Annotated in this window: 48 protein-coding genes, 4 tRNA genes, 2 pseudogenes and 1 riboswitch (1 of these 55 cut by a window edge); of the genes and pseudogenes, 25 read left to right on the top strand and 29 right to left on the bottom strand. The window is 73.2% G+C overall.

The annotated features are described in order from the left end of the window. The 6 genes from ACFPZN_RS06660 to ACFPZN_RS06635 form a co-directional block, all read right to left on the bottom strand. Window positions 1-1,436, bottom strand: partial view of a tyrosine-type recombinase/integrase gene (locus ACFPZN_RS06660; protein WP_378280904.1) — the 5' portion only. The gene continues 607 nt to the left of window position 1, outside the view; the window shows 1,436 of its 2,043 coding nt (coding positions 1-1,436); its start codon is at window positions 1,434-1,436; its stop codon lies beyond the left edge, outside the window. A 104-nt stretch (window positions 1,437-1,540) separates the two neighbouring features. Then, on the bottom strand, window positions 1,541-2,761 hold the full coding sequence (locus ACFPZN_RS06655; RefSeq protein ID WP_378280903.1) for a tyrosine-type recombinase/integrase: 1,221 nt from the start codon (window positions 2,759-2,761) through the stop codon (window positions 1,541-1,543). A gap of 321 nt (window positions 2,762-3,082) precedes the next feature. Beyond that, window positions 3,083-3,208: a hypothetical protein gene (locus ACFPZN_RS06650; protein WP_378281024.1), complete on the bottom strand. Its 126-nt coding sequence runs from the start codon at window positions 3,206-3,208 to the stop codon at window positions 3,083-3,085. Continuing rightward, window positions 3,208-3,459: a Tn3 family transposase gene (locus tag ACFPZN_RS06645; protein WP_378280902.1), complete on the bottom strand. Its 252-nt coding sequence runs from the start codon at window positions 3,457-3,459 to the stop codon at window positions 3,208-3,210. Before ACFPZN_RS06645 ends, ACFPZN_RS06650 begins: the two co-directional genes overlap by 1 nt. A gap of 517 nt (window positions 3,460-3,976) precedes the next feature. Continuing rightward, window positions 3,977-4,048, bottom strand: a tRNA-Val gene (locus tag ACFPZN_RS06640). A gap of 81 nt (window positions 4,049-4,129) precedes the next feature. Continuing rightward, on the bottom strand, window positions 4,130-4,588 hold the full coding sequence (locus tag ACFPZN_RS06635) for a PGPGW domain-containing protein (protein ID WP_378280901.1): 459 nt from the start codon (window positions 4,586-4,588) through the stop codon (window positions 4,130-4,132). A gap of 310 nt (window positions 4,589-4,898) precedes the next feature. Here ACFPZN_RS06635 and ACFPZN_RS06630 point away from each other — a divergent pair, with 310 nt between their 5' ends. Beyond that, window positions 4,899-5,315 (top strand): SsgA family sporulation/cell division regulator, encoded by a 417-nt coding sequence (locus tag ACFPZN_RS06630; protein ID WP_378280900.1) that lies wholly within the window; start codon window positions 4,899-4,901, stop codon window positions 5,313-5,315. Window position 5,316: 1 nt separating this feature from the next. Here ACFPZN_RS06630 and sthA read toward each other — a convergent pair whose 3' ends face one another. After that, window positions 5,317-6,726 (bottom strand): Si-specific NAD(P)(+) transhydrogenase, encoded by a 1,410-nt coding sequence (gene sthA, locus ACFPZN_RS06625; RefSeq protein ID WP_378280899.1) that lies wholly within the window; start codon window positions 6,724-6,726, stop codon window positions 5,317-5,319. 59 nt (window positions 6,727-6,785) lie between these two features. Then, window positions 6,786-7,397 carry a TetR/AcrR family transcriptional regulator gene (locus tag ACFPZN_RS06620; protein WP_378280898.1) on the bottom strand — a complete coding sequence of 204 codons (612 nt, stop codon included), beginning with the start codon at window positions 7,395-7,397 and terminating at the stop codon, window positions 6,786-6,788. A 269-nt stretch (window positions 7,398-7,666) separates the two neighbouring features. Between ACFPZN_RS06620 and ACFPZN_RS06615 the strand changes: the two genes are divergently transcribed. The 3 genes from ACFPZN_RS06615 (at window position 7,667) to ppgK (ending at window position 9,737) form a co-directional block, all read left to right on the top strand. Then, the gene (locus ACFPZN_RS06615; RefSeq protein WP_378280897.1) at window positions 7,667-8,410 is read left to right on the top strand and encodes an SDR family oxidoreductase; all 744 of its coding nucleotides are present in this window, start codon (window positions 7,667-7,669) and stop codon (window positions 8,408-8,410) included. A gap of 1 nt (window position 8,411) precedes the next feature. Next, complete coding sequence (locus ACFPZN_RS06610) at window positions 8,412-8,729, top strand: DMT family transporter (RefSeq protein WP_378280896.1); 318 nt, start codon at window positions 8,412-8,414, stop codon at window positions 8,727-8,729. An 81-nt stretch (window positions 8,730-8,810) separates the two neighbouring features. Further along, window positions 8,811-9,737, top strand: coding sequence for a polyphosphate--glucose phosphotransferase (gene ppgK / locus ACFPZN_RS06605; RefSeq protein ID WP_378280895.1), 927 nt, complete (start codon window positions 8,811-8,813; stop codon window positions 9,735-9,737). A gap of 10 nt (window positions 9,738-9,747) precedes the next feature. Here the strand turns inward: ppgK and ACFPZN_RS06600 are convergent, their stop codons facing one another. After that, window positions 9,748-12,621, bottom strand: a complete 2,874-nt coding sequence (locus ACFPZN_RS06600; protein ID WP_378280894.1) for a glycoside hydrolase family 38 N-terminal domain-containing protein — start codon at window positions 12,619-12,621, stop codon at window positions 9,748-9,750. Window positions 12,622-12,991: 370 nt separating this feature from the next. Between ACFPZN_RS06600 and ACFPZN_RS06595 the strand changes: the two genes are divergently transcribed. Continuing rightward, window positions 12,992-15,634, top strand: coding sequence for a hypothetical protein (locus ACFPZN_RS06595; protein WP_378280893.1), 2,643 nt, complete (start codon window positions 12,992-12,994; stop codon window positions 15,632-15,634). A 19-nt stretch (window positions 15,635-15,653) separates the two neighbouring features. Here the strand turns inward: ACFPZN_RS06595 and ACFPZN_RS06590 are convergent, their stop codons facing one another. From ACFPZN_RS06590 to ACFPZN_RS06580, 3 genes are read right to left on the bottom strand one after another with little or no spacing between them, the layout of a single operon-like run. After that, window positions 15,654-16,472 (bottom strand): aminotransferase class IV, encoded by an 819-nt coding sequence (locus ACFPZN_RS06590; RefSeq protein ID WP_378281023.1) that lies wholly within the window; start codon window positions 16,470-16,472, stop codon window positions 15,654-15,656. Continuing rightward, window positions 16,360-17,466: a chorismate-binding protein gene (locus ACFPZN_RS06585; RefSeq protein ID WP_378280892.1), complete on the bottom strand. Its 1,107-nt coding sequence runs from the start codon at window positions 17,464-17,466 to the stop codon at window positions 16,360-16,362. Before ACFPZN_RS06585 ends, ACFPZN_RS06590 begins: the two co-directional genes overlap by 113 nt. Beyond that, on the bottom strand, window positions 17,463-18,161 hold the full coding sequence (locus ACFPZN_RS06580) for an ArsR/SmtB family transcription factor (RefSeq protein WP_378280891.1): 699 nt from the start codon (window positions 18,159-18,161) through the stop codon (window positions 17,463-17,465). Before ACFPZN_RS06580 ends, ACFPZN_RS06585 begins: the two co-directional genes overlap by 4 nt. 130 nt (window positions 18,162-18,291) lie before the next feature. Between ACFPZN_RS06580 and ACFPZN_RS06575 the strand changes: the two genes are divergently transcribed. From ACFPZN_RS06575 to ACFPZN_RS06565, 3 genes are all read left to right on the top strand, one after another. After that, window positions 18,292-18,363: transfer RNA gene (locus tag ACFPZN_RS06575), tRNA-Gly, on the top strand. A gap of 26 nt (window positions 18,364-18,389) precedes the next feature. Then, window positions 18,390-18,460: transfer RNA gene (locus ACFPZN_RS06570), tRNA-Cys, on the top strand. Between the two features lie 31 nt (window positions 18,461-18,491). Beyond that, a tRNA-Val gene (locus ACFPZN_RS06565) sits at window positions 18,492-18,563 on the top strand. Between the two features lie 562 nt (window positions 18,564-19,125). Here the strand turns inward: ACFPZN_RS06565 and clpB are convergent. The 9 genes from clpB to ACFPZN_RS06520 form a co-directional block, all read right to left on the bottom strand. Beyond that, window positions 19,126-21,765, bottom strand: coding sequence for an ATP-dependent chaperone ClpB (gene clpB, locus ACFPZN_RS06560; RefSeq protein ID WP_378280890.1), 2,640 nt, complete (start codon window positions 21,763-21,765; stop codon window positions 19,126-19,128). A 2-nt stretch (window positions 21,766-21,767) separates the two neighbouring features. Next, on the bottom strand, window positions 21,768-22,076 hold the full coding sequence (locus ACFPZN_RS06555) for a chaperone modulator CbpM (protein ID WP_378280889.1): 309 nt from the start codon (window positions 22,074-22,076) through the stop codon (window positions 21,768-21,770). Then, window positions 22,076-23,044 (bottom strand): DnaJ C-terminal domain-containing protein, encoded by a 969-nt coding sequence (locus tag ACFPZN_RS06550; protein WP_378280888.1) that lies wholly within the window; start codon window positions 23,042-23,044, stop codon window positions 22,076-22,078. Before ACFPZN_RS06550 ends, ACFPZN_RS06555 begins: the two co-directional genes overlap by 1 nt. Next, a complete protein-coding gene (locus ACFPZN_RS06545; protein ID WP_378280887.1) occupies window positions 23,044-23,562 on the bottom strand; it encodes a nucleotide exchange factor GrpE in 519 nt (172 codons plus the stop codon). The genes ACFPZN_RS06550 and ACFPZN_RS06545 overlap by 1 nt, the downstream gene beginning before the upstream one ends. Window positions 23,563-23,566: 4 nt before the next feature. Next, window positions 23,567-25,453 (bottom strand): molecular chaperone DnaK, encoded by a 1,887-nt coding sequence (gene dnaK, locus ACFPZN_RS06540; protein ID WP_378280886.1) that lies wholly within the window; start codon window positions 25,451-25,453, stop codon window positions 23,567-23,569. 223 nt (window positions 25,454-25,676) lie between these two features. After that, window positions 25,677-26,144, bottom strand: coding sequence for an Hsp20/alpha crystallin family protein (locus tag ACFPZN_RS06535; RefSeq protein WP_378280885.1), 468 nt, complete (start codon window positions 26,142-26,144; stop codon window positions 25,677-25,679). Window positions 26,145-26,342: 198 nt separating this feature from the next. Further along, on the bottom strand, window positions 26,343-27,308 hold the full coding sequence (locus ACFPZN_RS06530) for a YbgA family protein (protein WP_378280884.1): 966 nt from the start codon (window positions 27,306-27,308) through the stop codon (window positions 26,343-26,345). Then, window positions 27,305-27,802: an RNA polymerase sigma factor gene (locus tag ACFPZN_RS06525; RefSeq protein WP_378280883.1), complete on the bottom strand. Its 498-nt coding sequence runs from the start codon at window positions 27,800-27,802 to the stop codon at window positions 27,305-27,307. The genes ACFPZN_RS06530 and ACFPZN_RS06525 overlap by 4 nt, the downstream gene beginning before the upstream one ends. A 118-nt stretch (window positions 27,803-27,920) precedes the next feature. Then, window positions 27,921-28,853: a MerR family transcriptional regulator gene (locus ACFPZN_RS06520; RefSeq protein WP_378280882.1), complete on the bottom strand. Its 933-nt coding sequence runs from the start codon at window positions 28,851-28,853 to the stop codon at window positions 27,921-27,923. A 119-nt stretch (window positions 28,854-28,972) separates the two neighbouring features. Here ACFPZN_RS06520 and ACFPZN_RS06515 point away from each other — a divergent pair, with 119 nt between their 5' ends. Next, window positions 28,973-30,271, top strand: a complete 1,299-nt coding sequence (locus ACFPZN_RS06515) for a cryptochrome/photolyase family protein (RefSeq protein WP_378280881.1) — start codon at window positions 28,973-28,975, stop codon at window positions 30,269-30,271. Window positions 30,272-30,308: 37 nt separating this feature from the next. Here ACFPZN_RS06515 and ACFPZN_RS06510 read toward each other — a convergent pair. Continuing rightward, window positions 30,309-30,524: pseudogene (locus ACFPZN_RS06510) on the bottom strand (SAM-dependent methyltransferase); the annotation flags it as partial. A 358-nt stretch (window positions 30,525-30,882) separates the two neighbouring features. On the opposite strand from ACFPZN_RS06510, the pseudogene ACFPZN_RS06505 reads away from it, so the two are divergent. Then, a pseudogene (locus ACFPZN_RS06505) lies at window positions 30,883-31,820 on the top strand (SAM-dependent methyltransferase). Between the two features lie 15 nt (window positions 31,821-31,835). Here ACFPZN_RS06505 and ACFPZN_RS06500 read toward each other — a convergent pair. Continuing rightward, on the bottom strand, window positions 31,836-33,410 hold the full coding sequence (locus ACFPZN_RS06500) for an amidohydrolase family protein (RefSeq protein WP_378280880.1): 1,575 nt from the start codon (window positions 33,408-33,410) through the stop codon (window positions 31,836-31,838). A gap of 113 nt (window positions 33,411-33,523) precedes the next feature. Next, complete coding sequence (locus ACFPZN_RS06495) at window positions 33,524-34,132, bottom strand: TetR/AcrR family transcriptional regulator (RefSeq protein WP_378280879.1); 609 nt, start codon at window positions 34,130-34,132, stop codon at window positions 33,524-33,526. Between the two features lie 77 nt (window positions 34,133-34,209). Here ACFPZN_RS06495 and ACFPZN_RS06490 point away from each other — a divergent pair, with 77 nt between their 5' ends. Further along, window positions 34,210-36,066, top strand: coding sequence for a cellulase family glycosylhydrolase (locus ACFPZN_RS06490; protein ID WP_378280878.1), 1,857 nt, complete (start codon window positions 34,210-34,212; stop codon window positions 36,064-36,066). A gap of 13 nt (window positions 36,067-36,079) precedes the next feature. Here the strand turns inward: ACFPZN_RS06490 and ACFPZN_RS06485 are convergent, their stop codons facing one another. Continuing rightward, window positions 36,080-36,778 carry a TetR/AcrR family transcriptional regulator gene (locus ACFPZN_RS06485; RefSeq protein WP_378280877.1) on the bottom strand — a complete coding sequence of 233 codons (699 nt, stop codon included), beginning with the start codon at window positions 36,776-36,778 and terminating at the stop codon, window positions 36,080-36,082. Between the two features lie 95 nt (window positions 36,779-36,873). Here ACFPZN_RS06485 and ACFPZN_RS06480 point away from each other — a divergent pair, with 95 nt between their 5' ends. From ACFPZN_RS06480 to ACFPZN_RS06455, 6 genes are all read left to right on the top strand, one after another. After that, window positions 36,874-37,617 (top strand): SDR family oxidoreductase, encoded by a 744-nt coding sequence (locus ACFPZN_RS06480; RefSeq protein ID WP_378280876.1) that lies wholly within the window; start codon window positions 36,874-36,876, stop codon window positions 37,615-37,617. Window positions 37,618-37,694: 77 nt separating this feature from the next. Next, on the top strand, window positions 37,695-38,288 hold the full coding sequence (locus ACFPZN_RS06475; protein ID WP_378280875.1) for a TIGR04222 domain-containing membrane protein: 594 nt from the start codon (window positions 37,695-37,697) through the stop codon (window positions 38,286-38,288). 561 nt (window positions 38,289-38,849) lie between these two features. Continuing rightward, the gene (locus tag ACFPZN_RS06470; protein WP_378280874.1) at window positions 38,850-40,544 is read left to right on the top strand and encodes an ArnT family glycosyltransferase; all 1,695 of its coding nucleotides are present in this window, start codon (window positions 38,850-38,852) and stop codon (window positions 40,542-40,544) included. A 92-nt stretch (window positions 40,545-40,636) separates the two neighbouring features. After that, the gene (locus ACFPZN_RS06465) at window positions 40,637-42,310 is read left to right on the top strand and encodes an alkaline phosphatase family protein (protein ID WP_378280873.1); all 1,674 of its coding nucleotides are present in this window, start codon (window positions 40,637-40,639) and stop codon (window positions 42,308-42,310) included. A gap of 151 nt (window positions 42,311-42,461) precedes the next feature. Beyond that, window positions 42,462-43,928 carry a family 2 encapsulin nanocompartment cargo protein terpene cyclase gene (locus ACFPZN_RS06460; protein ID WP_378280872.1) on the top strand — a complete coding sequence of 489 codons (1,467 nt, stop codon included), beginning with the start codon at window positions 42,462-42,464 and terminating at the stop codon, window positions 43,926-43,928. Window positions 43,929-43,954: 26 nt separating this feature from the next. Further along, complete coding sequence (locus ACFPZN_RS06455; RefSeq protein ID WP_378280871.1) at window positions 43,955-44,809, top strand: geranyl diphosphate 2-C-methyltransferase; 855 nt, start codon at window positions 43,955-43,957, stop codon at window positions 44,807-44,809. Between the two features lie 782 nt (window positions 44,810-45,591). On the opposite strand, the gene ACFPZN_RS06450 is transcribed toward ACFPZN_RS06455, so the two are convergent. Then, entirely contained in the window at window positions 45,592-46,326 is a 735-nt protein-coding gene (locus tag ACFPZN_RS06450) for a FadR/GntR family transcriptional regulator (RefSeq protein ID WP_378280870.1), read from the bottom strand. A 136-nt stretch (window positions 46,327-46,462) separates the two neighbouring features. Between ACFPZN_RS06450 and ACFPZN_RS06445 the strand changes: the two genes are divergently transcribed. The 4 genes from ACFPZN_RS06445 (at window position 46,463) to ACFPZN_RS06430 (ending at window position 49,630) form a co-directional block, all read left to right on the top strand. Then, window positions 46,463-47,011 carry a gluconokinase gene (locus ACFPZN_RS06445; RefSeq protein ID WP_378280869.1) on the top strand — a complete coding sequence of 183 codons (549 nt, stop codon included), beginning with the start codon at window positions 46,463-46,465 and terminating at the stop codon, window positions 47,009-47,011. Window positions 47,012-47,072: 61 nt separating this feature from the next. Then, a complete protein-coding gene (locus tag ACFPZN_RS06440; protein ID WP_378280868.1) occupies window positions 47,073-48,515 on the top strand; it encodes a GntP family permease in 1,443 nt (480 codons plus the stop codon). Window positions 48,516-48,575: 60 nt separating this feature from the next. After that, on the top strand, window positions 48,576-49,217 hold the full coding sequence (locus ACFPZN_RS06435; RefSeq protein WP_378280867.1) for a TetR/AcrR family transcriptional regulator: 642 nt from the start codon (window positions 48,576-48,578) through the stop codon (window positions 49,215-49,217). Further along, the gene (locus ACFPZN_RS06430) at window positions 49,214-49,630 is read left to right on the top strand and encodes a PaaI family thioesterase (protein WP_378280866.1); all 417 of its coding nucleotides are present in this window, start codon (window positions 49,214-49,216) and stop codon (window positions 49,628-49,630) included. Before ACFPZN_RS06435 ends, ACFPZN_RS06430 begins: the two co-directional genes overlap by 4 nt. Window positions 49,631-49,653: 23 nt before the next feature. On the opposite strand, the gene ACFPZN_RS06425 is transcribed toward ACFPZN_RS06430, so the two are convergent. Beyond that, on the bottom strand, window positions 49,654-50,229 hold the full coding sequence (locus ACFPZN_RS06425) for a helix-turn-helix domain-containing protein (RefSeq protein WP_378280865.1): 576 nt from the start codon (window positions 50,227-50,229) through the stop codon (window positions 49,654-49,656). A gap of 91 nt (window positions 50,230-50,320) precedes the next feature. Then, a complete protein-coding gene (metE, locus tag ACFPZN_RS06420; protein WP_378280864.1) occupies window positions 50,321-52,606 on the bottom strand; it encodes a 5-methyltetrahydropteroyltriglutamate--homocysteine S-methyltransferase in 2,286 nt (761 codons plus the stop codon). Window positions 52,607-52,716: 110 nt separating this feature from the next. Further along, window positions 52,717-52,943, bottom strand: a riboswitch (cobalamin riboswitch). A 78-nt stretch (window positions 52,944-53,021) separates the two neighbouring features. On the opposite strand from metE, the gene ACFPZN_RS06415 reads away from it, so the two are divergent. The 4 genes from ACFPZN_RS06415 to ACFPZN_RS06400 all read left to right on the top strand — a co-directional run bounded on the left by ACFPZN_RS06415 (window position 53,022) and on the right by ACFPZN_RS06400 (window position 55,492). Further along, the gene (locus ACFPZN_RS06415) at window positions 53,022-53,546 is read left to right on the top strand and encodes a hypothetical protein (protein WP_378280863.1); all 525 of its coding nucleotides are present in this window, start codon (window positions 53,022-53,024) and stop codon (window positions 53,544-53,546) included. Between the two features lie 23 nt (window positions 53,547-53,569). After that, a complete protein-coding gene (locus tag ACFPZN_RS06410) occupies window positions 53,570-54,166 on the top strand; it encodes a hypothetical protein (RefSeq protein WP_378280862.1) in 597 nt (198 codons plus the stop codon). A 44-nt stretch (window positions 54,167-54,210) separates the two neighbouring features. After that, window positions 54,211-54,987 (top strand): Fpg/Nei family DNA glycosylase, encoded by a 777-nt coding sequence (locus ACFPZN_RS06405; RefSeq protein ID WP_378280861.1) that lies wholly within the window; start codon window positions 54,211-54,213, stop codon window positions 54,985-54,987. 67 nt (window positions 54,988-55,054) lie between these two features. Beyond that, complete coding sequence (locus ACFPZN_RS06400; RefSeq protein ID WP_378280860.1) at window positions 55,055-55,492, top strand: nuclear transport factor 2 family protein; 438 nt, start codon at window positions 55,055-55,057, stop codon at window positions 55,490-55,492. A gap of 10 nt (window positions 55,493-55,502) precedes the next feature. On the opposite strand, the gene ACFPZN_RS06395 is transcribed toward ACFPZN_RS06400, so the two are convergent. Further along, window positions 55,503-56,546: an enoyl-CoA hydratase/isomerase family protein gene (locus tag ACFPZN_RS06395; protein ID WP_378280859.1), complete on the bottom strand. Its 1,044-nt coding sequence runs from the start codon at window positions 56,544-56,546 to the stop codon at window positions 55,503-55,505. Between the last annotated feature and the right edge of the window lie 191 nt (window positions 56,547-56,737).

The raw sequence follows: 56,737 nt of genomic DNA, 5'->3' as shown, positions 1-56,737 counted from the left end.
CGGTTGAAGTCGACCAGCCGTCCGGTGCTGTCGCGGATGTCCAGCCGCTGGGCGAACTCGTTGAGGAGGGCGTTGATCCGTTCGTAGGGGTAGTGGCGATCGGCTTTGCGGTTCATCCTGGCGGCCAGGAACAGGTAGGTCGGCGTCACGCCTGGCGCCCAGCGTGGCCCGAGGTGCTCATCCGCCCAGCGCTGCTGTTCAACGATGATGGCGGCGATCTCAGCGTCGACGAGCATGGTGTCGGGTGCTCCGTCGATCTTCGTCTGCTGGTAGCGCAGCTTGGCGACGAACCCCTCACCATCGTCCTCGTCAGGGGCGGAGAGCCGGTCCAGCGGCAGCAAGGGCTGACGATCGAGCATGCGGATCTCACTGACGCGCCGTCCGGTCCGGGCCACCAGCATGACGATGCGCATCGCCTGCTCGTCGGCAAAGCCGCCCTCGTCGAATGGGGCGCCGATCAGGTGCAGGTTGGCCATGATCTGAGAGAACGCGGTGTCGTCGATGACCTCGCGGCGCTCTGGGCTGACCGTCGTGCGCCGGGTCTCGCCCCGTCGCCAGAGCTTGGCGTGCTGGGGGCCGAGCTGGAGCCAGCCGGGCTCGTCCAGGGCCCGCGCGGCGCTGTCGCGCTGGTCGTGCATGAACAGGTAGAACTGCTCGACGTTGGTGGCGATGTCGTTGACCCGCAGATCCGACAGGGGCTTGCCGCGGTTGGGGCCGGTGCTCGCCTTCAGCGTGCGGACGTGGCCGAGGAACTCGAGCATGAGCACCCGGACCCCTGCCGGGTCCTCGCTCAGCCAGGGGGGCGTCGGCCCCTGCGCGGTGAGCCAGGTGGAGAACACGCCGATCCCCGAGCGGATAGATCGCAGGCTCGTCCAGGTCAGCGCGCCGGTCTCCAGCGAGACCTTGAACCACCACTGCACTCCGACGCGAAGCCATTCCGGCTCCAGCGTGTGGAAGTGCAGACTCTGGCCTTGGGACGGCTCGTGCGGGCGGCGCGGGATCCGGGGGTCCGGCTCGAGGCTCCATTGCTCCCGGCGCCACCATGGCCGCTGGTCATAGGCCGTCCAGAGCAACCGGTAACAGCGCCGCAGCAACGTGGTGGTGTTGAGCACCCAGTTCTTGCCCGGCAGGGCGCCCTTGCGGCGTGCGTAAGTGGCCGCCACCACCCGTTCCCACTCCCGAGGCGTCTGCTCCATCAGAGAGCCTCGGAAGGCGGGGTGGTCTTCGACCGTGCTGGCCAGCCAGCGGATCAGGGACTGCAACGCCGAGACCGGGATCCGGCCGCCCAACTCGATGATCCGCCAGCAGCACCAAGCCAGCTCACGATCCATCGGTTCTGGCAGGAGGCTGAATCGGAGCCGGAACCCGCGGGCGTTGGTGTTGAGACTGAACACCGCCATGTCCTGGCCGGAAAGGTCGGCCGAGCTCAGCTTCACCGTGCGGAACTGCGCGGGGACCGCCGCCCAGAGAGCGTCCAGGACCCCGGGTTCGTAGCAGCCGGAGTCATCGCGCATGGTCTCCAGCAACTGCTTGGACCCCATCAGCACCGCCCGATCTGACTCGCGTCCTGGGCGGCCCGCCAGCCGGCGGTGAGCTTGGCCCAGTCCGCGACCGCCCTCAGCTCGGCGTCCTCGGTGACGTGCGCGTATGTGCTCAAGGTCGTCTGAACGTCCGCGTGCCCGAGCCGACGGCTGACGACGTGCACCGGAACCCCCGAAAGCAGCAGGGCGGTCGCGTGCGAGTGACGGAACCAGTGCGGCGTCCACCCCTCGGGGACCTGGCCGGCGAGCTCCCGGCGCAGCCGGTCCACCAGGTCATAGACGCTGTCGGGCTTCCACGGGGCGAAGCGGGGCTCGCGGCCAAGGTTGACGAACACGTGGGAGGCGTCGAAGTCCTCGATAGCCAGGTCAGCGCCTGCCTCGCACAGCTGCCACACGTACTCGCCGTAGAGCCGGTCGACCTCGTCGGAGATGTAGAGCCGTCGGTACCCGCTCTTGGCCCGCACCCCGTGCTCGTTCTCGCGAGGCACGATCTCGATGAACGGAGTGTCTCCTCGACCAGTGCACCAGTCGCGATGCTGCAACCCCAGCGCCTCACCCAGCCGCAGCCCGGACTCGGCAAGCAGGGACCACAGCAGCCGGTTGCGTACCGAGCCCCTCCACTCGCGGGCCTCATCGTCCCACCTCGCGCAGACCTCGCAGATCCGCTCGATCTGCCGCGGCGTCAACGTGGGCGGGGCCGCCGCCCGGGGCTGGCGGACCCGGATCACGGCCTGCCGACGGCCCTTGCGCCGTGCGATGTGCTCCAACAGCGGCTTGTAACTCCCGCCCCGGCCGTGCACGATCCGGTGCAGATCCTCGCCGACCTCGACACCGTTGAGCTGGTGGTAGCCGTAGTACGACGTCACCGCCCGCAATCGCACCGAGATGGTCGACTCGGCGAACCTGGACGTGCGCGGCTCGATCGAGGCGACCTGTGGGCCCTCCCCGGTCCGCAGCCAGCTCAAGAACCCACCGAAGTCCTCCAGCGTCACCGCGTCCCAGCTCAGTCCGTACTGCTCCAGGTACTCCCACCACAACGCCAGCGCCCGCGCGTAGGACTTCACGGTGTTCGGCGAGCACCGCTGCACCCGCAGATACTCCAGGTACTCCTCAGCCGAGGCGACCGGCCGACAGTCGCGGCCCAGCACCGTCCACGTACGCTCCCCGCCCGGCAGCACCAGCCGCTGCGCCCGGCACATCCCACCCGTCACTGTCGTCACGGCCGGTAGCGTAAGGACCACAGATAACCCCTACGCAGCGAACGGCAACACCTCCCGAAAAGCCCGTTCATGCCGCGTTGCAGACGGCCTCCTCCCACCCCGGATAACGGGTCACCACCGCGTTAGTGACCAGCGTCAGGCATGCTCGGTTTGCTGCTCCAGGTGCCGGGCGCGCACCGCGCCCTCGTGGCCGTACAGCACATCTCGCTTCAGCGCGTGCAGCGACTCGCCCTTGTGAGCCCCCGGGAGATCATGCGCCGGTAGGCCGCATCCGACAGGTACGGGCGGCGTAGACCGTGCGGCGCAGCGCCCCGTACTCCTTCAGCGCCGCCGCCAGCGCGTTCTGCCGCCCCGCCGCCGACAGCTTGCCGACCAGCAGCGAGGCGTGGCGTGCCCGAACTTCAGCGACCCCGCCAGCCGCAGCACATCGTCCCAGTGCGCTCCGATCAGCTCGGTGTTGACGCGCCGGGGTCAGCAGCGGCCCCGCCAGTGGGAACGCCGCGCACACTTGCCGGGCCGGTCCGGTACAGGCTGATCTCGCCCAGGTCCCGGATCCGCGGCGACAGCTGCAACCCCAGCAGGTCAAACAGGGCGAAGTGCACCGGCGTCACCCCGTGGGTGTCGGTGGCGTTGCCGAGGATCTCGGGGCTTCCCCCCGGAATGTGGACACCGTTTTCAGGCGGCAGCGAGCAGGCCACCGGTGCTTCTCGCGTAGTCGATCGGTGAGAGTTGTCCGAGGCGGGAGTGCCTGCGGCGGGTGTTGTAGCGGGTGGCCCAGCCGAAGATGGCCTAGCGTGCTGCGTGGGCGGTGGGGTCCCTGGGCTGCCTCTGCTGGACGGCCTCACTCCGCACGGGTTGCGCCACGGCCACAAGACGTGGATGGCCGAGGACGCCATTCCCGAGATCCTCCAGGACCTCGCTGCTCGAGCGCCTCAGATTTGGCCCGTCCTCCCCCGTGCCGATCCTCAACGAACCCCTGGCCAGTGCTCAGAAGGGTGCGCGACCTTCAGCGCGTGCCGTGAGCGCGTGAACCGCTGAGATCGGGGTGGGTGATCCTGACGGGTCGCCCACCTTGATCGTCTTTACAGAGAGTGACGATCGAGGGTCGACTCTAGGTGACCTCATGGGGATGGGAGAAAGATGATCTCCCGAATTTCTCCCAGTTGATCACTCAGGCCCTGCCGCGAGTGTGCGGGAGGGCCTGTGGCGTGGGGGTGGGCGATACTGGGTTCGAACCAGTGACCTCTTCGGTGTGAACGAAGCGCTCTCCCACTGAGCTAATCGCCCTGGCGGTCCGCCCTGCGGCGTTCCGACGTCGATGACTCTAGCGCATTCCGGGGGTCGTTCGCGCATCGAGCGCGGTGCCGGTCAGTTCCACGGGCTGTAGTCCCGGATGTCCCACGGCAGGGTGAAGTCGTAGACGACGAGGTAGGCGATCACGGCGGCGCCGGCGAGAATGCCGCCGATGACGGCGAGGATGGTGTTGCGGCGCTTGGCGCGGGGGTCGAGGGCCTTCTCCTTGGCCTTCTCGGCGGCCTGCTTGGCGCGGTGCAGGGCGCGCTGGGCCCAGGCGAACTCGGTGGCGAGGATGGCCAGGCCGACGATGATGCCGAGGATGCCGGGGCCGGGGGCGACCATCATGACCAGGCCGCCGACCAGGACGGTCGCGCCGACGGTGAAGACGCCGATTCGCCAGGTGGTGTTGAGCAGCGCGTTCCGCCGGACGTACTCGCGGAACCTCAGGTACATCCTCGGCTCCCCGGCGACGGGCGGAGCCGGGACCTCGGCCGGGGCGGCCGGGACCTCGTTTTCATGGTTAATCGCCACGGTTTTACTGTAAGCCACGGGCCTGGCCGCTTCGGGCCGCCCACGCCGATCGGGCAACTATCCAGGCCCTCCCGATCGTCACACATGTTGAGCGGCGTCAAGCCCCGCCACACAGGCGTTTGGTCCGTTTTTGCCCAGGTCAGGAGTACTTTTTCAGGTTGTGAGATAGGTCACACAGGGCGCCGGGGCTGGAATGTTCCCTCGTGTTCGCGCAGTTAGCCGTCATAGATCGCGGGGATGTCCGTGGGTGGGAGTGAGCCCATCGGAACGCCCGCGCGCCAGCGGGACCGACGTCTGAAGGAAAGTGGCCATGAACAGCAGCACCACCGTCTCAGCAGAGCTGGGCCTTCGTCTCGTCGTCCCTGACCGCACGACCGTCCCCCTGCTCGCAGGCCTGGAGTACGCGGCCGACGATCCGTACGCCATCCGGATGGCCTTCTACGTTGGCGAGGACGAGCCGGTGGAGTGGATTTTCGCTCGTGAGCTGCTCACCGTCGGCATCGTGCGCAAGGTCGGGGACGGCGACGTGGAGGTGTGGCCCGGGGGGCCCGATGACGACACGCTGCACATCGCGCTGTCGTCCCCCTTCGGGAACGCACTCTTCGAAGCCCCCCTGTCCCCCCTGGCCGACTTCCTGCACCGCACCTACGAGGTGGTGCCGGCCGGGCGGGAGACGGAGTACATCGACATCGACGCCGAGCTGGAGAACATCCTCTGGCCGTCCTGAGTCATCCGCCCAGCCGGGCGATGTGCCGCATCTTGTTCATCGCGTCCAGCGCCGCGACCTTGTAGGACTCGGCGAGCGTGGGGTAGTTGAAGACGGCGTTGACCAGGTAGTCGACCGTTCCGCCGCAGCCCATGACGGTCTGCCCGATATGGACCAGCTCGGTGGCCCCGGTACCGAAGACGTGCACTCCCAGCAGCCGCCGGTCCTCCGGTGAGACCAGCAGCTTCAGCATGCCGTAGGAATCTCCGATGATCTGGCCGCGGGCCAGCTCCCGGTAGCGGGAGACGCCCACCTCGAAGGGCACCTTGGCCTCGGTCAGCTCGTCCTCGGTACGGCCCACGAAGCTGATCTCCGGGATCGTGTAGATCCCGATGGGCTGCAGCTCGTCCATCGCGTGCACGGGCTCGCCGCAGGCGTGGTGGGCGGCCAGCCGGCCCTGCTCCATCGAGGTCGCGGCCAGCGACGGGAACCCGATCACGTCCCCGACCGCGTAGATGTGCGGGACCTCGGTGCGGTAGTGCTCGTCCACCTTGATCCGGCCGCGGTGGTCGGCGGCGAGCCCGGCGGCCTCCAGTCCGAGCTCGTCGGTCATCCCCTGCCGGCCGGCCGAGTACATGACGGTGTCGGCGGGGATCCGCTTGCCGCTCTCCAGGACGGTGATCGCGCCCTGCGGCATCCGCTCGACCGAGGACACGGTCTCGCGGAAGCGGAAGGTGACGGCCAGGTCGCGCAGGTGGTACTTGAGCGCCTCGACGATCTCCAGGTCGCAGAACTCCAGCATCCGCTCGCGCCGTTCGACCACGGTGACCTTGGTGCCGAGGGCGGCGAACATCGAGGCGTACTCGATGCCGATCACCCCGGCGCCGACCACGACCATGGTCTCGGGGATGCGGTCCATGTTGATGATCCCGTCGGAGTCGATGACCGTGCGGTCGTCGAACTCGACGGTGTCGGGACGGGCCGGGCGGGTGCCGGTGGCGATCACGATCCGGTCCGCCGTGACCTTCTGCTCGCGGTCGTGGTCCCCGCCGTCGCCGATGCCGACCGCGTTGGGCTCCAGGAAGCGGCCGGTGCCGGGCAGCACGGTGACCCGGTTGCGGGCGAGCTGGCTGCGGATGACGTCGACCTCCCGGCCGATCACGTGCTGGGTGCGCATCCCGAGGTCGGCGACGGTGATGTCCTCCTTGACCCGGTAGCTCTGGCCGTACAGCTCGCGCTGGTTGAGGCCGGTCAGGTAGAGGACGGCCTCGCGCAGGGTCTTGGACGGGATCGTCCCGGTGTTGATGCAGACCCCGCCGATCATGTTGCGGCGGTCGACGACGGCCACCCGGCGGCCCAGCTTGGCGGCGGCGATGGCCGCCCGCTGGCCGCCGGGTCCCGATCCGAGCACGAGAAGATCGAAATCGCTCACGGATCCCAGTCTGACCGGATATGAGGGGATCTCATAAGGGTCTCCAGGCCACGAATCCGTCAGCCCGGTTCCCGGATCCCGTCCAGGAGCGCGTCCAGGCCCGCCTTGATGCGCTCCAGCGGCATGCCCCGGACGTGGCGCTGGTAGCGGAAGAGGTTGGCCGCCAGGGGGGCGAGCAGGGCGTCCGCCAGGTACGGGGCGTCGGCACCGGGCCGGATCCGGCCGATGAGCGTGGCCAGGTGGCTCTGGTAGAGGGCGTACCAGCCGTCGCGGAAGCGCGCGTCGGCCGAGTCCATCTCGGCCATCTCCAGGAGTTCGGACTGGGCCTCGGTACGGTCGGCGAGGGCGTGCAGGAAGGCGCGTATCCGTTCGGCGGGGGGCGCGTCCGGTGTTCCGGGGCCGCCCGGGCCCAGCGGCGGCGGGCCCTGGAGGAAGCTCTCCTGGAATTCGCGTTCGCGGTCGTCGACGACGGCGTACACGAGGCCGGCGCGGTCGTGGAAGCGCCGGTAGACCGTACCGACGCCCACGCCGGCGACTCGGGCGACCTCGTCCATGGACAGCGCCTCGACGCCGCGCGAGGCCAGCAGGTCGGCCGCGGCGGCGAGGATCTTCCGGCGGTTCTGAGCGGCGTCGGCCCGTTCGACGCGCCCCGCCCGTTCGCCCTTGCTCACGGTGCTCTCAGGGTGTCCGCGGTCGCTGGTGAGGGGCAGGGGGCCGGCGTCTTCGGACCGTGGCCGCTCGTCTGAGTCGGGGGTTCGTCCGCCGCGCCGCGCGGCCGCGCGTTCGTCGCTCACCGGGCACCTCTTCCGGGCTCCTTCTTCCCGGTCGGGAGCCTATCGAACCGGAGAGCCCTCCGGTCCGGGCTTGCATCCGGAGAGTCCTCCGCTTAGCGTGTGGGGCACAGAAGCGGAGAACTCTCCGATTAGAGAGGGGCGATGGGATGGACAGGCCGCTGGAGGGGAAGAAGGCCCTGGTGACCGGGGGCGGGCGCGGTATCGGTGCCGCGATCGCGCTGCGCCTGGCCCGGGACGGGGCCGACGTCGCGATCACCTACGTGCACGCGGCCGACCGCGCCCGGAAGGTGGTGGACGAGATCGAGGCGGGCGGCCGACGCACGATCGCCCTGCGGGCCGACGCCGCCGATCCGGACGCGGTCGTGGCGGGCGTGGACGGCACCGCGGAGGAGTTCGGCGGGCTCGACATCCTCGTCAACAACGCCGGGATCGCCCCGTTCGGCCCCCTGGAGGACGTCACGGCCGAGGAGGTCGACCGGGCCCTGAACATCCACGTGCGGGCCGTGTTCGTCGCGTCCCAGGCCGCCGCCCGGCATCTGGGCGCGGGCGGGCGGATCGTCAGCATCGGCAGTTCGCTGGCCGAGCGGGTGCCGTACGGGGGCTGGACGCTGTACTCGACGAGCAAGGCGGCGCTGCTCGGCCTCACCCGCGGGCTGGCCCGCGACCTGGGCCCGCGCGGCATCACCGCCAACCTGGTCCAGCCGGGGTCGATCGACACCGAGATGAACCCCGCCGACTCCCCCGAGGCCGAGCAGGAGAAGGAGTTCATCGCGCTGGGCCGGTACGGGCGCGCCGAGGAGGTCGCCGTGATGGTCGCGCACCTGGCGGGGCCCGGCGGGGACTACGTCACGGGCGCCGCGATCCCCGTCGACGGCGGCGTGACGGCCTGAAATGCCGTGGATTCTGCTGGTCGCGGCCGCTCTGATGGAGCTGGTGTGGGCGACCGCGCTGAAGCAGTCCGAAGGCTTCACCCGGTTCTGGCCGACCGTCGTCGGCGTGCCGGTGTGCCTGCTGAGCGTGGTGGTGCTGACGGTGGCGCTGCGGGACCTGCCCGTCGGCACCGCGTACGCGGTGTGGGTGGGTCTGGGCTCGCTCGGCGTGGCGGTCACCGGGATCGTCGCCCTGGGCGAGAGCGCGTCGCCGGCGCGCGTCCTCTGCCTGGCCCTGATCCTGGTGGGGGTGATCGGGCTGAAGGCCGTCGAGGGCTGAGCGCCCCGGCCCGCCAGGACGATCTTCCCTGGACGCCCCTTTAAGCGCCGTCCCGGCGGGCACTGGTAAGGCATGGGCAGCTTGAGCACGATCACGGACGTCCCGGTCCTCGGCATCGACATCGGCGGCTCGGGGATCAAGGGCGCGCCGGTCGACCCCGCCACCGGGGCGCTGACCACCGAACGGCTGCGGATCGACACCCCGCGGCACGCCCATCCCGAGCCGGTCGCGGAGGTCGTGGGGCAGATCGTCCGGAACTTCGGCTGGACGGGGCCCGTCGGCGTGACCTTCCCGGGCGTGGTGGTCGACGGGGAGACGCGGTCGGCCGCCAACGTGTCGAAGAAGTGGATCGGGCTGGACGCCGGGACGCTGTTCCGCGACGCCACCGGGGTGCCCGTGACGCTGCTGAACGACGCGGACGCCGCGGGCATCGCCGAGATGGGCCATGGCGCGGGGAAGGGCCGGGGCGGCACGGTCGTGGTGCTCACCCTCGGCACCGGGATCGGCAGCGCGCTGTTCACCGAGGGCGTGCTGGTGCCCAACACCGAGTTCGGGCATCTGGAGATCCGGGGCAAGGACGGTGAGGCGCGGGCGGCCGCGCGGGTCCGCACGGACCACGGGTTGAGCTGGGAGAAGTGGGCCGCGAAGCTGTCGGAGTACCTGTCCCGGATGGAGGCGCTGATCGCGCCGTCGCTGATCATCGTGGGGGGCGGGGTGAGCCGCAAGGCCGACCGGTTCCTGCCGCTGATCAGCGGGGTGCGGGCGCCGATCGTGCCGGCGGCGCTGGTCAACAACGCGGGCATCGTCGGTGCGGCGATGGCCGCCGGCGCGGCGGCCGGCGCGGGCGACGAGAGCGACGAGCGCGTTCCCGGCCCCCGCGGACGGGCCGGCGGGCCCACCGGGCCGCCGGCCGGGAGGCGGGAGGCGCGGCGCCGCCAGGACGGCCCCGTGCTCGCGGGTTCGCGCGCCCGGCTGGGCCTGCCCGCCAGGCCCGCGCGGGACGAGTGACGCCGGACGGTCAGCGGCGCAGCAGCACGGTCGCGATCTCCCAGGGCCGCAGGGGAAGGGTGACGGTGCCGCCGGGGCCGACCTCCAGCGGCGCCGTGAGGCGGCCGCGCAGGTCGACCCTGGCCGCCTCGCCGAACCCTCCTCTGAGGAACGCCGTCGTGCCCGTCGCCCGCTGGGCGACGAGGCGTACCTCCAGCCCGTCGCCTACCTCGCGCAGGCTGGTCATCACCACGCCGCGCCCGCCGATCTCCGGGCCCGCGACCGGCGGCGGCAGCGGTGCGGAGCGCGGGCCGTAGCCGGGCGCCGCGAGCAGGTCGTGGCGGTAGGTCTCGGCCGCCGCCTGCACCTCGTGGCCGGGGCCTTCGCCGTCCGGCGCGCGGTAGAGCATGATCGCCAGGCCGACGGTCCGTTCGCCCCGGCACTGCGCCCGCGGCGTGGCGAGCTGGGGGCCCGCGGGCTGGTCGCGGTAGGGGTTGCGGTGGCGGGACAGGTGCCCGACCGAGCGCAGCAGCGTCAGCGCCAGCTCGCGCCCCTCGCCCACCAGTTCGTACTCGGTGACGTGCTCCAGCAGCACGGCCAGCCCGCCCGCCGCCACGAACCCGGAGGCGGGGAAGGTGGGCACCGGGCGCTCCCCGAAGCCGCCCTCGGCGGTGAGGCCGCGTTCGACGACCGCGAACTGCCCCTCGGCGAACGACGAGCGCGCCGCCCTCGGCAGCGGCAGGTGCAGGCGCACCCGGTGGTCGTCGCAGGGGTTGTCGAAGGTCACCCACAGGCGCAGGTACGGCTCGCCCGCCCGCAGCTCGGCCCGGGTGGTGACGACCACGTCCTTTTCGGCCTCGGCGCGGGTGCCTCGCCGGACGTCGCCCGCGACCGGCCAGCCGTAGGTCCGCACGACGTCGAACGCCCCCACCAGCGGCCCGGGCCACACCGGGTCGACGCGCACCGAGGCGGGGGTGTCGACGAGCCGGTCGCGGCGGGGCGGCGGGGCGTGGTTGTAGGTGTCGCCGAGGTCGCCGCCGTCCACGACGCGTCCGAGGCCCTCGATCACCTCGCCGCTCGCGGTCCGCAGCGTCAGGGTGCCGTCCGCGCGCGCCTCGACGCGCAGCAGCCCGTTGTCGAGCGCGACCCCGGCGCCCGCGGGCCCCGGCCTCGACCCCGGTGCCGTGCCCAGGCCCGGTGGTGTCACCGTCGCGGCGCCCGTCTCGGCCTGGACGGGCGTGTCGAACGGCGGCGCCATCTCCCCTCGCGCGGCCGGAGCGACGCTGGTGAGCCCCAGCGGCGGCGTCTCGACGAGGGCGGCCACCGTGCAGCGCGGGTCGGCGAGGATCCGCACGCGCCACGCCCCGTCCGCGTCGCGCAGCCGCTCCTTGAGGGCGGCGAGGTCGAAGCGGGTCTCGGCGCGCCGCGTCACCTGGAAGGTCAGCGTGCGGTCCGCGGCCGACACCGTCCAGTCGCGGATCTCCTGGCCGAACAGCGTGTTCCCGGAGATCCGTTCGAGGACGAGCGGGAGGTCGCGGGCGGGGTGCACTGCGTCGTCCAGCACGGTCGGCGCCTTCTCCAGGATCTGCGCCGGGACGCGCCGCCCGTCCGCCGTGCGCAGCGCGGGGCCGCCGGAACCGGCCCGGTCGCCGGGGGCGGCGGCGGGCACGTCCAGCGTGACCAGGCCGGTACGGGGCCACGGGCTGGGGTTGAACACCACATACCCGTCGACGGGGACGGCGGCGGCGCACTCGGCGGTGACCAGGTCGCAGACCGCGCGCCCGAGCTGCTCGGCCTCGGCCGTGCGCGCCGCGACCTGCTCGGCGGTCTCGTCGCTCCCGCAGCCGGTGACCGAGTCGTGGCAGGCGGCCTCGATGATCCGGCGCCAGGCCAGGTCGAGGAAGCGCCGCGCGGGGCCGGTGTGCCAGAGCGCGGCCAGCGGCTCGGCCTGCCGTTCGACCAGGCGCTCGGCGCGGCTCAGCGCCTGCTTGAGGTGCACGCGGGCCGAGATCACCCCGGGCAGGAGGTTGGCGCGCGCGTGCGACCGCAGCTCGCCCCGCACGCGGGTGAGCCCGTCCACGGAGGTCGGCTCGGCGGCGAAGTACCCGGCGAGGGTGTCCATCCGCATCGGCAGCCCGGCCTCGGCGATCCGGTCGGCCAGGTCGCCGGCCGGCGCGGTGTGGTCGGCGCCGTACATCGCCAGCAGCGCGCCGCCCTCGGGCCGCCACGGCCGCATCCGCCGGACGAACTCGGCCGCCTTCCGGTAGAGCGGCGGGCCGGCCCCGCCCCGCGGCACGGGCTCGTCCTGGACCACGTCGCGGCCGAACATCCAGGCCGCGTTCACGTAACCGCCTTCGGGAAGGTACACGGCGCGGACGACCGAGCCGTCGGGCGCCTCCCAGGCGAAGGCGTGGTTCCGCACGCGCGCCGGGACGCCCCGCCACACGCACGCGTGCGCGATCCCCGCCTGCAGGAGGATCTGCGGCGTCTGCGCGCAGTGGCCGAACTGGTCGGGCAGGTAGCCCACCGCCATCGCCGCGCCGAACTCCTCGGCCCGGCTCAGGCCGAGCCGCAGGTTGCGGACGATGGTCTCGCCGGAGCACAGGAACTCGTCGTGCAGGATCTGCCACGGCCCGACCGCGAGGCGCCCCTCCCGGACGAGCGCCGCGACGCGCCCGCGGTTCTCGGGACGGACCTCCAGATAGTCGTCGACCGCCGCCATCTGGCCGTCGAGCGTGAAGCACCAGCGCGGATCGCCTTCCATCTGTTCGACGACCGCGTCGAGCATCGATACGAGCCGGATCCGGAAACGCTGGAACGGCAGATACCACTCCCGGTCCCAATGCGTATGCGGTACGACGACGATCGAATCATCGGCACGGCCCTCCGGCTTCACCCGGCCCACCGTCCGATCCCGGTATTACTCGGCCGCACTGTACGAATCCCCACGTTCCATGCCCCCACATGGCATTCCCGGTCCGCTCGACCGAACCTCGGACGCCCTCCCCAGCCCCTGGCGGCGCGTTGGACACCCCCTCTGACCTGAGCTTATCCACACCACTTGGGATTCTGACCGATTCCGGCCGCACGACAATGTCGTGACCGGCCGCGCATCGGCACGGCGTGAACTCCGGGATAGGCTCCCAGCCGAAATGCCCGGCGGCCGCCCCCTCGCTCTCAGAGGGAACCTCGCGCTCCCGGATCGCGTCTCATTCGCGGATCGGCCGCTTTCTCCTCACTCCCGAGCGCCGACGCGGCAAGGAGGATGCTCCCGGATGGAGTTGGACCGCCTGTTCGACCAGCGGCGCGCTTCCCCGATCACGGTCAGCGAGGTATTCGTCAACCGAAAGCGGCACATCGACGCCTTCGACGCCGCCGTCGACCGGCTGGGCGACCACGCGCACCCCGCGGCCACCGCACCGCCGCAGCGGCGGAACCTCCTCGTCTTCTACGGGCTGGGCGGGATCGGCAAGACATCTCTCTCGAAGCGTCTGGAAAAGCGATTCCGCGACGGAGAGCACGAGAACGCCGCCTCCAGGAGGCCGGTCTGCCGGATCAACCTGGACGACCCGGCGCTGACCGACCTGGAGACCCTGGTCATCATCATCCGCTCGGCGGTGGGCGAGCATCTCGGGCACTGCCCTGCCTTCGACCTGGCGCTGACGGTCTACTGGCAGCGCAGCCATCCCGGCCTGCCGATGCGGGCCGTCCTCGAACGCAACTCGGCGCTGCGCCGTTTCAACGGCGCGCTGGAACTGCCGCGCCAACTCGACGAGTCCCTCAACGCGCTGCTCGGCCCCGTCCCCCTGGCCGGGCTGGCCAGGCAGGCCACCGGACTGCTGGTCGGCAGGATCCGCGAAAAGATCCGGCGGGACCGGCTCCTGACCGAGTGCCCGGGTTTCGCCGAGGTCCTGGAAACCGAATCGCCCCGCGACATGCTCCCCTTCCTGCCCGCGCTCCTCTCCTGGGATCTGGCGCAGCACCACCAGGGCGAACCGCTCCAGACCGTTGTCTTCATGGACACCTTCGAACGGGTGGACGGCCAGCAACGGGTACAGGGATGCCTGGAGGACCAATTCTCCAGGCTCCTGTACCTCATGCCCAACGTCCTGTTCGTGATCACCGGCCGGAACCGCCTGACCTGGGGCGACGGTCATCATGGAGCCATTCATTACAGCGGTTCCAACTACTGGCCGGTGCTCGCCGTCGCGCCCCCGGCGCCCTTCGCGTCACTGCAGCAGCGGCTGTCCGGCCTGAGCGACGACGACGCCGACGGCTACCTGCGGTTCCGGCTGACGCACGAGGGCGAACCCGCCATCCCCGGACCCATCCGCCAGAAGATCATCGACTCGTCCGGGGGCGTTCCCCTCTACCTGGAACTGTCGGCGGAATACTTCGATCAACTCGCAGCAAGCGGACAGTCGCCCGATCCGGAAGGGTTCGGGGGGACGTTCGCGGAAATGGTTATTCGCGTGATGCGTGATCTGACATTCGAGGAGCGCGCCCTGCTGCGCGCCTCGTCCATGGTCGACCGATTCGACGCCGAACTGCTGAGGGCGGCGGTGCCGGAGGTCCGCGACGCGGCCGTCGAGCGCTTCCTGGCGCGGCCGATCGTGCAGGTCGAGGACTCGGGCTGGCTCCAGCGGTCGGTCGACGAGTACATCCGCGACGCCGTCCGCGAGCACGACCCCGAGACCGACGACGCCTGGTCGGAGAACGAATGGCGGGTCGCGGCCGACCGCATGGTCGACGACCTGCGCGCCCGCCTCCGCGGGGACGTCAAGGACCCCACCACCGCCGACCCGGCCCGGCTCATCCAGGGCTTCAGCGCCGCCGGGCGCCTCTCGCTCCGGACCGGCAAGGTTCCCGACTGGCTGTACGACATGGCCTACGCGCTGAGGCTGCACCACCACACCGGGGCGCTGGAGGCCGTCTCGTCCTTCACGGTCCCCCCGGGGCATCCGCTGGAGGCGTTCGTCCTCACCTGCCAGGGCATGGCCCAGCGCAGCCTCGGCGACCGGGAGGCCTCGGCGCGCCTGCTGGAGCGCGCGGCGTCCCACCCGCGCGTCAGCCCGTACGCCCGGCTCTTCATCAAGCACCGGTACGTCAAGGCGCTGGAAGAGGTCGGACGCTACCGCGACGCCGAGGAGCTGGCCGCCGAGGTCGCCGCCGCGCCGAGCACCCTGCGGGAGACCGCGGAGAAGGACCTGGCCTGGATCAGCTGGATCCGCGGCGACGGCCGGCGCCTCCTCGCCTGGGCGCTGCCCAACCGCACGTCCACGATCGGTTTCCACCGGGCGCAGGCGCTGGACCTGCTCGGCCAGTTCCACATGCTGCAGGGCGATCTGGCCGCCGCCGAGCAGTGCTTCCACTACCTGATCGACGATCCCGAACTGGAGGAGGGCGGTGTCCTGCGCGACACCGGCTGGCGGCACCTGGGCATGGTGATGTCCCTGCGCCGCCCGCTGGACGCCGAGACGGTCCTCGACCGTGCCCTCCAGGTCAACCGCGCCCTGGAGGTGGGCGTGGGCATCGCGCAGACCCACATCTGGCGGGGCGTGGCGCGCACGGGAACGCACCCGGCCGCCGACCCGCACGCGCTCATCGTGCAGGGCGAGGAGCTGCTGAACGCCAGCAACGGGCTCGCCGATCGGTGGATGGTGCTGCTGGCCCGCACCTTCCTCGCCGCCGTCGACGGCACCGACTCCGAGGTCCTGGAGGCGGCGCAGGCCCTCATGGACCACGTGCGCGAGCAGGACTGCCACCCCGGACTGGCCGAGGTCGCCGCACGCTGGCTGGAGGTGCGCGGCGTGGCCGGGCCGTCGCCCGTCGAGTCGGAGTACTGGCTCGACCGTTCGGCCTCGCTCGACCGCTGGGAGTCCGTGCTGCGGGAGCGGCGCGACGCACGACGCGCCTGAACCGCGCGGAGCGGGCGCGTCAGGGATCCATCAGCTCCGCGGAACGGGCCTTGAACGCCTCCATCGCCTTGGCGGTGACCGGGCCGGGCGCCGCGGGCAGCCCCGTTCCGTCGACCAGGCCGATCGGCTGGACGTCACGGGTCGTGGAGGTCAGGAACGCCTCCTCGGCCCGGTACAGGTCCTCCAGCGGGAGGTCCTCCTCCTCGGCGCCGAACCACTCCAGCACCAGCGCCCTCGTCACCCCGGCCAGGCAGCCCGACGACAGCGGCGGCGTGACCAGCCGGCCGCCGCGGACCACGAAGATGTTGGTGCCGGTGCCCTCGCACAGGTTCCCGGCCAGGTTCCCGAAGATCGCCTCGCCGCCGCCGCGCTCCTTGGCGTAGGCCAGCGCCAGCGCGTTCTCCGCGTACGAGGTCGTCTTCAGCCCGCTCAGCGCGCCCCGCTCGTTGCGCGGCCACGGCACCACGGTCACCGCCGCCGTCGCGGGGAACGGCTTCTGCTCCGCCGCGATGATCGAGAGGGTCGGCCCGGCGGTCCCCCGGTCGGACCCGAGCGGCCCGTACCCGCTGGTGTAGGTGATCCGGAGACGGGCCAGCGGCCACTTGGGCGCCGCGGCCAGCACCTCCAGGGCGCCGTGCGCCAGCGCGTCCTGGTCGGGCTCGGGCAGCCCCAGCCCGGCCGCCGAACGGGCCAGCCTCCGCAGGTGCCGGGTGAGCGCGAACGGCTCACCGTTGGTGGCCTTCACCGTCTCGAAGACCCCGTCCCCCACCAGCATCCCGTGGTCGAACACCGACACCAGCGCCTGGTCGGGATCGAGCAGGTCCCCGTTGAGCCAGATCTTGCCCCGCACCGCCGCCACCGGCAGCCACCTCCAATAGCCGAGCCGCCTTCAGCTCGGTCTCGCGCCATTCACGGGCCGGCTCGGACCCCCAGGTGATCCCCGCCCCGGTACCGAACCGCAGCAGGCCCTCCTCGGCCCAGAACGTCCGGATCCCGACCGCCAGGGCCCCGCGCCGGGAGTCCGCGTCCACCCAGCCGATGGCCCCACAGTACGGCCCGCGGGGAACAGGTTCGAGCGCATCCAGCAAGGCCAGCGCGCTCGACTTCGGCGCGCCGGTGACCGAACCGGGAGGAAACGTGGCCGCCACCAGCTCCGGCCAGCCGCTCCCCGGCGCGAGCCGCGCCCGGACGGTCGAGACCAGGTGCACCAGCCCCGGATGCCGTTCCACCGCGCACAGTTCCGGCACCGTCACCGACCCGACCCCGGCCACCCGGCCCAGATCGTTGCGGACCAGATCCACGATCATCACGTTCTCGGCCCGGTCCTTGGGCAGCAGGTCCTGTTCGGTACGGCCCGTCCCCTTGATCGGACGCGACTCCACCACCTCCCCCTCCCGCGCCAGATACAGCTCCGGGGAGGCGCTCGCTATCTCGACGCCGGGCAGCCGGAGGGTCATCGCGTACGGCGCCGGATGCCTCTCCACCAGCCTCTGACCCAGCCCCGCGATGTCCGCGTCCCGTCCCATGGGCGCACTCAGGACCCGGCACAGATTGGCCTGGTAGACGATGCCCTCCCCGATGGCCTCCCGTATGCGTTCGACCCCCTGCATGTAGGCCGCCTCGTCCAGCGACGTGATCCACTCGCCTGGCGGCGCCCAACGTCCCCTGGGATGAGGCCCCTGCCTTACATGCTCGAACCGGGCACAGGTGACCTTGCCCTCGTAGGTGACGACGACCGCCCACCAGCCCCGCGACTCCAGCGCGCCGGGATCGGAGGTCAAATCCACCAGCCCGGTGGCCAGCCGGCCCCCGACGTAGGCGAACTCGTTCACGGCAGGACGCACCCGAACGAATCGGCCAGCCCCTTGTCGCCGGCCTCGGTCACGCACAGCCCGCGGCCCTTCCCCCGTTCGAGCCACTCCAACTCCAGGAACCGCGACAGCAGGGCAGCCCCCAGCGCCCCGTTCAGATGGGGCCGCCGTTCCGTCCAGTCCAGGCACTCCCCCGCGAACCGCCGCCGCGCCCGCCGCAGGCCGCCGACGTCGATCCCCAGCTCGCCGAACCGCTCCTCGCCCTTCACCGTCGCGTCGAACGACGCCGCCCCCCGCGCGGCCGCCTCGATCAGACCGCCCCCGATCAGCGCCGCGTACAGGGCGACACCCGCCTCACCGGCCAGATGGTCGTAGCAGCTGCGCGCCCGGTGCAGCCTGCGCGCCTCCCTCGACTGCCGCAGACTCCGCACCTCCACCGCGGGGCTGATCCGGCTCAGCGCCTCGATGACCTCCGCCACCTCGGGGCCCGCCAGCCGGTAGTACCGGTGCCGCCCCTGGCTGATCACGGTCACCAGCCCGCCGTCCAGCAGCCGCCCCAGGTGCGCGCTGGCCGTCTGCGCGCTCACCCCCGCCGTCCGCGCCAGCTCCCCGGCCGCCAGCGGCCGCCCGTCCAGCAGCACCGTGAGCATCGCCGCCCGCCCGCGGTCCCCCATCAGGGCCGCGACCGGCGCGATGTCCGCCTGATAACCGGTCATATGTCCGACCCTAGGCGGCTCACGCTTCGACGCCGCTCGAACCACCCCCGTAATCCAGTTTGGGGAAGCGGCCGGGACACGCTAATGTTCTTCCCGTCGCCGCAAGGGGCCCCGGCCCCGAGCAGCACAAGCGGAAGTGGCTCAGGGGTAGAGCATCACCTTGCCAAGGTGAGGGTCGCGGGTTCAAATCCCGTCTTCCGCTCTGAGGTGAGGCAACAGTCTCGCTCTGGTGGAGTGGCCGAGAGGCGAGGCAACGGCCTGCAAAGCCGTGTACACGGGTTCAAATCCCGTCTCCACCTCAACGAACGCGCCCCTGCGGGGCACGCTCGCGGGCGATTAGCTCAGTGGGAGAGCGCTACCTTGACACGGTAGAGGCCACTGGTTCAATCCCAGTATCGCCCACTCGATCCCTGGGCCCAGTGTGGTCGGAGACTGCGTCTCCTTCCCCGCTGGGCTCTCGTCGTGTTGGCCCAGGGGGCGACCCCCTGGAACCCCCGGTGTGGTCGCTCCGCTCCCACGGCCCGTGGTCCGGTCCGAGGCCCGCCTCCCTCCCCACTGGGCTCTCGTCGTGTTGGCCCAGGGGGTGACCCTCTGGAACCCCCGGTGTGGTCGCTCCGCTCCCACGGGCCGTGGTGCGGTCCGAGGCTCCGCCTCCCTCCCCGCTGGGCTCTCGTCGTATTGGCCCAGGGGGCGACCCCCTGGAACCCCCGGTGTGGTCGCTCCGCTCCCACGGGTCCGTGGTCCGGTCCGAGGCCCGCCTCCCTCCCCACTGGACCCTCGCCGTGTTGACCCCGGGGAGCGAACTCACCCCCACGTGCACGGTGGTCTCACGGGCGACAGGGGGCTGGTTCAGCCGCGCCGTTCGAAGGTGAGGCGGGTCAGGATGCTCACCGGGCACGAGCTGTCCGATCCCGAGAGGCGGTTCGACCTCGAACTCGCCACCCGGGCTCGCCGCGCTGCGCCTCTAGGACGCGGCGTCCTCGGAGGCCGGGGCCGGAGGCTCCAGGCCGACGGCCAGCTCGCCGTGCCGCGCGTCGACCCGCACCACCATGCCGTCCCGGACCTCCCCGGCGATCAGCGCGCGGCCGATCCGGGTCTCCACCTCGCGGGCGATGAACCGGCGCAGCGGCCGCGCCCCGTACACGGGGTCGTAGCCCTGCGCGGCGATGACCCGGCGGGCCTCGCCGGTCACCTCCAGCCCGATCCGGCGGTCGGCGAGCCGGGCCCGCAGGTCCTCGAACATCAGGTCCACGATCCGCTCGATCTGCGCCTCGGTGAGCGGCTTGAACAGCACGATGTCGTCCACCCGGTTGAGGAACTCGGGGCGGAAGCGGGCGCGCAGCTCGGCCATGACCCGGCTCTCCGCCTCCGGCTTGACCTCGCCGTCCGCAGTCACCCCGTCCAGGAGGTGGCCGGACCCGATGTTGGACGTCATGATCAGCACGGTGTTGCGGAAGTCGACCGTGCGGCCCCGGGAGTCGGTGAGGCGGCCGTCGTCGAGCACCTGCAGCAGCAGGTTGAACACGTCGGTGTGCGCCTTCTCGATCTCGTCGAACAGGACCACCGAGTACGGCTTGCGGCGGACGGCCTCGGTGAGCTGCCCGCCCTCCTCGTAGCCCACGTACCCGGGCGGGGCGCCGACCAGCCGGCTCACCGTGTGCCGCTCCTGGTACTCGCTCATGTCGATGCGCACCATGTTGTCCTCGGTGTCGAACAGCGCCGCGGCCAGCGTGCGCGCCAGCTCGGTCTTGCCGACGCCGGTCGGCCCCAGGAAGATGAACGACCCGATCGGGCGGCGCGGGTCCTTGATGCCCGAACGGGCCCGCAGGATCGCGTCCGCCACCGCCTGGACCGCCTCGTCCTGGCCGATGACCCGCTCGTGCAGGATCTCGTCCAGCCGCAGCAGCTTCTCCCGCTCGCCCTCCTGCAGCCGGCTCACCGGGATCCCCGTCCAGCGGGACACGATGCCCGCGATCTCGCCCTCGGTGACGACCTCGCGCAGCAGCCGCCGCCCGCCCTGCTTGGCGGCCAGCCGCTCCTCCTCGGCCCGCAGCCTGCGCTCCAGCTCGGGCAGCCTGCCGTGGCGCAGCTCGGCCGCCCGGCCGAGGTCGTAGTCGCGCTCGGCCCGGTCGGTCTCCTGCTTGACCTGCTCCAGTTCCCGGCGCAGGTCCTGGACGTGCCGCAGCGACCGCCGCTCGGCCTCCCACTGGGCGCGCATGGCGTCGGCCTCGGCGCGCGCCTCCCGCAGCTCCCCGCGCAGGTCCGCGAGCCGGTCCCGGCTCGCGGCGTCGTCCTCCTTGGCCAGCGCCGCCTCCTCGATCTCCAGCCGCATCACCCTGCGGGTGAGCCCGTCCAGCTCGGACGGCATGGAGTCGATCTCGGTGCGCAGCATCGCGCACGCCTCGTCGACCAGGTCGATCGCCTTGTCGGGCAGGAACCGGTCGGAGATGTAGCGGTGGCTCAGCGTCGCGGCCGCGACCAGCGCCGCGTCCTGGATCGTGACCCCGTGGAAGACCTCCAGCCGCTCGCGCAGGCCGCGCAGGATGGAGACGGTGTCCTCGACCGAGGGCTCGTCCACCAGCACCGGCTGGAAACGGCGCTCCAGCGCCGCGTCCTTCTCGATGTGCCTGCGGTACTCGTCGAGGGTGGTCGCGCCGATCATGTGCAGCTCGCCGCGGGCCAGCATCGGCTTGAGCATGTTCCCGGCGTCCATCGCCCCCTCCGTGGCGCCGGCGCCCACGACCGTGTGGAGCTCGTCCACGAACAGCAGGATGCGGCCCTCCGCGGCGCGGACCTCGCCCAGGACGGCGCGCAGCCGCTCCTCGAACTCGCCCCGGTACTTCGCCCCGGCCACCAGGGCGCCCATGTCGAGGTTGAAGACCGTCTTGTCCTTGAGCCCCTCGGGGACGTCGCCGTGCGCGATCCGCTGCGCCAGGCCCTCCACGATCGCGGTCTTGCCGACTCCGGGGTCGCCGGTGAGCACCGGGTTGTTCTTGCTCTTGCGGGACAGGATCTGGATCACCCGGCGGATCTCCGAGTCGCGCCCGACCACCGGGTCCAGCCTGCCCGCCAGGGCGTCGGAGACCAGGTCGCGCCCGTACTTCTCCAGCGCCTCGTAGGCCTGCTCGGGCGTGGCCGAGGTCACCCGCTGGTGGCCGCGGACCCCGGTGAGGGCCTCCAGGAACCGCTCGCGGTTCAGCCCGTGCCGCCGCAGCAGCCGCTCGGACGCGGTCCCCGGCCCCTCGTCCAGCAGCCCGATCATGAGGTGCTCGACCGAGACGTACTCGTCCTTGAGCCGGCGCGCCTCGCGCTCGGCCGCGTCCAGCAGCCGCGCCAGGCGCTGGGTGACCAGCACCTGGCCGGGCTGCGCCGCCGGCCCGGTGACCTTGGGGCGCCGCCGCAGATCGTCCTCCAGGTCGGCGCGCAGCAGGCCGGGATCGGTCCCGGCCTCGTCGAGCAGCCGCGGTACGAGGCCGTCCCCCTGGTCCAGCAGTGCCAGCAGCAGGTGCTCCCCGTCCACCTCGGTGTGGCCGTGCTCGAGCGCCTTGCTCTGCGCCTCGCGCAGGGCCTCCTGGGACTTCTGCGTCAGCCGGTCGATGTCCACGATCATCCTTCCGAGTCGGGTCCGGGTCCGGCGCGGAGCGCCTCCTCCAGGACGGCGATGCGGTCGAGCAGGTCGATGACCAGGCCCAGGGCGGTGTAGTTGAGCGAGAATCCCGCGCGCAGCCTGCGGACGCGCGCCATCCGGGCGACCTGGGCGGGCGCGAACCACAGCCGCCCGTCCGGGCCCTGCCGGGCGTCCAGGACGCCCAGCACCACCAGCCTGCGCACCAGGTCGGGATGGGTGCCGGTGGCGCGCGCGAACGACTCCAGGTCGAGCGCGGCCGGGCGGACATGGACGATGGCGTAGGGCATCAGCGCCTCCGCGGGTCGAAGGACGAGGCGGCGGCCAGCTCCTCGAACAGCCGCCGCTCCTCGCCGGTGAGCTTCCCGGGCACCAGCACGCGCACCCGGGCGTACAGGTCGCCCGGCGCGCCGCGCGGATCGGGCAGGCCGCGCCCGCGCAGCCGGAGACGCCGGCCGCTCGACGAGCCGGGCGGCACGCCGACCTTGGCCTCACCGCCGGGGGTGTCCACCGGCGCGGTGGTGCCCAGCGCCGCCTCCCACGGCGCGAGCGGCAGGTCGACGTGCAGGTCGCGGCCCTCGACCCGGTAGCGGGGATGCGGGGCGAGGCGGACGACGAGGTACAGGTCGCCCGCCGGGCCGCCCTCCATGCCGCGGCCGCCCTGCCCGGCCAGCCTGATCCGCTGCCCGTCGGTGACCCCGGGCGGGATGGCGACGTCGACGGTGCGCCGCCGGGAGCCGCCGCCCAGGGTGAGCGTCCGCCTGCCTCCCCGGTACGCCTCCTCGACCGTCACCTCCAGCTCGGCCTCCTGGTCGGCGCCCGGCGCGGGGCCGCCCCAGCCGGCCCGGCCGGCCCTGCGACCGCCGAAGAGGCCGCCGAGCAGGTCCTTGATGCCGGCACCCTCGAAGCCGCCTTCGTACCGGCCCCCTTCGTACGCGCCGCCCTCGAAGCCGCCGCCGAAGCCGCCGAACGGGCCGGCGCCCGCCCCGGCGCGGGCACGGGCCCAGGTCTCCGGGTCCACGTCCTCCGGGACGCGCTCGAAGTCGGGGCCGAAGGCGTCGTAGCGGCGCCGCTTGTCCGGGTCGGACAGGATCGCGTACGCCTCGGAGGCGTCCTTGAAACGCTCCTCCGCCTCGGGGTCCTTGTTGACGTCGGGGTGGTGCTCGCGGGCGAGCCCGCGGTAGGCCCGCTGGATCTGCGGCTGGTCGGCGTCCCGGGGCACTCCCAGCACCTCGTACGGGTCGCGGACCGGTGCCATCAGCCGTCCTCTTCCGCCGCCACGACGACCATCGCGGGACGCAGCTGCCGCTCCCCGTCGCCGTAGCCGGGCTGGACGACCTCCACCACGGTGCCGGGCGGCGCGCCCGTCCCGGCGCGGGTGCCCACGGCGGCGTGCCTGGACGGGTCGAAGGGCACGCCCGACTCGTCGCGGCGCGGGTAGCCCAGGCGGTCCAGCAGCCCCACGGCCTGGTCCCGCACCGCCCGGACGCCGTCGATGACGGCGTGCGCGTCGGATCCGGCGTGCGCGAGCGCGCGTTCCAGGTTGTCGAGGACCGCCAGCCATTCCGTCGCCACCCGGGCGCGTTCCCGTTCGCGCTCGCGGTCCAGGTCGCGGGCGGCCCGCTTGCGGGCGTTGTCGAGGTCGGCGAGGGCGCGGCGGCGCAGGTCCTCCAGTTCCGCGACCCGCTCGTGGGCGTCGGCGAGCGCGGGATCCATCGTGGTCTCGGGCTCGGCGTTCCCGGGGCGGTCGTCCCGCGTCCCGTGCTCCCCAGCCACGGGATCAGTCCGACGTGGTGAACTCGGCGTCGATGACATCGTCGCCGCCTCCGCCTTCGTCTCCGGTGCCGGTTCCCGAGGGGCCCGTCCGGCCGGATCCGCCCGCGGCGCCCAGGCCGTGGTAGAGCTGGCGCAGTTCGCCGCTCAGTGAGCGCATCCGGTCCAGCGGCGCCTCCTCCTTGACCGCCTGCCGCGCGTCGCCGACCAGCATCCCGGCGCGCGCCCGCTCGTGCTCGGGCACCGCGTCGCCCATCTCCTGGACGCGGTGCTCGACCTGGTAGGCGGCCGAGTCGAGCTCGTTGCGGGCGTCGATCAGCTCGCGCAGCCGGGCGTCCTCGTCGCGGTGCCGCTCCGCCTCGGCGACCATCCGCTCGATCTCGGAGGTGTCGAGGTTGGCGCTCTCGCTGATGGTGATGGTCTGCTCGGCCCCGGTGTCCCTGTCCCGCGCCGCGACGTCGAGGATCCCGTTGGCGTCGATGTCGAAGGTCACCTCGATCTGCGGCTCACCGCGCGAGGCGGGCCGGATCTCGCCCAGCCGGAAGCGGCCCAGCACCCGGTTGTCGGCGGCCCGCTCGCGCTCGCCCTGGAGCACCACCACGTCCACGGCGGTCTGGTCGTCCTCGGCGGTGCTGAAGGTCTCGGTCCGCCGGGCCGGGATCGTGGTGTTGCGCTCGATGACCTTGGTCATCACGCCGCCGAGGGTCTCCAGCCCCAGCGACAGCGGGGTGACGTCCAGGAGCAGGACGTCCTTCACCTCGCCCTTGAGCACGCCCGCCTGGATGGCCGCGCCCAGCGCCACGACCTCGTCGGGGCTGACCGTGAGGTTGGGCTCCTTGCCGCCGGTCAGCCGGCGGACGAGCTCCTGCACGGCGGGGATCCGGGTGGAGCCGCCCACCATGATCACCTCGTCGATGTCGTCGGCGGTGACCTTGGCGTCGGCCATGGCCCGCTTCACCGGGCCGGTGCACCGCTCCACCAGGTCCGCGGTGATCTGCTCGAACGTCGAGCGCATCAGCGTGGTGTCGAGATGCTTGGGGCCGCTCGCGTCGGCGGTGATGAACGGCATGCTCACATGCGTCCGGGTGACCGACGACAGCTCCACCTTGGCCTTCTCGGCCGCCTCGAAGAGCCGCTGCAGCGCCTGCGGGTCCTCGCGCAGGTCGATCCCGTTCTCGCGCTTGAACTCCTCGGCCAGGTGGTCCACCACGCGGCGGTCGAAGTCGTCGCCGCCCAGGTGCCCGTCGCCGGAGGTGGCGCGGACCTCCACCACGTCGTCGCCGATCGACAGCAGGCTCACGTCGAAGGTGCCGCCGCCCAGGTCGAACACCAGCACGCTCTCGTCGGCCCGCTTGTCCAGCCCGTAGGCCAGCGCCGCCGCGGTCGGCTCGTTGATGATCCGGAGCACCTCCAGGCCGGCGATCCGGCCCGCGTCCTTGGTCGCCTGGCGCTGGGCGTCGTTGAAGTAGGCGGGCACCGTGATCACGGCCTCGGTGACCTTCTCCCCCAGGTACCGGCCCGCGTCCTCCGCCAGCTTCCGCAGGACCAGCGCCGAGATCTCCTCCGGCGCGTAGGTCCGGCCGCGCACGTCGAAGCGCACCGCCCCGTCCGGCCCCTCCACGACGTCGGCGGACACCGCCCTCATCTCGCTGGTGACCTCGTCGTACTTGCGGCCGATGAAGCGCTTGGCCGAGGTGATCGTCCCCTTCGGGTTGAGGATCGCCTGGCGCCGGGCCAGCTGGCCCACCAGCCGCTCGCCCTGCTCGGTGAAGGCCACCACCGAGGGCGTCGTGCGCGCGCCCTCGGCGTTGGGGATCACGTTCGCCTGGCCGCCCTCCATCGCGGCGATGACCGAGTTCGTCGTGCCGAGATCGATTCCGACTGCCTTCGCCATCGCTCCGTACCCTCCTCCGGTTCCGTTCCCGGCGGTTCCGGCGCCCCGAGCCCTCCGCCCGGCGCCCGCACCTCCCAGGGTCGGCACGTTCCCGCGCCGTCCACATCCCCCGACCTGACGGGCCCTTCCGCACGGCTCCGGCGGCCGCACGGATCCGGCGGCGTGCGCGGCCGGTCAGCCGCGGTCCGCGGCCACGCCGGCACGCGTGGCCGCGGGCGGGCGGTCAGCGGGAGACCTCGATGTGCTTCGGCTTGGCGGCCTGGGCCTTGGGCAGCGTCAGGGTCAGCACGCCGTGCTCGAGCTTCGCCTCGACCCTGTCGGCGTCCACATCGCCCGGCAGGACGCCGCTGAACTCGAACCGGCCCACCTTGCGGGTGCGGCGGCGGAGCTTGGCGCGCTCCTTCTCGACGATCTCCCCGGCGACCGTCAGCTCGCGGTCGTTGAGCTGGATGTCCAGGTCCTCCCTGTGCACGCCGGGCACATCGATCTCGACCATGTAGGCGTCCTCGCTCTCGGACACGTCGGCGGCCGGGATCCAGGGTCCCTCGACCTGCGCCTGGACGCCCGGGGGCAGCCCGAAGGCGAGGTTCAGGAGCTGGCCCATCTGGTCGTGCAGCTCCTCGAACTGGCGGGCGGGGTCGTACACGGCGACGTTCCTGCCGCCGGTCCGGCGAACGGGTTGCTGCGTCATCGCGAAACCTCCTTCGCTGGGGTGCCCGGGCAGGCACCCCCTCCTCGCCCTCGATGCTCGCCGGACCCGCGTGGGGGCCACATCCTCAATCCGAGTAGTTCCGGGGCGGCGGCGGAGGAACCACCCGGCCTGAGGACGCGCGTCAGCGTGATCGGTGACGCGGTCGACGTTGGAGCGGTTCCGGCGGCGCCTGCCGCGTCAGAGGTGGTGGCGGAGGACGAGATCGGCGGGGAAGGGGTCCAGGTAGGTCTGCCGGGCCAGGTAGTCGTGGTCCTCGCCTTCGGCGTGGTGGCGGAGCAGGGCGATCGGGACGCTCAGCGGCGCCTCGCCCCGGCGGTAGGCCTCGATCGTGGTGACGATGTCGTGGCGCCGGGTCCGGTCGAGCCGCTCGCTCAGGGGGCCCAGGACGTGCAGGAGCGCGTTGCCGTGCCGCCCGCGCCCGGCCCGGACGGCGAAGGCCTCGCCGAAGGCGCGGCGGTAGTCGGCCTCCAGCCTGCCGCGGTCCCGCACGCCCGCCCGCGCGACGATCCGGCCGGTCGTCCGGTAGCCGGCCGGGTCGTGGGCGAGGATCTGCAGCTTGTGCCTGCTGTGGAAGTCGACGAGGTCGCGGGGGCGCCAGTCGCCGTCGAAGAGCTCGCGCAGCCTGGCCTGGGCGAAGACGCGTTCGATGAAGTGCTCGCGCAGCACCGGGTCGCGCAGCCGCCCGTCCTCCTCCGCGGGCAGGTCGGGAAGCGCGTCCTGGACGAGCCCGGCCCACACGCCGCGGCCGCGGCGGTCCACCGGCTGCCCGTCGGTGCGCTCGCCCGGCCGCCCGGAGGCGTAGCGGGGCAGGCCGAGCAGCCCGCAGCTGGGCGAGCGCGATTTCAGGACATAACCGTCGATGTCGGTGAGGTCGGAGATCCTGCCCCGCGCCAGGCCGGTCATCGCGTCGGTGTGGTCGGCGGCGCGGTCCTTGGTGACGAGGCGGCCGCCGGTGAGCAGGCGCAGGGTGGGCCTGGGCGCGCCCAGGCCGATCTCCATCTCCGGGCAGACGGGCACCCAGTCCACGTGCGGCGCGAGCGCTCCGGTGAGGAAGCGGTCCCGGCTGTGGCCGCTGTTGTAGCGGACCGGGGCGCCCAGGAGGCAGCTGGACACCGCGAGCCGGGGGCGCGGGTGGGCGCTCACAGGAGTGTTCCCAGCCTGCGGAGCCCGCGGGTGGTGCGGGCCTTGACGGTGCCGAGCGGGATGGCCAGCCGGTCGGCGATCTCCGGCTGGGTCAGCTGCCCGAAGTGGGCCAGGACGAGCGCCTGGCGCTGCGGCGCGGGCAGCCTGCCCAGGGCCTCGCGCACGTCGCAGGCGATGTCGATGGCCGGGGTCTCGTCGCGGATCCGGGCGTCCTCCTCCAGGGGCACCGTCCGGCGGGAATGGCGGGCCTCGGCGCGCAGCCGGTCGATGGCGCGCCGGCGGGCGATGGACAGGACCCAGGGTTCCAGGGCGCGGGACGGGTCGTAGCGCCCCCGGGACTGCCAGACCTCCAGGAAGACGACCTGGACGACGTCGTCCACGGCGTGGCCTGGCACCAGCCTGGCCGCGACGCGGCGGACGAGCGGGCCGAGCGCGCCGTAGCACTCGGTCAGCGCCGCCTCGTCGCCGCGTGCGAGCCGCTCTCCGAGAGTCATCGTCCACCCCTCCGCGATAAACCGCTTCAAAACTTGTTCATAGTCGAAGAGTGGGGGCGTGCGCAACCGAGGGTGGGCAAAAGAAGCGGAATGACCTGCCTGGATCAGGACAAACGGGTCAGGACGACCCGCTGGCGGACTCCAGCTCGGCGACGGCCTCGGGCAGGCTGGCGACCACCCGGACCGCCTCCGGCAGCCGGTCCCCCGCCCAGCCCGGCCCGCCGATCACGAGCCTGACCGCCGGGCGCGCCCGGGGAAGATCGTCCAGCCAGCCGGGGTCGCCGGTCTCGGCGATCTGCGACCAGACGAAGACGGCGCACGGGCCGCTCCGCCGGATGGCGGAGGCCAGGGCCCGCGGCGGCACCCGCGCGCCCAGCAGCCGCACGGCGACGCCGGCCTCCGACAGCGCGGCGGCCAGCGCGTACACCGGCAGGCTGTGCTGCTCCTCGGGAGCGCACGCGAGCAGGACGGGCCGCGTGTTCAAGGGCGACGCCGGGGGCGGCACCTCGGCCAGGCACTCCAGCAGCACCCCGGACAGCAGATGCTCCACGTCCACGCAGTCGCCGGTCGCGGCGTGCTTGCGGCCGATACCGTCGAGGACGGGCACGAACAGCCCGTCCCAGGCCCGCACGACCCCGTCGCGCTCGAGCGCGCTCCGCACGGCGCGGGCCATCGCCGGGGCGTCCAGCGCCATCGCGGCCCTGGCCAGGCCGCGGACCTCCGTGGACCGCGCGGTGCCCGGCTGCTCGCCGACGGGGATCCGGTTGCCGCCGGCACCGTGGGCCCGCGGCGCCGGCGATCCGGCGGGCGGCGCCTCCAGCGCCACCCGGGCGGCCTCGCCCGGCGGGGCGCCCTCCAGGATCAGCCGCTGCATGATCTCCAGCCGGGCGACGTCCGCGGGGGCGTACCGGCGGTGGCTGCCCGAACTGCGGCGGCTGGGGCCGATGCCGTACCGGCGGTCCCAGGTGCGCAGCGTGGACGCGGCCACGCCGAGGCGCTGCGCCACCGCGCCCACGCCCAGCCCGGCCTCCTGGTCCGGGGGCCCGCCCAATGCGCCTCCTGTCCCGCTCGTCGACTCCCGGTCGCAAAGCGTACGGTCTACCAGGTGTTCGGCGGGAACGATCGCACCGGACGCATCCGGGCGCGGGCCCCGTCCCGAAGAACCGGGTGATGGAGACCTCGCTCATGCTGTTCACCCGGGACCTGCGGATACGCGACAATCCGGCGCTGGCGGCGGCGTGCCGGGCGGACCGGGTCGTGCCCCTGTTCGTCCTCGACGACGCGATCCTGGACGGGCGGTTCGCCGCGCCCAACCGCGTCCGCTTCCTGCACGACAGCCTCGCCGACCTGCGGGAGTCGCTGCGCGGCCTGGGCGGCGACCTGGTCGTGCGGCGCGGCGACCCGGCGGCGCAGGTCGCGCGGCTGGCCGGGGAGACGGGGGCGCGCACCGTGTTCCTCGCCGACGACCGGTCGGCGTACGCGACGCGGCGGCTGGCGGCGCTGCGCGGCATCGCCCCCGGTCTGGAGGTGACGGCCTGCCCGGGGGTCACGGTGGTCCCGCCGGGGGCCCTCACCCCGGCGGGCGGCGACCACTACCGGGTGTTCACGCCGTACTGGCGCGCCTGGTCCGCGGCACGGCACCGGCCGGTCGCGGACACGCCCCGGAAGCTGCGCCCGGCCCCGGGTGTCCGGCCCGGAGCGCTGCCGCGCCTGGCCTCCCTGACCTCCGGAACGCCCTCCCCCGACCTGGCCGAAGGCGGGGAGCGGGCGGGACGCGCGCGCATGGAGGCCTGGCTGGCCCAGGACGCCGCGGACTACGACGACGTCCACGACGACCTCGCCGCCGACCGCACCTCGCGGCTCAGCCCGTACCTGCGGTTCGGCTGCGTCTCCCCGCTGGAACTGGCGAACGCCGTGCCCGAGGGGCCGCGGCGGCAGCTCGCCTGGCGGGACTTCCACCACCAGGTCGCCGCGGCCTTCCCCGACCTCCCCCGGCGCGACTACCGGCCGCGCGGGCGGCGCTGGAACCGGGACGAGGACGCCCTGGCCGCCTGGCGCGACGGCAGGACCGGCGTCCCGATCGTGGACGCGGGGATGCGCCAGCTGCGCCGCGAGGGGTTCATGCACAACCGCGCCCGCCTGATCACCGCCTCGTTCCTCACCCGGAACCTCGAGGTCGACTGGCGGGAGGGGCTGCGGCACTTCGGCGACCTGCTGGCGGACGGCGACATCGCCGACAACGCGGGCAACTGGCAGTGGGTGGCCGGAACGGGCAACGACACCCGCCCGAACCGGGTCATGAACCCCCTGCGGCAGGCGGCCCGGTTCGACCGTTCGGGCGACTACGTCCGCCGGTACGTCCCCGAGCTCGCGGACCTCGAGCCGCCGCGCGTCCACCGGCCGTGGACCCTTCCGGCGGCGCGCCGGCGCACGGTCGACTACCCGCCGCCGATCGTCCATCTGGAGTGAGGCCCGGCCCGGCCGGCCAGGCGGTCAGCGGGGTGCCGATATCGAGGAACTTCCTGACCCCGGACTTCACCAGGTGCCGGACGGCCCGTTCCAGAAAGGCCCGGTTCTCCCGGGCGATGGCGCGCAGTTCGGGCGGCGCCTTGAGAGCGGCGTCGGCGGCCGTGCGGACCCGGCGAGAAGACCGTATAGCGAATGGCCTGCGATGTGAGGCGATTGGCCCGCGAAGATCGGACTCGGCGGCGGGACGGGCCATTCTCCCGCCGGCGCGTCGCCGGTCGAAGGGATCGCGCCGGCGAAATCCCTTCGCCCTTCGTCGCCGGCCGGGCCGCGGGCCTGGCCGGCGACTGTGTTCGTCGTCCTTCACCGGCCGGTCAGGCGTGCGCGGACCGCCTGGTCCGCGTCTCCGGAACGGCGACCAGGAGACCGGCGACGAGCGCGACCCAGTCCTGCCAGCGATACCACTTCCTGTCCATCGAGCACCTCCTCGCCCGAATGGCTTTACCTGCGCTTTTCAGTGTCGTACCGATCGAATCGCCGGTCAATCGGGTGGCCCGGCCGAAATTCCGCTAATTCGGGTCGCGGCGGCCGGATCGTCCGCAAAAGATCACGCGGTGCGGGCGGAAGGAGTACGGTTTCCGGTGAAACGCCGAGTCCCGGAACCGGAACGTCAACGGGGGAAACGCTCAGTGACCGACAGCCAGAGCCCCGCCCTGCCCGGAACTCCGAGCGACGTGCCGACCTCGGCGCGCGCCTACGGATGGCTGCTGGGCGGCAAGGACAACTACGAGGTCGACCGGCAGTTCATCAGGACTCAACTCGAACATTTCCCGGCGGGCCTGGACATCACCCGGCAGAACCGGCTGTTCCTTTACCGGGCCGTCCGGTACCTGACCCTCGAAGCGGGAATCCGGCAGTTCGTCGACATGGGCTGCGGGCTCCCCACCGACAGCAACGTCCACCAGGTCGCCCAGGGCATCGCCCCCGGCGCCCGCGTCGTGTACGTCGACATCGACCCGGTCGTGCTCGCGCACGGCCGCGCGCTGCTGTCCGACAACGCCACCACCGCCGTCATCACCGCCGACATGCGCGACCAGGAGAGATCCTGGCGCACCCGGACCTGCGGCGGCTCATCGACTTCGACGAGCCGGTCGCCGTGCTGTTCCTGTCGGTCGGCCACCACCTGCCCGACGCGTTCGAGCCGCGCCGCGTGCTGACCGCGATCCTCGACCGGGCGGCGCCGGGCAGCCACCTGACGTTCTCCCAGGTGGTGTGCGAGGACCCGGCGGAGGGCGCGCTGATGACCGAGCGCGTCACCGCCGCCGGCATCCCCTGGCAGACCCGCACCCCGGCCGAGGTCGACCGGTTGCTGTCCGACCTGGATCCGGTGGAACCGGGCCTGGTGAACCTGGAGCGGTGGCGCCCCATGGACCTGCAGCCGCCGCTCCCGCCGGTGCCCGCCGAGATCGCCCGGTACGAGGGCGCCTCCAGGCTCGACCCCAAGGTGTACGAGTACGGCGGCGTCCTGCGCAAGCGCGTTCAGGGCGGGTGACACCGCCGGCGCGGGTCAGCCGGCGGGGAGGCAGCCGCAGGCCGGCAGCGCGGGCGAGCGCAGCGTCGAGGCCACCGGCTCCTCCGCGGCGGCCTCGACGCCGGCCAGCATCCGTGCGCGCTCCTCGCGGGTGATGAGACGGCCCTTGGTCACCACGGAGTCGATCCGCCGGACGTTGCGGATGTCGGCCAGCGGGTCGGCGTCCAGGATCACCAGGTCGGCGACCTTGCCCCGGGCGACCGTGCCCATCGTCGCCTCGCGGCCCAGGAAGCGCGCGGCGTCCCGGGTCACCGTGCGCAGCGCCCGCATCGGGGTGAGCCCCGCCTCGACCAGCAGCTCCAGCTCGTCGTGGATGCCCGAGCCGGGGAAGCAGTAGGGGTTCCCGCAGTCGGTCCCGGCCAGGAGCCCGACGCCCGCGCGGTCCATCGCCCCGACCAGATCCAGCCGGAACCGCAGGAAGTCGCGCTGCCGGACGATCTCCTCCGGCGTCGACGGCGCGTAGACCCTGACCGCGCTCGCCCATCCGGGACGCAGGTCGCGGGGGATGTACTTCAGGCGCGGATCATCGGCGAAGGTGTCGGCCGGCGAGGACATCACCCGGTTGACCGTCAGCGTCGGCGACTGCCAGGAGCCGTTGCGGACCCACCGGGCGAACATCCTCGCGGCCTTGCCCGGGCTGTAGGTGGCCGCGGCCTGCCGTTCCAGTTCCCGCATCGTCTTGAAGAACGCCCGCGGATCGGCCGGGTCCATCGGCGTCCCGTCCATGATCGCGCGGAACTCCGCCTCCCTGCTCGACAGCGGGACCGGGATGCCGTGCAGATGCTCGAAGCTGCGCATGCCCGCGTCGCTCACCTCGCCGACCGGCATCCGGTACACGTGGTGCCCGGCGAAGGGCAGGCCGACCCGGCGCGCCTCGTCGGCGACCGCCTCCAGGCACTCGCGGCTCAGATACGAGTAGATCTTGATGAAGTCGGAGCCGTCCTCCTTGGCCCGGCGCACCGCCGCGCGCGCCTCCGCGGCCGTGCCCACCAGTTCCGCGGGCGGTCCGAGCAGGGTGACGGGCCCGTCGATGATCGTGCTGGCCATCACGATCCGCGGGCCGGGCAGTTCGCCGCGGTCGATCCGCTCGCGCACCGCGCGCACCTCGGGGTAGCCCCACATCTCGCGGATCCCGGTGACGCCGTTCGCCAGGCACAGCGGCGGGACGATCTTCTCCAGGACCGTCCAGTGGGTGTGCATGTCCCACAGGCCCGGGACGACGAACCTGCCGCGCGCGTCCACGACCCGGGCGCCCGCCGGCAGCGGCACCTCGCGCCGCGGGCCGACCCACGCGATGAGGTCGCCGACCAGCACCACGGTGGTGTCGCGCCGCGGGGGCGCCCCGGTGCCGTCGATCACCGTCGCGCCGTTCAGCACGAGCACCTCGCCCCGCCGCATCGCGGCCCGCGCCTGCGCCGCGGGGATCAGGGGCAGCGCGCCGCCGGCCGCGAGGCCCGCGCCCAGCCCCGCCCCCGCCAGCGACAGCCAGCGCAGGAAATCGCGCCGACCGGCTTCGGTCCCGTTCCCCTCGTGCGTGCTGTCGCTTCCCAACGCCACACCCTCCTCAGGCCGGTACGCCGATCTTCCGACCAGCAAATCCCGGAGGCGCGGCGACGGTCCTGGAGATCGGAGCGTTGGCCGGTTCCCGCCACTCCGCCCCGGCCTCACCCGTCGGTGCGGGACGCCTCCTGCGGGGGGCCGGTGATGAGCGCGGCCAGGGCGGTCGCGAACCGGGCGGGGTCGATGCCGGCCGGTGGACGGCCGAAGAACTCCGAGGACAGGTGGTATCCGGTGAGGGCGGAGACCACGACGGCGAGCAGCGCGTGCGGGTCGTCGTGGCCGGGCGCGCCCGGCAGGTCCCGTGCCAGGTGGTCGGCCTCCTCGGCGATGCCCTGGTCCAGGAGCGCGCTGCGGACGGTGCGGGTGAGCTCGGGGAACCTGCCGTGCTCGCGGGCGAGCAGCGTGATCAGCGGCCTGATCCGGGCGAGGTAGTCGAGCTGCTGCAGGAGGCGGCGGGTGAGCGCGTCGCGGGGGTCGGCGGTGACGGGTCCGCGTTCGAACGCCTCGCGGTGCCGCCGGGCGCGGTCCAGTTCCCGTTCGAAGACGCTCCGGAACACCTCCTCCTTGGACCGGAAGTGCCGGTAGAAGCTGCCGCTGCCGGGAGAGAGCCCGGCCAGCTCCTCGATGCCGGTGACGGTCGTGCCGCCGAAGCCGCGCTCCTGGATCAGCTCCAGGGCGGCGTCCAGGATGCGCTCGCGTGTGGTGGATGGCACGGAGGCAAGATAGCTCTTGCGTGTGCAAGAAGATTCTTGCACAGTGGAGCCCCGCCCCAGGCGAAAGGCTCCCGCCCATGCCCGCGCTCCGCGCCGCCCTCGCGATCGTCTCGGCCGCACTCCTGGCACTCACCCCCGCACCGGCCCTCGCCGCGCAGGAGCAGGGCACCGTCGTCGTCTCCCCCCAAGGGGGGCGCTGGGTGTTCCGGGACGGCGACGGCCGCGAGGTCACGCTGCGCGGCTTCAACGTCTCGGGCAGCACCAAGCTGTACGAGAACGGCCTGCTCCCGTTCCGCGGCACGGCCGACGCCGCCAGGTCCGCGCAGGCGATGCGCGACCTGACCGGCGCCAACGCGATCCGCTTCCTGATCAGCTGGGAGGGCGTGCAGCCGGCCCCCGACCGGATCGACCACGCCTATCTCGACCGGGCCGCCGCGCAGATCAGGGCGTTCACCGACCGGGGCTTCCGCGTCCTGCTGGACTACCACCAGGACCTGTACTCCTCCCACCTGTTCAACGCCGGCAGCTGGTACACCGGTGACGGCGCCCCCGCATGGGTGATCCGGGCCGGGAACTATCCGAAGGAGTCCTGCGGCATCTGCCTGCTGTGGGGGCAGAACATGCAGAACAACGCGGCCGTGCGCCAGGCCGCCCGCGACTTCTGGCGCAACCGGGTCCTGACGACGGCGGCCGGGCCGGTCGGCGTCCAGGACGCCTTCCTCACGCAGGCCAAGGCGACCATGACCCACCTCAAGCAGAAGCTCCCCGCGCAGGCCTTCGAGAGCATCATCGGGTTCGACCCCTTCAACGAACCCTTCGACGGCGGCCTGGACGGCAAGAGCGGCCTGGAGTGGGAGAAGACCCATCTGATGCCGTTCTACCAGCGCTTCCGCACCGCCATGGACGAGGCGGGCTGGACGGCCAAGCCCGCCTTCGTCGAGCCGCTGGTCTTCTGGAACACCACCTTCTTCGAGGAGGGCGGCATGGCGTCGGTCGGGCGCCTGGGTCCCCGGATGGTCTTCAACAGCCATTACTACGACGGGGCGCGGATGACCCTCGACCCCACCCCGGCGTCCGACGGGACCTACGACGCGCCGATGAACGAGATCCGGCAGCGGGCCGCGGAACTGGGCACCGCGCCGCTGGTCTCGGAGTTCGGCAACAAGCTCTCCGGGTCGGGCAGCGACCGCACCCCGTGGATGATCCGGGCGATGTACCAGGCGATGGACTACGGCGTCCCCGGCCGGAACTGGTGGAACGGCCCGGCCGCCGGCGGGCAGGTGCTGTCGGCGATGCAGTGGCACTGGGACGTCTACAGCGGCCGCCACCACGAGTTGATGAACGGCAACCCCGACAAGGTGCAGACCGAAGGCGACGGGTGGAACGACGAGGACCACTCGGTCGTGGCCGCCGACGACGCGGGCAACGTCACGCTCCGGCTGGACCCGCGCGTCCTGGACCGGCTCTACCCCTCGGCGGTGAACGGCGAAACCCTGGCCTTCGCCTACGAGGACCTGGCGCGCTCCGGGGCGGGACGGCAGCAGGCCTGGCTGACCGTGCCCTCGTCCCTGCCCAACGTCGCCGCGCTGGTCAAGGACCGCCAGTTCGGCGTACTGGTGTGGAGAGGGTCGGCCACCGCGGCGTCCACCGACCTGCACCTGCCGCGGTCGTTCGCGCCGGCGGGCACCACCGTCGTCAGCGATCTCGGCACGTTCGACGGCGTCCCGGGCTCGGGGCCGGTCAAGGCCACCCGCGAGGTCGGCGCCGAGTCGGCGCACCGGCTGCAACTCACCCCTCCGGCGGACACCGCCGGGACGCCGCACTTCGCCCTCATCGTCAGCACCGCCACCGCGACGCCCGAGCGACTCGCCGCGGCCCGCGCCGAACTGGCCGCCTGGACAGGCCGCCACTTCCCTCCCGGCTCGACCGGGTGAGGTGGAACCGGCCTCAACCAGCGGGGCGCGTGAGCCGGTCCAGCCATTCGCCGAGGAGGACCTTCTCGGCGGGGGTGAGCGCCTCCATGGCGGGGAGTGCGGCCTTGAGCGCGACCGCGTGGGGAACCGGCGAGGGGGCCTCCGCGACGATGGCGCCGCCGGTGGTCACGGCGGCGAGGACGGCCTCGCGGCTACGGGGTGACAGGTGCGGATCGCGATGCCCGGGCCCGGCGGCGATCAGCGTCAGGGTGACCCCGCACCCGGCCGAGTGGATCATGCGGGCGGCCTCGTCGACGCCGACGCGGAGCCGTCCGGCCTCGGCGACCCGGTGGACGAGGCCCGCCAGGATCTCGCCCGCCTCCCTGGCGGCCGGCGGCTCCACCCCCGGACGCGGATTGCCGTACAAGAGCGTGTAGAGGGCCGGGTGGGCGAGGCCGAACTCCACGTGCAGGTCCCACCCGCGGCGCAGGTCCTCCACCGGATCGGCCGCGTGCTCCCGCTGGGTCTTGGTGCGCAGGTACTCGGCGATGCCGTGGCTGGTCACCGCGTCGAGCAGCCCCTGCATGTCGCCGAAGAGGCGGTAGATCGCCGGGGGCTGGACCTTGGCCGCCGCGCTGACCGCCCGGGTGGAGACCGCCTCGCGGCCGCCCTCCTCGAGCAGTGCGGCCGCGGCCCGGACGATCCGCTCCCGCGCGGTGTTCTGCGTATCCACGATATCGACGATACCAACCAGGCGTTATCGTCGTTTGACGTATCATCGATACCATGATTCCATTACCAGCGCTACCGCACGAAGGGACCGTGTTCATGAGCACCGCAACCCAGCCCCAGCGCGTCGCGATCGTCACCGGCGGATCCCGGGGCATCGGCCGGCAGGCGGCGCAGCGCCTGGCCGCCGACGGCCAGGCCGTGGTGATCGCCTACGCCGGCAACGACGCCGAAGCCGAGAAGACCGTCACCGAGATCACCGCGGCGGGCGGCCGGGCGATCGCCGTCAGGGCCGACGTCGCCGACGAGAACGCCGTCGCGGAGCTGTTCGACACCGCCGAGCGCGCCTTCGGCGGCGTCGACGTGGTGGTCCACGCCGCCGGCATCATGCTCCTGGGCACCGTGGCCGACCTCGACCTCGACGCGCTCGACCGCATGCACCGCACCAACATCCGCGGCACCTTCGTGGTCGACCAGCAGGCCGCGCGGCGGGTCCGCTCCGGCGGCGCCATCATCAACTTCTCCACCTCGGTGACCAGGCTCGCCCTGCCCTCCTACGCGGCGTACGCGGCCGGCAAGAGCGCCGTCGACGCGATCAGCCTGATCCTCGCCAAGGAACTGCGCGGCCGTGACATCACCGTCAACGCCGTCGCCCCCGGCCCCACCGCCACCGCCCTGTTCCTGGACGGCAAGGACGAGGAGACCGTCGACCGGATGGCGAAGATGAACCCCCTGGAGCGCCTGGGCACGCCCGGCGACATCGCCGAGGTCGTCTCCTTCCTCGCCGGCCCCGCGCGCTGGATCAACGGCCAGACCGTCTACGCCAACGGCGGCATCGCCTGACACCGAACGGCGCGTGGCCGCACGCGGCCAAAAGCGTCTCCGGACACATCGCCCGTCCGACCGCAAACGATCATGAGGTGATCACGAGAAGCGAGAGGACGGTACGCATGGCTGGGGAGCTGGACCTCTACGAGGCCGCCTACCTGCGCGGCGGCGCGGAGCGCGTCGTCATGGTGGCCCTCGCCGCGCTGCGCCGGCAGGGCGGGGTGACCGTCACCGTCGCCAGGCCCAGGGTCACGGTGCTGGAGCACCGCGCGCAGGACCCCGTCCAGCGTGCGCTCCTCGACGCGGTTCCCGGCAAGGGCATGACCCTGCCCAACCTCGTCCAGAAGCTCGCCGAGTCCCCCGAGATCAAGGAGATCGCCGCCGGCCTGCAAGACCGGAACCTGCTGCGCCGCTCACGGCGCGGAGGGCGCCCGGTGCTGTCGAGGAACGGCCGCCGCCGATCGGAGGAACTGGCCGATTCGCCACCCGAGGGATACCGGATGGCGGTCCTGGGCGTCGAGGGGATCGACGACGATGACGACCTGCGCCGGATCTTCGCCCCTCGCCAACAGACGCGCCGGACCTGGTACGGCGGAACCGTCACCTACGACACCACTCCCCCAGCCCGGAACTACGGCGGCGGTAGCGACGACTCCGGAGGCGGAGGAGGAGGCGGCAGCGACTGAACCCCGACCAACCGCCCCCGACCCGCAAGCCCACCACGAGCCCTAGCCAACCCGACCTCAAGCTCCCCCGGCCTCCCCGCCAAGCCTCCGCTACGTTGGCCAACCCCCAACCGAAGACTCCTCTTACCGTGCCCTAGAGCCACAACCTCCCCCGCAGCGCTGGCACCCCCGGCGCCACAACCAGCCACGGGCCGCTGGCCGACCGACACGGAACCTCAAGCCCCGCACACCCATAGTTGATCCCGAACCACAGGCACCGCCGCCCCAAGCCCGAGGTACCCCCACGGCCTGAGTCACAGGGGCCCCCGTGGCCTGGCCGACCCCAGCCACAGGCACCCCGCAGCCCCGGCCCCTCGGTCGCCGTCGCGGTGGCGCTCAGCCTGGTCACGGCCCTGGCGGCGGCCGCCCGCGCGTTCTGCGTCCCGGTGGTGGCCGTCTGAGCTGTGCTGGCGTGTCGGCTGAACCGGTGGCGGCGTGGCGCGCGTAGGAACATAGGGGGGCGGGCCGGCGTGCGCCCGTGCCGGCGACGCGCCGCGTGGGACGGCGGGAAGGAAGAGGGTGATGATGGCGCCGACCGCCGTGTCCGACCCGCTCGCGGCGCCAAGCACCCGAACTCGGCCGAGCCGGTGGGAGGCGCTGCGGCGGCACCGCCGCCCGCTCACGGTGCTGGCCGTCCTCGTGCTGCTCGCGCAGATGGCGGCGGCGATGGTCACGACGGCCGTCCAGCAGTCCCCGACCATCGACGAACCGGTGTACGCGGGCGCGGCCGTGGTCTACACGCAGCAGCACAGCCTGCGGTACAACCCCGAGCACCCGCCGCTGGGCAAGCTCGTGATGGGGGCCGGGCTGGCGTTCGCCGACCCCCGCCTCGACCCCGCCTTCACCGGCACGCAGGAGGACCTCGGGCGGCGCCTGCTGTACGAGTCGGGCAACGACCCGCAGCACCTGCTGCTGATGGCGCGGCTGCCGATGATCGTGCTGACGCTGCTGTTCGGGCTGGTGGTGTTCGCGTTCGCCGCCGACCTCGCGGGCCGTGCCGGAGGGCTGGCCGCCCTCGCGCTGTACGCGTTCTCGCCCGACGTCATCGCGCACGGATCGCTGGCCACGCTCGACGTCCTCGCCACGGGGCTGCTGCTGACGTCGGCGTGGCTGCTGTGGCGGGCACGGCGGCGGCCGGTCCTCTACCTCCCGCTCGCCGGGACGGCGCTCGGCGCGGCTTTGGCCACGAAGATGAGCACGCTTGCGGCCGTCCCCGTCCTGCTGGCGCTGGCGGTGCTGTCGGTCTGGGCGTACGGCCGGCGGCAGCCCGATGATGAGGGCGTGGAGCGGCCCGGCGTGGTACGGCTCCTCGCGGCCGCGGCGGTGACGGGCGTGGTCGCGGTCGCCGTCGTGTGGGCGAGCTACCTCGCCGTCGACCCCAGGTTGCGGTGGGCCACGCCCCCGGGCATGCCCGCCGTGGACGGGCTGCGCGCGCTCGCGGCGAACTCGCTGCCGTTCCCCCGGCCGTACCGGGACGGCATGCTCATCCAGTGGGGGTTCGAGGACCGGACCTGGGGCGGCTTCCTGTTCGGCCGCCACTACTCGGGCTCGCTCTGGTACTACCTGCCGGCCGCGCTGCTGGTGAAGACGCCCCTCGGCATGCTCGCCCTGTGGGCGGGAGGCGCGGCGACGATGGCCGCGGTGCCCCGGCTGCGGGCGGCGGCGCCGTACGTCCTGGTGCCCGCGGCCGTGCTGCTCGCCGTGGCCATGAACGGCTCGCGCGACCTCGGCGTCCGCTACGCGATCTTCGTCCCGGTGTTCCTGGCGGTCGCGGCGGCCGGCACGGCGGCCCTCCGGTGGCGGGGGGCGCCGGTGGTGACGGCGGTCCTGGTCGTGCTCGTCGCGGCCAGCTCGCTGCGGGCCTTCCCCTACTACCTGCCGTACTCCAACGAGGCGTTCGGCGGGCCGCCGAAGACCCACCAGCGCCTGCACGACTCCAACGTCGACTGGGGCCAGGACCTGGGACGGCTCGCCGACCGCCTCCGGGAGCGGTATCCCGGCGAGCGGATCTGGCTCGTCTACAAGGGCAGCGGCGCGCCGTCCCACTACGGCATCCGCGCCTCCGACCCGCTCCGCGTCCCGCCGGACCAGGTCCGCGGGCTGCTCGTGGTGTCCGACAGCTCGGTCGCCAAGGCCTCCGGACGGCTGGCCGCCCTGATCGGGACCGGCGAGCGGATCGACGCGGTCGGCCACTCGATCACGATCTACCGCCGGTGATCTCGGTCCCGGCGCCCGGAAACCGGCCGCCGGGACCCGCCTCCGGCCGTACAGTCGGTGGGTCAGTGGGGACGACACGGAGGACGCCCGGATTGCCGCTGCTCACCCGCGCCGAGTCCGCGGCCGATCGCGCCGTGGACGGCGAACCGCCGCCCTCCGGCAGGCGTCCCCTCAGGGCACGCGTCGCCACCGCGCTGGCCTTCGGCCTGGTGCTGCTCGCCCTGCTCCTCCCGGACGAGGCCGACGCCCTCACACCCGCCGGGTTCGTGCGCCTTCCCCTGGAAGCGGCGCTCGGCGTGGCCGCACTGCTGCTCGCCCCCGCGCGTGCGAGGCGCGTCCTGGCGGGGGTGGGCGGGGCGCTTCTCGGGCTGCTGACCGTGTCGAAGGTCATGGACCTGGGTTTCTCGGCGGTCCTGGCACGGCCGTTCGACCCCGTCCTCGACTGGATCTCGATCGAGGCGGCGGTGGAGTTCGTCGAGGAGTCGGCCGGCGGGGCCGGGGCGGTCGCCGCCGTGGCCGCAGCCGCTGCCCTGGCCGTCGCCGTGGTCGTCCTCATGACGCTGTCGGTGCTGCGCCTGTCCGGCGCGGCGGTCCGGCACGGCGGCACGGCGGCCGGCTCCGCCTCGGTGCTCGGGATCGCCTGGGCGCTGTGCGCCGCGTCCGGCGTGCAGATCGTCCCGGACACGCCCGTCGCCGGGGGCGGGCCAACCTCCCTCGCCTACGACCGCGCCGTCCAGATCCGCGCCGGCCTGCGGGACCAGGAAGTGTTCGCCGCACAGGCCGCCGTCGACGCCCACCGCGGCACCCCGGGCACGGACCTGCTGACCGGACTGCGCGGCAAGGACGTCGTCGTCGCCTTCGTGGAGAGCTACGGGCGCGACGCCGTCCAGGACCCGCAGTACGCGCCGCAGGTCGGCGCGCTGCTGGACGCCGGAGGCCGCCGTCTGCGCGAGGCGGGCTTCGCGTCCCGGAGCGGCTTCCTCACCTCGCCGACGGCGGGCGGCGGCAGCTGGCTGGCGCACGCGACGCTGCTGTCGGGCCTGTGGATCGACAACCAGCAGCGCTACCGCGGCCTGGTCTCCAGCGACCGGCTGACGCTGAACGGCGCGTTCCGCCGGGCGTCCTGGCGCACCGTCGCGGTCATGCCGGGCATCACCCGGGCCTGGCCGGAGGGGGACTTCTTCGGCTACGACAAGGTCTACGACTCCCGCAACCTCGGGTATCGCGGCCCGCGCTTCAGCTTCGCGACCATGCCCGACCAGTACACCCTGTCGGCCTTCGAACGCCTCGAACGCGCCAGGCGGGACCGCGCTCCGGTCATGGCGGAGATCCCCCTCGTGTCGAGCCACGCCCCCTGGTCGTCGGTGTCCGGCCTCGTCGACTGGGACCGGGTCGGGGACGGCTCGGTCTTCAACGGCATGCCGGGGGCGGGCATGCCCCCGTGGCCCGACCGCGGCCGGGTCCGCACCGAGTACCGGCGCTCCATCGAGTACACGCTGAACACCCTCATCTCCTACATGGAGAAGTACGGCGACGACGACCTCGTCCTCGTCTTCCTCGGCGACCACCAGCCCGCCCCGCTCATCACCGGGGACGGCGCCACCCGTGACGTCCCCATCACGATCGTCGCCCGCGACCCGGCCGTGCTGGAGCGGATCTCCGGCTGGGGCTGGCACGACGGCCTGAGGCCCGGCCCGGACGCCCCCGTGTGGCCCATGCACACCTTCCGCGACCGCTTCCTGACCGCGTTCGGCCCGCGGAGCTGACGGAGCACGGACCGGCTCACTCCAGACGGAAACACTCATCCCTCACGGCCGGGCACAGACTGTCACCATCACGCCAGGGTATCGCCTGTTGTAGTTGCACCGGAGCTATGAGTAACTGTCTCCGAGCCCCCGATGCCTGAGGCAGGAGAGCATGGTTGAGACACGTGAGGTACCCGCGCCCGGCGCCGACGGCACGATCGCGGAGACGCCTCCGGAGCCGGTGCCGGAGCGGGTGCCGGAGGTGCGGGCCGAGACGCCGGCGGCGGGGCTGGGCCGGCTTCCGCACGGCCCGTCGGGGCTGGGAACGGCGGCCGCCCGCGTCGTGGACCTGCTCCGCCCGAGCGTCCCCGAGCCCGCCGGTGACGTGTCCGACGCGGCTTCGTCCGGCTCCTCCGACCTCCCGTCCCCCGTTCCCTCGGGCCTCCCGTCCCCCCTTCCGCCCGGCCTCCCGGACGGCTTCCCGCCCGGCGATCTGCCCGGCGTCCTGTCCGACGCGCTGACCGGCGCGCTGGGCGGCACGCTGGGCGGCCTCCACGTGCCCCGCATCCCCTTCACGGCCGTGGACGCGGGCGAATGCGGCGGCCCCCCGTCGCCCTACCGGCCCCAGACGGCGCGCGTGGGCGGCCCGGTGTCCCCCGGTTACGCCGAGCGGCCATGGGGCGACGGGTCGTTCTCACCGCTGTACTGCCCGATCACGGCGCGGATCGACGACGTCCTCGCCCGCGAGGTCAACGACCGGCTGGTGGCCTGGGCCGAGGAGGTCGGGATCTACGCCGGCCACCTGGAGCAGTTCCGCAACGCCGGGTTCGGGCGGCTCTCCACGCTCTGCCACGCCGACACCGACGACGTCGACCTGCTGCTGCTCGGGGCCCAGGTGAACGCCGCCTGGTGGGCCAGCGACGACTACTACGCGGACGAGAGCGAGCTCGGGGCCACCCCGACGAAACTGCCCCCGCGCCTCGCGCTGGTGATGTCGGCGATGGACGCGCCCCCGCCCGCCGGCAAGTACACCCGGCAGCTCGACGAGGCCCTGGAGGCCGACCCGGTCCTCCGGGCGTTCGCGTCGGCCACCGCGCACCTGCGCCGCCACGCCTCCCCGTCCCAGGTCATGCGGATCTGCAACACCACCTTCCAGATGTACGTGAGCTGGACCGCCTACGCGGCCTGGCGGCACCTCGGCGAGCTCCCCCCGGTGTGGCGCTACCTCGCGGCGCGGCAGCACGACAGCTTCTACACGTCGATGACGCTGATCGACATCGTGGGCGGCTACCACCTGGGCGCCGACCTCTTCTACGAGCCCAGGGTGCACCGCGCCGTCATGCAGGCGGGCACGGCGTCGGTCATCGTGAACGACCTCCACTCCGTGGAGCGGGAGGCCGCCGACGACCTGCCGGACTGCAACGTCGTCCTGCTCATCGCCGAAGAGGAGAACTGCCCGCTCCCCGAGGCGATCGAATCGGCCGTCGCCCTGCACAACGACTTCGTCCGCGGATTCGAGGCCAGCCAGAAGGAGCTGGCGAGCATCCCGTCCCCCGAGCTCCAGCGGTTCCTGCAGGGCGTGCAGTCATGGATGGCGGGAGGTCTCGAATGGCACGCCTCCTCTGACCGCTACAAGTGACGATCCCCACGAAAGGAAAGGTGTACATGACCTCCTCCCCTACGCTCCCCGTGCTCGACAGCCTCTACCAGCGCTCCGTCGCCGACTACTGGAACGCTGAGAAGAACCCCGTCAACCTGAGGCTGGGGGACGTGGACGGCATCTACCACCACCACTACGGGGTGGGCGATGTCGACTGGTCGGTCCTCGAAGGCCCGGAGGACACCCGCGAGGAAAGGACCATCAAGGAGCTGCACCGCCTCGAGTGCGCCCAGACCGAGTTCCTGATGAGCCATCTAGGGCCGCTCACGTCCGCGGACCGCGTCCTGGACGCCGGCTCCGGGCGCGGGGGCTCCAGCCTCGTGGTCAACCGCCGGTTCGGCTGCGAGGTGGACGGGATCTCCATCTCCGAGTCCCAGGTCGCCTTCGCCAACGACCAGTCCAAGCAGCGCGGCGTGGACGACAAAGTGCGCTTCCACCTGCGGAACATGCTCGACACCGGTTTCGAGACGGGCGCGTTCCAGGCCATCTGGAACAACGAGAGCACGATGTACGTCGAGCTGGCCCTGCTGTTCGCCGAGCACGCCCGGCAGCTGCGCCGCGGCGGCCGGTACGTGTGCATCACCGGCTGCTACAACGACGCCTACGGGCTCCCGTCCAGGGCCGTCAGCCAGATCAACGCGCACTACATCTGCGACGTCCACCCGCGCAGCACCTATTTCAGGGAGCTGTCGGCCAACCGCCTGATCCCCGCCGGTGTCGTGGACCTCACGGCGGCCACCATCCCGTACTGGGAGCTGCGCGCCAAGTCCACGCTGGCCACCGGCATCGAGTCGGCCTTCCTCGACGCCTACAAGAGCGGGAGCTTCCAGTACCTCCTCATCGCGGCCGACCGGGTCTGACCTTCCGTCCCCGGCCCGCGGACGGGCGTTGAGGGACCATCTGGTGGGTCCCGACGGCTCGCGGACGGCGGCGGGCACACCCGGCATCCGAACGGCGCCCCGCCCCCGCCTCACCCCTCTCTCGCGTCCCGGCCAGGCAGAGATGCCTGGCACCCACCACCCCCCGTCCCCCAGGCCTTCCGCCCTCTGCATCGCGTCCCTGCCCGATGGAGCCCGCCGCCGCGAGTCATTCGCCGCACTGCTGGGCGGGCTCGAAGGGTCATCACCATCCGGTCGCCGACGCCGGGCTACGGCGCTCCACGGCCATGTGACCCGCACGCCGGTGTTTCAGGGTCGGCGTGGCACCCGCCGCCACCGGCTCCCCGCCGGCTGGAACCCCGCGGTGGCACGGATCGACGAGCCGATCGAGCGTTCCGCCGGGTGGCGACCTTGCAGGCAGCCCGCTGGCGGGCGCGTGCGGCCGTGCTGGGGACGGTCGGTGAGCGAGGCCGGCGCCGCGCCAGCGCCCCGCCCGGCCTGCTCGCCGCGATGGTCGCTGCTCGGCCAGCTCATCGGGCGCGCGGCACGTTGCTGTCGCGCGGCCCGCCACGCCGGGGCCTATCTCAAAGCGGCTTCAGGCCCCGCGCGAGCGCATTGCCGACCGGTGAGTTGTCGCCGCGCAGAATACGGGCGCTGCGCCTTGGCCCGGGGCTCGGCGACACCTGCAGCGCCCCGCGTGGCGTTCGGCGCACCGCCGTCCGCCATCGCGGTGGCGGCCATCACCGTCCCATGGCCGGGTCCCGTCAGGCCGGCTCGGGGGCGGGGTGGTTCGAGGTGTCGGGGCCGAGCATCGCCTGGGTCGCCTCTTCGACGATGTCGCGCATGGCGCGTTCGGCGGCCGCCGCGTCACGGGACTGGACGGCCTGCGCCACCTCCGCGTGCCAGCGGATCGCGGTCGGCTCCGGGTGCGCGGGCATCAGGTGGTGGTGGGTCCGGCCGGTCAGCACCGCGGCGACGACATTGGTGAGCGCCGCCAGCATCTCGTTGCCGGAGGCCTCCAGCAGCGTGCGGTGGAAGAGGATGTCGGCCTCCAGGTAGGCCTCCAGGTCGCCGGACCTGCCGTGCACCGACATCTGCATGACCGCGCCGGTCAGCGTGCCGCACTGGGCGGGGGTGGCGCGCACGGCCGCCAGGGCTGCGGCGACCGGTTCGACGCCGCGGCGCAGCTCGCCGAGCGACCGGAGCTGCTCGTCCCGTCCGCCGCCGTCCAGGCGCCATCCGATGATGCGCGGGTCGAGCAGGTTCCAGCCGGTGCGCGGGGCGACCGTGATGCCGACCCGGCGGCGGCTGGTCACCATGCCCATCGACTCCAGCACCCGGATCGCCTCGCGGATCACCGACCGGGACACCCCGAAGCGGGACTCCAGCTGCTCGATCCGCAGCACCTCGCCGGGGCGCAGGTCCGCGGAGGTGATCAGCATGCCGAGCCGGTCGAGGACGCTGCCGTGCAGGCCGCTCACCGGGCCGTTGTCCGCCATGATCCCCAATCATCACATGACTGAGCCGCAGGTAGCGGCTTCGCGGGCTAAAGATCAGATCTTTTAGGCTGACATCTTGTTAAAAGCTGATGATACATGCCACACTCACGCAAACATCAGCTGAAAGGTCGTCCCGATGTCCGCCCGCCCCGCCCCCGCGCCCCCGCCCGCGTCCCCCGCCCCGCTGCTGGTCGTCATGGGCGTCGCGGGGTCGGGGAAGACGACGTTCGGCACGGCGCTGAGCCGGCGGCTGGGGGTGGCGTTCGCCGACGCGGACGACTTCCACGGCCCGGCCAACATCGCCAAGATGTCGGCGGGCGTCCCGCTCGACGACGCCGACCGGCTGCCGTGGCTGCGGGCGATCGCGGCCTGGCTCGCCGAGCACGCGCGCACCGGCGGCGTGGTGACCTGCTCCGCCCTCAAGCGCGGCTACCGCGACCTGTTCCGCGAGCGGACCCCCGAGGTCGCCTTCGTGCACCTGCACGGCGACCCCGAGGCCGTGCGGCGGCGGGTGGCGGCGCGGCCGGGCCACTTCATGCCGGCCTCGCTCGTGGACTCCCAGTTCCAGACCCTGGAGCCGCTCGGGCCGGACGAGCACGGGATCGTCCTCGACCTCGACGCCCCCGTCGAGCGGTTGGTGGACGCCTACCTCGCCGCGGCCTCCCCCGGCCGCACCCGGCCCTGACCGGGCGCTCCCCCACCCCCCATCCGGGACCCGGTCCCCGGAGAACCAGAGGAGATGAGCCATGGACCTCACCGCGCTCGCCGCGGCGCAGACCGCAACGAGCGGACGGCTCGTGCCGGCGGCGCTCGCCGGCATCGTGCTGATCATCGCGCTGATCACCTACCTCAAGGTGCACCCGTTCCTGAGCCTGACCGTCGGCTCGCTGCTGGTCGGGGCCCTCGCCGGGCTGCCGATGGCCGACACGGTCGAGAGCTTCGCCGAGGGCTTCGGCAGCACCGCGGCCGGCGTCGGCGCCCTCATCGCACTCGGCGCGATGTTCGGCAAGCTGCTGGCCGACTCCGGCGGCGCCGACCAGATCGTCGACACGATCGTGGGCCGGTCCGGGCCGCGCACCCTGCCCTGGGCGATGGCGCTGGTCGGCGCGCTGATCGGGCTGCCGATGTTCTTCGAGATCGGCCTGGTGCTGCTGATGCCGGTCATCTTCCTGGTCGCCCGCCGCTCCGGGCTGTCGCTGATCCAGATCGGGGTGCCGGCGCTGGCCGGGCTGTCGGCCATGCACGGCCTCGTCCCGCCCCATCCGGGCCCGCTCGTCGCGATCGACGCCCTGAAGGCCGACCTCGGCGTCACCCTCGGGCTGGGCGTGCTGGTCGCGCTGCCCACCATCGCCGTCTCCGGGCCGCTGTTCGCCAAGTACGCGGCCCGCTGGGTGGACGTCCCCGCCCCCGCCCTGTACGACACCGCGCAGGCCCCCGCCGGGGACGCCGTCAAGGGGAAGGCCGAGGACGGCGGTGCCGCGGGCGCCGCCAAGGGGAAGGACGGCCTCGCGGGCGCCGTCCGCCGGCCCTCGTTCGGGGTCACCCTGGTCACCGTGCTGCTGCCGGTCGCCCTGATGATGGGCAAGGCCCTCGCCGAGATCTTCCTGGACGAGGGCAACGGCGTCCGCACCGTGCTCGACTACCTCGGCACGCCGCTGGTGGCGCTGCTCATCGCCGTCGTCGTCGCGATGTTCACCTTCGGCCTCGGCTCGGGCATGGACCGGCAGGCGATCGCCACCTCGCTGGAGCGGTCGCTGCCGCCGATCGCCGGCATCCTGCTGATCGTCGCGGCGGGCGGCGGGTTCAAGCAGACCCTGGTCGACACCGGCATCGGCAAGCTCGTCGCCGACTGGGTGGACGACAGCGCGCTGTCGGTGTTCCTGCTGGCCTGGCTGGTCGCCGTGCTGATCCGCCTGGCCACCGGGTCGGCCACGGTCGCGACCGTCACCGCCTCGGGCATCCTGGCGCCCCTGGTCACCACCCTCGACACCGGCGAGACCTCGCTGCTGGTGCTGGCCATCGGCGCCGGCTCGCTGTTCTTCTCCCACGTGAACGACGCGGGGTTCTGGCTGGTCAAGGAGTACTTCGGGCTGACCGTCGGGCAGAACATCAAGTCCTGGTCGGTGATGGAGACGCTGATCTCGGTGAGCGGGCTGGTCCTGGTGATGGCGCTCAGCCTGGTCATCTGACCGGGCCCGCCGGGCCGCCGTTTTCTGGATCGCTGATCCGAAATCGGTTACGGTGGCCCGGTGGGACGGCGGAAGGTGCGCACGGGCGCGCTGCGGGACGAACTGCTCTCGGTCGCGACCCGGCTGCTGGCCGAGGGCGGGACCGGGGCCGTGACCACCCGTGCCGTCGCGGCCGGCGGCGGCACGTCGCTGGCGGCGGTGAACGAGCTGTTCGGCGGCAAGCCGGGGCTGATCCGGGCGATCTTCGCCGCGGGCTTCGCCCGGCTCGCCGCGGACCTGCGGGCCCTGGAGGCCACCGGCGATCCCGAGGCGGACGTGGTCGCGCTCGCGTTCGCGGTGCGCTCGTTCGCCCGCCGGCACCCGGCGCTGTACGAGGTGATGTTCTCCCGGCCGTTCGCCGAGTTCAGCCCCGGCGAGCAGGACGTGCGGTCGGCGGAGGCGATCTACGGGGTCGTGGTCGGCCGGGTCGCGGCGCTGCTGGGCCCCGGACGGCCGAAGGGAGCGGCCAGGGACGTCGCCGTCGGCCTCTTCGCCGTCGTGCAGGGCCTGGTCGGCCTCGAAGCGTCCGGGCTGCTCGGCGGCGGATCCGAGGAGTGCGACCGCCGTTTCCGCCTCACCTTCACCGCGTCGCTGCACGGTCTCCGCGACGCCACCCGGGCGTCGTCCCGTGCGGGCGGCCTCGACTCTCCGGAGGAGACATGACCGAGGACAGGGCGGGGCGGCCGGGGTTCGTTCCGTGGGAGCGCCCGAGCCCGCTGCTCACCGCCATCGGCGGTTTCGAGCAGCACCCCACCGATCCGCTGCACGTCGGCTTCACCGTCGACGGGCCCAAGATGAACGCGCGCGGCTTCCTGCACGGCGGCGCGATCGCCGCGATCGGCGACGTGGCGATCGGGCGGGCCCTGGCCACCCGCAGCGATCCCCCGGTCCCGCTGATCACCGTCAACCTGTCGTGCGACCTGCTCGGCACCGCGCGGGAGGGGGAATGGGTCGACGTCACCATCTCCCCCACGCGTGCGGGACGCAGGCTGCGCGCCGGGACCGCGACGTTCGCGACCACCCGCGTCATCGCCACGGTCACCGCGCTCTTCCTGCCGTCCGCCGCCCCGGCGTGACCGGCGCGCGCCGCCCGCCCGGCTCAGGCGGGACGGGCGCGCACGTGGGCCCGCTCGCCCTGGCTGCCGAAGAGGATGAGCAGCTCGACCGGCCCGGCGTCCGCGGCGCCCATCCAGTGCGGGACGTGGGTGTCGAACTCCGCCGCCTCCCCCGGCTTCATGACCAGTTCCCGGTCGCCGAGAACGAGGCGGAGCCGGCCGTCGAGGACGTAGAGCCACTCGTAGCCCTCGTGCGTCTTCGGATCGGGCACGGCCGTCCCGTCCTGCCCCGGGATGATCATCTTGTACGCCTGCAGCCCGCCGGCCCGCCGGGTCAGCGGGATGAACGTCCGCCCGTGCCGGCGCACCGGGCTGAAGTGCACCCGCGGATCCCCGGTCTGCGGCGCCCCGACCAGCTCGTCCAGCGCGACCCCGTACACGCGGGCCAGCGGGAGCAGCAGCTCCAGGTTGGGCCGCCGCCGGCCGCTCTCCAGCCGGGACAGCGTGCTCTCGGAGATGCCGGTCAGTTCCGCGACGCGGGCCAGGGTGACGCCGCGCCCGCGGCGGAGCTCCCGCAGGCGCGGCCCCACCGCGGCCAGCACGTCGTCCAGTTCGTCCATGCCTCCAACTTGCCGAACCGGCACGCCCGCTTGCAAGTCAGGGCGTCCCGGTGACCGGCGCCGCCGGGCCCGGGGCCCGGCGGCCCCGGACTCAGAACTTCCGCGGCACGCCCGGCTCCTCCAGCGTCTCCCGGACGCGGCGGGCCGCGGCGACCATGTTGCGCAGGGCCGGCTCCACCTCGCCGTACGCGCGGGTCTTCAGGCCGCAGTCGGGATTGACCCAGAGCCGGTCGGCGTCCACCGCCCGCAGCGCGCGGCGCAGCGCCTCCTCCATCTCCGCCACGCCGGGCACGCGCGGCGAGTGGATGTCGTACACGCCGGGGCCGATGGACTGCCGGTAACCGGCGGTGTTCAGGTCGGCCAGCAGCTCCATGCGGGACCGGGCGGCCTCGACGCTGGCGACGTCGGCGTCCAGCGCGCCGATCGCGTCGATGATCTCGCCGAACTCCGAATAGCACATGTGCGTGTGGATCTGCGTGGACGCGGCGGCGCCGCAGGTGGCCAGCCGGAACGCGCCGACCGCCCAGTCCAGGTAGGCGGCGTGCCCGGCGCGCCGCAGCGGCAGGAGCTCGCGCAGCGCGGGCTCGTCCACCTGGATGACCCGGATGCCGGCGGCCTCCAGGTCGCGGATCTCCTCGCGCAGGGCCAGCGCGACCTGGCGGGCGGTCTCGGCCAGGGGCTGGTCGGTGCGGACGAACGACCAGGCCAGCATGGTGACCGGACCAGTGAGCATGCCCTTGACCGGCCTGGTCGTGCGGGACTGGGCGTAGGTCGTCCACGGGACGGTCATCGGCTCGGGCCTCGACACGTCCCCGAAGAGGATCGGCGGGCGCACGTACCGGCTGCCGTACGACTGGACCCAGCCGTGCACGGTGTGCGCGTAGCCGTCCAGGCGCTCGGCGAAGTACTGCACCATGTCGTTGCGTTCGGGTTCGCCGTGCACGAGGACGTCCAGCCCGATGTCCTCCTGGAGGGCCAGCACCCGGTCGATCTCGGTCCGCATCACGGCCTCGTAGGCCGTGTCGTCGATCCGGCCCGCGCGGTGGTCGGCCCGGGCGCGCCGCACCCCGGCGGTCTGCGGGAACGAGCCGATCGTCGTGGTGGGCAGCGGCGGCAGGTCGAGCTGCGCCCGCCTGCGCTCGGCGTGGTCGCGGCGAGCGGTGCCGTCGCCGAGGGCGTCCAGCCTGGCCCGCACCCGGGCGTTGACGAACTCCCCGTCCGGGGCGGGCCCGGTGAGGTGCCCGGCGATCGCGTCCCGGCCCTCGCGCAGCGCCCTGCCGATGAGGACGACCTCTCCGGCCTTCTGCCGGGCGAACGCCAGCCGCCCGGCCAGCCGCGGGTCCAGGCCGCCGCCGTCCGGGCCGGTCTCGGCGTCGAGGTCGAGGGGGACGTGCATCAGCGAGCAGGAGGTGCTCACCACCAGCTCGGCGGCCAGGCCCAGCAGCGAGGCGCAGCCGGCCATGGCCGCGTTCAGGTCGGCGCGCCACACGTTCCGGCCGTCCACGACCCCGGCGACCAGGGTCTTGGCGCCGATGCCGCCGATGGCGCCCAGCGCCTCCCGGTTGCCCGGCCCGGCGACGAGGTCGAGCCCGATCGCCTCGACCCGGGTGGCCGCCAGCACCGGCAGCGCCTCGCCGATCTCACCGAAGCAGGTGCTCACCAGCAGCCGCGGCCGGGACGGCAGGCCCGCCAGGCGGTCGTAGGCGCGGCGCAGCGCCGCCAGCTCGCCGGGGGTGCGGTCGGCGGCCAGCGCGGGCTCGTCCAGCTGCACCCATTCCGCGCCCGCCCCGGCCAGCCGTTCCAGCAGCTCGGCGTACACCTCCACGAGGGAGTCGAGCAGGTCGAGCGGGCGGAAGCCGTCCGGCGCCCCGGGCTCGGGCTTGGACAGCAGCAGGTAGGTCAGCGGGCCGACCAGCACCGGCCGGGTCTCGATGCCGAGCGCGCGGGCCTCGCCGTACTCGGCGAGCGGCTTGGCCCGCGCGCCGTCGGCCAGGCGGAACCGGGTACCGGGCCCGGCCTCAGGGACGATGTAGTGATAGTTGGTGTCGAACCACTTGGTCATCTCCAGCGGCGCCACGCCCTCGGCTCCGCGCGCCATCGCGAAGTAGGCGTCCAGCCCCCGCAGGTGCCGGAACCGGTCGGGCACCGCGTCCACCATCACGGACGTGTCGAGCATCTGGTCGTACAGCGAGAAGGTGTTGGACGGGATGAGGCCGACCCCCGCCTCGCGCAGCGTCTCCCAGGTCTCGCGGCGCAGGCCCGCCGCCGTCTCGGCGAGTTCCGCGGCGCCGGCGCGGCCCTCCCAGTACGCCTCGGTGGCCTTCTTCAGCTCCCGGCGCCCGCCGATCCTCGGGTAGCCGAGCACGGTCGTGTTCATGGCGTCTCTCCCTCGCGTGCCATCACCGCGGCGACACGGAAGGGCGGAGCGCGGCGGGCGCGCCGCCGCGTCCCGGGCCCTCCCGCGGAGCCACGGACCACCGCGCGCCGGCCGGCGCGCGGGCGGAGGCAGGTCTTCGGACTCACGGGCGCCGCGCCTGCTGTCGCAGTCGCGTCCTACTGGCCGTCGCTTCCCAGGCCGGTGCGGCCCAGTGCCATAGACGGCGGTCGTTCCCGTTCACCGCTGCGGGGCAGTCCCGGATTCCCACCGGGTTCCCTCTTACGACACCCGCCCCGTTCCACCGGGGACGGGTGAACCATCCGCACGGCGGAGTATAGGCGCCGCGTCCGGCGCGGGCCGAAAACGGGTCGTCCCGGTGTGGACGCGGCACCGGTGGGCAGGACCGGCCATACCGGTGGATCCCGAGGGGGGCGCGATGAAGGCGCTGATCAACTCGATGACGGACAACGAGCAGGCCCTGGTCCGCGAGACGGAGCGGGAGCGCCTGGAGGACTTGGGCGAGGACGATCTTCTGGAGGTGCACGACCGTGTCCGGCGTGCCCGCAACAAGCACGTCAAGCAGTACCGGCGGGCCGCCGCGTCCCGTGTCGAGGAGGTCGGCGGACGCGGCGCCGCCCGGCCCGGCAACACCCGCAACGCCCAGAAGGCCGAGGTGTTCGAGGACGCGCTGGCGCGGGTGAGCCGCTACGTGGCCAAGGCGGCCCGGCGCAGCGCCGCCGACCTCAAGGCCGAGCGGCTCCGGAACGCCCGCGCGGGCCGCGACCCCGGCCCCGCCCGGGCCGTCCCGGAGGACACCGCCGGGCGCAGGATGCGATCCCAGACGCACGACCGCGCGCCCTCGCAGCCCGTCCTGCCCAAGCAGCGCGCGTCCAGCAAGGCCATGGGGGCGCGCCGCCAGGCGAGGCGCGACAGCCGCTGATCGTCCGGCACTAGAGTTCCGGCATGGCGACACCCCCGACGACCTTCCGGCGGCACATGGAGCAGGAGACGCTGCGGGCCCTGGAGGAGTTTCCCGGCGACGCGGGGCCGGGGATCTACTGCGTCACCTTCCGGATCGACAGCGTCGACCAGGACGCCCGGTTCCCCTACCTGGCCGTCGGCTACAACACCGAGGCCGAGGTGGCGGCGGTGCTCGCCGCGCCGAACCCGCCCGGCCCGTGGGAGGCGCGCTGGAGCTACGCCTACTTCCCGCCGTCCGGACTGGAGGGCGTCCGCATCGCCGGGCACGATCCCGAGCACGACCCGGCCGGCGCCGAACTGCACCGGCGGGAGGCGGCCGACCAGGGCCTCTGGTACGAGGACGGCGACGACCTGTCCGAGGACGAGCGCGACGGGCGCGATGAGCGGCTCGACCGGCGGTTCCACGAGCTGTGCGTCGATCTGGCCGCGCGGCTCCACTCCGACGGCCGCATCGTCAAGGCCCTGGGGCGCCCGGTGCCGGTGATCCTCTACGACATGTTCGCCCCCGACGAGATGTTCGAGCTCACCGAGGCCGCCAACCCGGCCGAGCTGGTCGCGGACTTCATGACCGGGGCCTGACCCCCGCCCGGGGTTGAACGGCGGCCGGCGGGTACGCCGACCGTATGCCGGAGCTCCCTGACGTGGAGGGATTCCGCCGGGTACTGGACGAGCACGCCGGCGAGCCCATCAGGTCCGTGCGCGTGTACGACACGGGCGTCCTGCGCGGCGTCGGCGAGCGCGGGCTGGGCGACGCCCTGCGCGGGCACCGCTTCGAGCATCCGCGACGGCACGGCAAATGGCTGCTCGCTCCGGCCGAGGGGCCCGTGCTGATGCTGCACTTCGGCATGACAGGCTCGCTGTCCTGGCATCCGGCGGGCGAGGCGAGGCACCCGCACGACCGGGTCGCGTGGCGCCTTGACGACGGCGAGCTGCGCTTCCGCGACATGCGCAAGCTCCAGGGCGTCCACCTCGCGGCCGACCGGGCGCAGGCCCAGCGGACGCTGGACGATCTCGGCCCGGACGCGCTCCAGGTCACGCGGCGGCGCCTCGGGGAGCTGCTGTCGGGCCGGCGCGCGAGGCTCAAGACGGCGCTGACCGACCAGTCCCTCATCGCGGGCCTGGGCAACCTGCTGGCCGACGAGATCTGCTGGCGCGCCCGCGTCAACCCGCTCCGCGGCGCCGCCGACCTGGACGAGAAGGACCTGGACGCGCTGCACCGCGCGATGCGCAAGGTGCTGCGGGACTCCGTGCGGGCCGAGCGGGTCCCGCCGCGCGACACCTGGCTCACCGGCGTCCGGGACGAGCCCGAGGCCCCCTGCCCCCGCTGCGGCACGCCCCTGTCCAGCCGCCGCGTCTCCGGCCGCCGGACCGTCTGGTGCTCCACCTGTCAGCCGTCGTGATCCCCTCCTCGCGGCCCCGGATCGGGCGCGAAGTACACTCGCCGCGGACGATCACTGGGGAGGGCCCGTGGAGACCTGGGAACTGGTGGCGCGCGAGCGCGTCCGCGACACGCTGGCCGCCTACACCCACGCCGGGGACCGGGGCCGGATCGAGGACCTGGCCGCGACGTTCACCGAGGACGGCGTGCTGGAGCTGCGCAGCGGCGAGACCCTGGCCGGACGGGAGGCGATCACGGCGATGCTGTCGGGGGTGGCCGAGCGCGGTTCGGCCCCGAGCCGCGGCGTCCCGGGGATCATCCGGCACTTCGTGGCCAACGTGCGGTTCGAGGAGGTCACCCCGGAGCGGGTCCGGACGGCGGCCTACTTCCTGGTGATGAACGCGCACGGCCCCGACCACTGGGGCCGTTACCGCGACACGCTGGTGCCCGTGGGCGACCGGTGGCTGTTCGAGCACCGGTTCGTCAGCACCGACGGCATGGCCGCCGACTCGGTCATGGCCTCCTGACCGAGCGGCTTCAGCCGTCGACCAGGCCCCAGTGGCGGGCGGTGGCGGCGTCGATCGCCGTGCCCGACAGCGCCAGGTAGAGGGTGCGCCAGCGGCCGGCGCGGCGCGGGATGCTCACCGTCCCGCCCGCTCCCGGGATCAGCCCCATCGCCACCTCCGGCAGCCGGAACGCGGCGTCCGGGGCGGCGACCAGCGTCCCGGCGAACGCGGGGATCTCGATGCCCGCGCCGACGCAGGCGCCGTGGACGCGCACCTCGATCCGGTCGCGCAGCCGGTGGACGAGCCGCCCGGCGCCGCCGCGGGTGCGGATCAGGTGCGCGGTGGCCAGGTCGGGGGTGGTGCCGAACTCGTCCAGGTCGCCGCCCGCGCAGAACGACGGCCCCGCCCCCTCCAGCACGACGCGGGCGATCCCGTCGTCGAGGAGGGCGAGCCGGAGCGCGTCGGTGAGCGCGTCGCGGAGCTGCCGGCCGTAGGCGTTGCGCCGCTCCGGCCGGTTGAGGGTGATGCGGAGCCCGTCGCCGGTCCGTTCGACCAGGACCGGGTCCGGGACGGAGGGCGGCAGCGGGCGCGGGCCGCGCGCGGTGAGCCAGCGCGCGAACTCCGGGCCGCCGAGCAGGGTGGAGTAGGCGTAGGACTCGACGTCCAGCGCGGCCTGGACGGGCAGCAGCGGCGTCGTCCGGAGCACGTCCCGCAGCACCAGGGCGGCCTGCGGGTTGCGCGCCGCCGCCGCGTCCAGCTCGCGGAGCGTCCTTTCGGGGTCGGGCACGGCGACCGTCTCCCGTCCGGCGCCGACGTCCGGGCCGGTGAGGGTGAGGTCGAGGGCGTCCAGGAGTTCGGGAGGGGGCGGGGGCGCGCCGGGGGGCAGCACGCCGATCATGATCCGGTCGGCCTCGCGAGCGTGCCGGGCCGCCCGTCCGGCGAGCTCGCCGTCCGCCGCGCCGTCCAGATCGACGGCGACGAGCGGGACGGGGACGGCGCCGTCCTCGTCGAACAGCGGCCCGCCGGACGCTCCGTCGGCGAGCTCGGCCGGTGAGACGCGCAGGGGTCCGCCCATCGCCGTCCTCCCTTGGTGGTCGCAGGGCTCCGCGGTGGCGGAGTGTATCGTCGGGCCATGCCGACGCAGGTGAGCGGGCCCACGCCAGGCGAGGCCCAGGCCGCGTGGGCCGCCTCCGGCGCGGTAGCGCTGCCCGGCCGGCCGGACGGGCCGCCGCTGGTGCGGCCCGGCCGCGGCGCCGCCGCCGACCG

The organism is Actinomadura rugatobispora (assembly GCF_042656285.1).
GTDB lineage: Bacteria > Actinomycetota > Actinomycetes > Streptosporangiales > Streptosporangiaceae > Spirillospora > Spirillospora rugatobispora.
The sequence above is the reverse complement of the archived record's forward strand: the minus strand, read 5'-3'. Positions and strand labels throughout refer to the sequence as shown.

Excerpts from the sequence above, each read along its gene's own strand:
- ACFPZN_RS06630 (WP_378280900.1), top strand. The coding sequence starts at position 4,899 with ATGAACAGCAGCACCACCGTCTCAGCAGAGCTGGGCCTTCGTCTCGTC.
- ACFPZN_RS06615 (WP_378280897.1), top strand. The coding sequence starts at position 7,667 with ATGGACAGGCCGCTGGAGGGGAAGAAGGCCCTGGTGACCGGGGGCGGG.
- ACFPZN_RS06610 (WP_378280896.1), top strand. The coding sequence starts at position 8,412 with ATGCCGTGGATTCTGCTGGTCGCGGCCGCTCTGATGGAGCTGGTGTGG.
- ACFPZN_RS06595 (WP_378280893.1), top strand. The coding sequence starts at position 12,992 with ATGGAGTTGGACCGCCTGTTCGACCAGCGGCGCGCTTCCCCGATCACG.
- ACFPZN_RS06580 (WP_378280891.1), bottom strand. The coding sequence starts at position 18,161 with ATGACCGGTTATCAGGCGGACATCGCGCCGGTCGCGGCCCTGATGGGG.
- ACFPZN_RS06555 (WP_378280889.1), bottom strand. The coding sequence starts at position 22,076 with ATGCCCTACGCCATCGTCCATGTCCGCCCGGCCGCGCTCGACCTGGAG.
- ACFPZN_RS06550 (WP_378280888.1), bottom strand. The coding sequence starts at position 23,044 with ATGGCACCGGTCCGCGACCCGTACGAGGTGCTGGGAGTGCCCCGGGAC.
- dnaK (WP_378280886.1), bottom strand. The coding sequence starts at position 25,453 with ATGGCGAAGGCAGTCGGAATCGATCTCGGCACGACGAACTCGGTCATC.
- ACFPZN_RS06535 (WP_378280885.1), bottom strand. The coding sequence starts at position 26,144 with ATGACGCAGCAACCCGTTCGCCGGACCGGCGGCAGGAACGTCGCCGTG.
- ACFPZN_RS06525 (WP_378280883.1), bottom strand. The coding sequence starts at position 27,802 with ATGACTCTCGGAGAGCGGCTCGCACGCGGCGACGAGGCGGCGCTGACC.
- ACFPZN_RS06515 (WP_378280881.1), top strand. The coding sequence starts at position 28,973 with ATGGAGACCTCGCTCATGCTGTTCACCCGGGACCTGCGGATACGCGAC.
- ACFPZN_RS06490 (WP_378280878.1), top strand. The coding sequence starts at position 34,210 with ATGCCCGCGCTCCGCGCCGCCCTCGCGATCGTCTCGGCCGCACTCCTG.
- ACFPZN_RS06480 (WP_378280876.1), top strand. The coding sequence starts at position 36,874 with ATGAGCACCGCAACCCAGCCCCAGCGCGTCGCGATCGTCACCGGCGGA.
- ACFPZN_RS06470 (WP_378280874.1), top strand. The coding sequence starts at position 38,850 with ATGATGGCGCCGACCGCCGTGTCCGACCCGCTCGCGGCGCCAAGCACC.
- ACFPZN_RS06460 (WP_378280872.1), top strand. The coding sequence starts at position 42,462 with ATGGTTGAGACACGTGAGGTACCCGCGCCCGGCGCCGACGGCACGATC.
- ACFPZN_RS06455 (WP_378280871.1), top strand. The coding sequence starts at position 43,955 with ATGACCTCCTCCCCTACGCTCCCCGTGCTCGACAGCCTCTACCAGCGC.
- ACFPZN_RS06450 (WP_378280870.1), bottom strand. The coding sequence starts at position 46,326 with ATGGCGGACAACGGCCCGGTGAGCGGCCTGCACGGCAGCGTCCTCGAC.
- ACFPZN_RS06445 (WP_378280869.1), top strand. The coding sequence starts at position 46,463 with ATGTCCGCCCGCCCCGCCCCCGCGCCCCCGCCCGCGTCCCCCGCCCCG.
- ACFPZN_RS06440 (WP_378280868.1), top strand. The coding sequence starts at position 47,073 with ATGGACCTCACCGCGCTCGCCGCGGCGCAGACCGCAACGAGCGGACGG.
- ACFPZN_RS06430 (WP_378280866.1), top strand. The coding sequence starts at position 49,214 with ATGACCGAGGACAGGGCGGGGCGGCCGGGGTTCGTTCCGTGGGAGCGC.
- ACFPZN_RS06425 (WP_378280865.1), bottom strand. The coding sequence starts at position 50,229 with ATGGACGAACTGGACGACGTGCTGGCCGCGGTGGGGCCGCGCCTGCGG.
- metE (WP_378280864.1), bottom strand. The coding sequence starts at position 52,606 with ATGAACACGACCGTGCTCGGCTACCCGAGGATCGGCGGGCGCCGGGAG.
- ACFPZN_RS06410 (WP_378280862.1), top strand. The coding sequence starts at position 53,570 with ATGGCGACACCCCCGACGACCTTCCGGCGGCACATGGAGCAGGAGACG.
- ACFPZN_RS06405 (WP_378280861.1), top strand. The coding sequence starts at position 54,211 with ATGCCGGAGCTCCCTGACGTGGAGGGATTCCGCCGGGTACTGGACGAG.
- ACFPZN_RS06395 (WP_378280859.1), bottom strand. The coding sequence starts at position 56,546 with ATGGGCGGACCCCTGCGCGTCTCACCGGCCGAGCTCGCCGACGGAGCG.